Origin of the sequence: Brevundimonas vesicularis NBRC 12165, from assembly GCF_001592205.1 — a bacterium.
Classification (GTDB): Bacteria; Pseudomonadota; Alphaproteobacteria; order Caulobacterales; family Caulobacteraceae; genus Brevundimonas; species Brevundimonas vesicularis.
This window is the reverse complement of record NZ_BCWM01000009.1, coordinates 111,727-160,706: the sequence shown is the minus strand read 5'-3', so window position 1 is coordinate 160,706 and position 48,980 is coordinate 111,727. Positions and strand designations below refer to the sequence as shown.

60 protein-coding genes (1 of these 60 running past the window's edge) are annotated in these 48,980 nt (G+C 66.0%); 45 read left to right on the top strand and 15 right to left on the bottom strand.

Annotation, left to right across the window (positions count from 1 at the left end):
• Positions 1 to 175 precede the first annotated feature (175 nt).
• Complete coding sequence (locus BVE01S_RS09195; protein ID WP_066626708.1) at positions 176 to 1,771, top strand: carboxylesterase/lipase family protein; 1,596 nt, start codon at positions 176 to 178, stop codon at positions 1,769 to 1,771.
• On the opposite strand, the gene BVE01S_RS09190 is transcribed toward BVE01S_RS09195, so the two are convergent.
• Both BVE01S_RS09190 and BVE01S_RS17025 read right to left on the bottom strand, forming a co-directional pair.
• Positions 1,768 to 2,835 (bottom strand): L,D-transpeptidase family protein, encoded by a 1,068-nt coding sequence (locus BVE01S_RS09190; protein ID WP_066626707.1) that lies wholly within the window; start codon positions 2,833 to 2,835, stop codon positions 1,768 to 1,770. The genes BVE01S_RS09195 and BVE01S_RS09190 overlap by 4 nt on opposite strands.
• Positions 2,836 to 2,873: 38 nt before the next feature.
• On the bottom strand, positions 2,874 to 3,035 hold the full coding sequence (locus BVE01S_RS17025; protein WP_165117191.1) for a hypothetical protein: 162 nt from the start codon (positions 3,033 to 3,035) through the stop codon (positions 2,874 to 2,876).
• A gap of 149 nt (positions 3,036 to 3,184) precedes the next feature.
• Between BVE01S_RS17025 and BVE01S_RS09185 the strand changes: the two genes are divergently transcribed.
• The 3 genes from BVE01S_RS09185 (at position 3,185) to BVE01S_RS09175 (ending at position 6,256) form a co-directional block, all read left to right on the top strand.
• Positions 3,185 to 4,345 carry a GNAT family N-acetyltransferase gene (locus tag BVE01S_RS09185; RefSeq protein ID WP_066626706.1) on the top strand — a complete coding sequence of 387 codons (1,161 nt, stop codon included), beginning with the start codon at positions 3,185 to 3,187 and terminating at the stop codon, positions 4,343 to 4,345.
• A gap of 10 nt (positions 4,346 to 4,355) precedes the next feature.
• The gene (locus BVE01S_RS09180; protein WP_066626704.1) at positions 4,356 to 5,270 is read left to right on the top strand and encodes a transcriptional regulator; all 915 of its coding nucleotides are present in this window, start codon (positions 4,356 to 4,358) and stop codon (positions 5,268 to 5,270) included.
• A gap of 98 nt (positions 5,271 to 5,368) precedes the next feature.
• On the top strand, positions 5,369 to 6,256 hold the full coding sequence (locus BVE01S_RS09175; protein WP_066626702.1) for a GIN domain-containing protein: 888 nt from the start codon (positions 5,369 to 5,371) through the stop codon (positions 6,254 to 6,256).
• Positions 6,257 to 6,373: 117 nt separating this feature from the next.
• Here BVE01S_RS09175 and BVE01S_RS09170 read toward each other — a convergent pair whose 3' ends face one another.
• On the bottom strand, positions 6,374 to 7,126 hold the full coding sequence (locus BVE01S_RS09170; protein WP_066626699.1) for a porin: 753 nt from the start codon (positions 7,124 to 7,126) through the stop codon (positions 6,374 to 6,376).
• Positions 7,127 to 7,715: 589 nt separating this feature from the next.
• On the opposite strand from BVE01S_RS09170, the gene rpsJ reads away from it, so the two are divergent.
• The 30 genes from rpsJ (at position 7,716) to BVE01S_RS09020 (ending at position 24,390) form a co-directional block, all read left to right on the top strand.
• Positions 7,716 to 8,021, top strand: a complete 306-nt coding sequence (gene rpsJ / locus BVE01S_RS09165; protein ID WP_003164367.1) for a 30S ribosomal protein S10 — start codon at positions 7,716 to 7,718, stop codon at positions 8,019 to 8,021.
• A 21-nt stretch (positions 8,022 to 8,042) separates the two neighbouring features.
• Positions 8,043 to 8,792, top strand: a complete 750-nt coding sequence (gene rplC / locus BVE01S_RS09160) for a 50S ribosomal protein L3 (protein WP_066626693.1) — start codon at positions 8,043 to 8,045, stop codon at positions 8,790 to 8,792.
• Positions 8,792 to 9,430 carry a 50S ribosomal protein L4 gene (gene rplD / locus BVE01S_RS09155; protein WP_017506058.1) on the top strand — a complete coding sequence of 213 codons (639 nt, stop codon included), beginning with the start codon at positions 8,792 to 8,794 and terminating at the stop codon, positions 9,428 to 9,430. The genes rplC and rplD overlap by 1 nt, the downstream gene beginning before the upstream one ends.
• Positions 9,430 to 9,732 (top strand): 50S ribosomal protein L23, encoded by a 303-nt coding sequence (locus tag BVE01S_RS09150; RefSeq protein WP_008260292.1) that lies wholly within the window; start codon positions 9,430 to 9,432, stop codon positions 9,730 to 9,732. Before rplD ends, BVE01S_RS09150 begins: the two co-directional genes overlap by 1 nt.
• 4 nt (positions 9,733 to 9,736) lie before the next feature.
• Positions 9,737 to 10,573, top strand: a complete 837-nt coding sequence (gene rplB, locus BVE01S_RS09145; protein ID WP_055753391.1) for a 50S ribosomal protein L2 — start codon at positions 9,737 to 9,739, stop codon at positions 10,571 to 10,573.
• Between the two features lie 2 nt (positions 10,574 to 10,575).
• Positions 10,576 to 10,854: a 30S ribosomal protein S19 gene (rpsS, locus tag BVE01S_RS09140; protein ID WP_017506055.1), complete on the top strand. Its 279-nt coding sequence runs from the start codon at positions 10,576 to 10,578 to the stop codon at positions 10,852 to 10,854.
• A 3-nt stretch (positions 10,855 to 10,857) separates the two neighbouring features.
• Entirely contained in the window at positions 10,858 to 11,238 is a 381-nt protein-coding gene (gene rplV, locus BVE01S_RS09135) for a 50S ribosomal protein L22 (RefSeq protein ID WP_017506054.1), read from the top strand.
• Positions 11,238 to 11,993 carry a 30S ribosomal protein S3 gene (gene rpsC, locus BVE01S_RS09130; protein ID WP_017506053.1) on the top strand — a complete coding sequence of 252 codons (756 nt, stop codon included), beginning with the start codon at positions 11,238 to 11,240 and terminating at the stop codon, positions 11,991 to 11,993. Before rplV ends, rpsC begins: the two co-directional genes overlap by 1 nt.
• A gap of 3 nt (positions 11,994 to 11,996) precedes the next feature.
• Complete coding sequence (rplP, locus tag BVE01S_RS09125) at positions 11,997 to 12,437, top strand: 50S ribosomal protein L16 (protein ID WP_017506052.1); 441 nt, start codon at positions 11,997 to 11,999, stop codon at positions 12,435 to 12,437.
• On the top strand, positions 12,437 to 12,634 hold the full coding sequence (gene rpmC, locus BVE01S_RS09120) for a 50S ribosomal protein L29 (RefSeq protein ID WP_008263673.1): 198 nt from the start codon (positions 12,437 to 12,439) through the stop codon (positions 12,632 to 12,634). Before rplP ends, rpmC begins: the two co-directional genes overlap by 1 nt.
• A gap of 10 nt (positions 12,635 to 12,644) precedes the next feature.
• A complete protein-coding gene (rpsQ, locus tag BVE01S_RS09115; protein ID WP_017506051.1) occupies positions 12,645 to 12,887 on the top strand; it encodes a 30S ribosomal protein S17 in 243 nt (80 codons plus the stop codon).
• A gap of 18 nt (positions 12,888 to 12,905) precedes the next feature.
• A complete protein-coding gene (gene rplN / locus BVE01S_RS09110; RefSeq protein ID WP_003164378.1) occupies positions 12,906 to 13,274 on the top strand; it encodes a 50S ribosomal protein L14 in 369 nt (122 codons plus the stop codon).
• Position 13,275: 1 nt separating this feature from the next.
• Positions 13,276 to 13,584 carry a 50S ribosomal protein L24 gene (gene rplX, locus BVE01S_RS09105; RefSeq protein WP_008263379.1) on the top strand — a complete coding sequence of 103 codons (309 nt, stop codon included), beginning with the start codon at positions 13,276 to 13,278 and terminating at the stop codon, positions 13,582 to 13,584.
• Positions 13,584 to 14,144 (top strand): 50S ribosomal protein L5, encoded by a 561-nt coding sequence (gene rplE / locus BVE01S_RS09100; protein ID WP_017506049.1) that lies wholly within the window; start codon positions 13,584 to 13,586, stop codon positions 14,142 to 14,144. The genes rplX and rplE overlap by 1 nt, the downstream gene beginning before the upstream one ends.
• 19 nt (positions 14,145 to 14,163) lie before the next feature.
• Complete coding sequence (gene rpsN, locus BVE01S_RS09095) at positions 14,164 to 14,469, top strand: 30S ribosomal protein S14 (protein ID WP_055753393.1); 306 nt, start codon at positions 14,164 to 14,166, stop codon at positions 14,467 to 14,469.
• 15 nt (positions 14,470 to 14,484) lie between these two features.
• On the top strand, positions 14,485 to 14,883 hold the full coding sequence (rpsH, locus tag BVE01S_RS09090) for a 30S ribosomal protein S8 (RefSeq protein WP_008262310.1): 399 nt from the start codon (positions 14,485 to 14,487) through the stop codon (positions 14,881 to 14,883).
• A 1-nt stretch (position 14,884) separates the two neighbouring features.
• The gene (gene rplF, locus BVE01S_RS09085) at positions 14,885 to 15,418 is read left to right on the top strand and encodes a 50S ribosomal protein L6 (protein ID WP_055753394.1); all 534 of its coding nucleotides are present in this window, start codon (positions 14,885 to 14,887) and stop codon (positions 15,416 to 15,418) included.
• A gap of 3 nt (positions 15,419 to 15,421) precedes the next feature.
• A complete protein-coding gene (gene rplR / locus BVE01S_RS09080) occupies positions 15,422 to 15,778 on the top strand; it encodes a 50S ribosomal protein L18 (RefSeq protein WP_066626683.1) in 357 nt (118 codons plus the stop codon).
• A gap of 12 nt (positions 15,779 to 15,790) precedes the next feature.
• Positions 15,791 to 16,399: a 30S ribosomal protein S5 gene (gene rpsE, locus BVE01S_RS09075; RefSeq protein ID WP_055753395.1), complete on the top strand. Its 609-nt coding sequence runs from the start codon at positions 15,791 to 15,793 to the stop codon at positions 16,397 to 16,399.
• A 3-nt stretch (positions 16,400 to 16,402) separates the two neighbouring features.
• Positions 16,403 to 16,591 carry a 50S ribosomal protein L30 gene (rpmD, locus tag BVE01S_RS09070; protein WP_066626681.1) on the top strand — a complete coding sequence of 63 codons (189 nt, stop codon included), beginning with the start codon at positions 16,403 to 16,405 and terminating at the stop codon, positions 16,589 to 16,591.
• A gap of 142 nt (positions 16,592 to 16,733) precedes the next feature.
• Positions 16,734 to 17,327 (top strand): 50S ribosomal protein L15, encoded by a 594-nt coding sequence (rplO, locus tag BVE01S_RS09065; protein WP_055804617.1) that lies wholly within the window; start codon positions 16,734 to 16,736, stop codon positions 17,325 to 17,327.
• A gap of 128 nt (positions 17,328 to 17,455) precedes the next feature.
• Positions 17,456 to 18,835 carry a preprotein translocase subunit SecY gene (secY, locus tag BVE01S_RS09060; protein WP_017506043.1) on the top strand — a complete coding sequence of 460 codons (1,380 nt, stop codon included), beginning with the start codon at positions 17,456 to 17,458 and terminating at the stop codon, positions 18,833 to 18,835.
• A gap of 37 nt (positions 18,836 to 18,872) precedes the next feature.
• The gene (locus tag BVE01S_RS09055) at positions 18,873 to 19,433 is read left to right on the top strand and encodes an adenylate kinase (RefSeq protein ID WP_055804620.1); all 561 of its coding nucleotides are present in this window, start codon (positions 18,873 to 18,875) and stop codon (positions 19,431 to 19,433) included.
• 27 nt (positions 19,434 to 19,460) lie between these two features.
• Entirely contained in the window at positions 19,461 to 20,192 is a 732-nt protein-coding gene (locus BVE01S_RS09050; protein WP_066626679.1) for an energy transducer TonB, read from the top strand.
• Positions 20,193 to 20,330: 138 nt separating this feature from the next.
• Complete coding sequence (rpsM, locus tag BVE01S_RS09045) at positions 20,331 to 20,699, top strand: 30S ribosomal protein S13 (RefSeq protein ID WP_026108555.1); 369 nt, start codon at positions 20,331 to 20,333, stop codon at positions 20,697 to 20,699.
• Positions 20,700 to 20,708: 9 nt separating this feature from the next.
• Entirely contained in the window at positions 20,709 to 21,098 is a 390-nt protein-coding gene (rpsK, locus tag BVE01S_RS09040) for a 30S ribosomal protein S11 (RefSeq protein ID WP_013268944.1), read from the top strand.
• A gap of 93 nt (positions 21,099 to 21,191) precedes the next feature.
• Positions 21,192 to 22,211, top strand: a complete 1,020-nt coding sequence (locus BVE01S_RS09035; RefSeq protein ID WP_066626677.1) for a DNA-directed RNA polymerase subunit alpha — start codon at positions 21,192 to 21,194, stop codon at positions 22,209 to 22,211.
• A 104-nt stretch (positions 22,212 to 22,315) separates the two neighbouring features.
• The gene (rplQ, locus tag BVE01S_RS09030; RefSeq protein WP_055804627.1) at positions 22,316 to 22,735 is read left to right on the top strand and encodes a 50S ribosomal protein L17; all 420 of its coding nucleotides are present in this window, start codon (positions 22,316 to 22,318) and stop codon (positions 22,733 to 22,735) included.
• A gap of 89 nt (positions 22,736 to 22,824) precedes the next feature.
• Positions 22,825 to 23,283, top strand: coding sequence for a GNAT family N-acetyltransferase (locus tag BVE01S_RS09025; protein ID WP_066626675.1), 459 nt, complete (start codon positions 22,825 to 22,827; stop codon positions 23,281 to 23,283).
• A 189-nt stretch (positions 23,284 to 23,472) separates the two neighbouring features.
• Positions 23,473 to 24,390 carry a LysR substrate-binding domain-containing protein gene (locus BVE01S_RS09020; RefSeq protein ID WP_066626673.1) on the top strand — a complete coding sequence of 306 codons (918 nt, stop codon included), beginning with the start codon at positions 23,473 to 23,475 and terminating at the stop codon, positions 24,388 to 24,390.
• Here the strand turns inward: BVE01S_RS09020 and BVE01S_RS09015 are convergent.
• Together BVE01S_RS09015 and BVE01S_RS09010 are read right to left on the bottom strand one after the other, a co-directional pair.
• Positions 24,362 to 25,219, bottom strand: coding sequence for an ABC transporter permease subunit (locus BVE01S_RS09015; protein WP_066626671.1), 858 nt, complete (start codon positions 25,217 to 25,219; stop codon positions 24,362 to 24,364). The two genes, BVE01S_RS09020 and BVE01S_RS09015, sit on opposite strands and share 29 nt — an antisense overlap.
• A complete protein-coding gene (locus BVE01S_RS09010; protein ID WP_066626669.1) occupies positions 25,209 to 26,120 on the bottom strand; it encodes an ABC transporter ATP-binding protein in 912 nt (303 codons plus the stop codon). The genes BVE01S_RS09015 and BVE01S_RS09010 overlap by 11 nt, the downstream gene beginning before the upstream one ends.
• 99 nt (positions 26,121 to 26,219) lie before the next feature.
• Here BVE01S_RS09010 and BVE01S_RS09005 point away from each other — a divergent pair, with 99 nt between their 5' ends.
• Together BVE01S_RS09005 and BVE01S_RS09000 are read left to right on the top strand one after the other, a co-directional pair.
• Positions 26,220 to 27,464 (top strand): alkaline phosphatase family protein, encoded by a 1,245-nt coding sequence (locus BVE01S_RS09005; protein ID WP_066626668.1) that lies wholly within the window; start codon positions 26,220 to 26,222, stop codon positions 27,462 to 27,464.
• A gap of 62 nt (positions 27,465 to 27,526) precedes the next feature.
• On the top strand, positions 27,527 to 29,248 hold the full coding sequence (locus tag BVE01S_RS09000) for a hypothetical protein (RefSeq protein ID WP_066626667.1): 1,722 nt from the start codon (positions 27,527 to 27,529) through the stop codon (positions 29,246 to 29,248).
• Between the two features lie 19 nt (positions 29,249 to 29,267).
• Here the strand turns inward: BVE01S_RS09000 and BVE01S_RS08995 are convergent, their stop codons facing one another.
• From BVE01S_RS08995 to BVE01S_RS08985, 3 genes are read right to left on the bottom strand one after another with little or no spacing between them, the layout of a single operon-like run.
• On the bottom strand, positions 29,268 to 30,047 hold the full coding sequence (locus BVE01S_RS08995; protein ID WP_052689612.1) for a DsbA family protein: 780 nt from the start codon (positions 30,045 to 30,047) through the stop codon (positions 29,268 to 29,270).
• Positions 30,048 to 30,072: 25 nt separating this feature from the next.
• A complete protein-coding gene (locus BVE01S_RS08990; protein WP_039247642.1) occupies positions 30,073 to 31,473 on the bottom strand; it encodes a M48 family metalloprotease in 1,401 nt (466 codons plus the stop codon).
• 59 nt (positions 31,474 to 31,532) lie between these two features.
• Positions 31,533 to 34,247, bottom strand: coding sequence for an Rne/Rng family ribonuclease (locus BVE01S_RS08985; protein WP_066626666.1), 2,715 nt, complete (start codon positions 34,245 to 34,247; stop codon positions 31,533 to 31,535).
• A 508-nt stretch (positions 34,248 to 34,755) separates the two neighbouring features.
• Between BVE01S_RS08985 and BVE01S_RS08980 the strand changes: the two genes are divergently transcribed.
• Positions 34,756 to 35,931 carry an N-acetylmuramoyl-L-alanine amidase family protein gene (locus tag BVE01S_RS08980; RefSeq protein WP_205678504.1) on the top strand — a complete coding sequence of 392 codons (1,176 nt, stop codon included), beginning with the start codon at positions 34,756 to 34,758 and terminating at the stop codon, positions 35,929 to 35,931.
• A 39-nt stretch (positions 35,932 to 35,970) separates the two neighbouring features.
• On the top strand, positions 35,971 to 36,648 hold the full coding sequence (locus tag BVE01S_RS08975) for an SDR family oxidoreductase (RefSeq protein ID WP_066626664.1): 678 nt from the start codon (positions 35,971 to 35,973) through the stop codon (positions 36,646 to 36,648).
• Positions 36,649 to 36,652: 4 nt separating this feature from the next.
• Here BVE01S_RS08975 and BVE01S_RS08970 read toward each other — a convergent pair whose 3' ends face one another.
• Complete coding sequence (locus BVE01S_RS08970; RefSeq protein WP_017506027.1) at positions 36,653 to 37,321, bottom strand: J domain-containing protein; 669 nt, start codon at positions 37,319 to 37,321, stop codon at positions 36,653 to 36,655.
• 45 nt (positions 37,322 to 37,366) lie between these two features.
• Here BVE01S_RS08970 and BVE01S_RS08965 point away from each other — a divergent pair, with 45 nt between their 5' ends.
• The 7 genes from BVE01S_RS08965 (at position 37,367) to BVE01S_RS08935 (ending at position 45,950) form a co-directional block, all read left to right on the top strand.
• Positions 37,367 to 37,663 carry a BolA family protein gene (locus BVE01S_RS08965; RefSeq protein ID WP_055804669.1) on the top strand — a complete coding sequence of 99 codons (297 nt, stop codon included), beginning with the start codon at positions 37,367 to 37,369 and terminating at the stop codon, positions 37,661 to 37,663.
• A gap of 80 nt (positions 37,664 to 37,743) precedes the next feature.
• Complete coding sequence (locus BVE01S_RS08960; protein WP_066626662.1) at positions 37,744 to 39,561, top strand: response regulator; 1,818 nt, start codon at positions 37,744 to 37,746, stop codon at positions 39,559 to 39,561.
• A 124-nt stretch (positions 39,562 to 39,685) separates the two neighbouring features.
• On the top strand, positions 39,686 to 40,180 hold the full coding sequence (locus BVE01S_RS08955) for an RcnB family protein (RefSeq protein WP_066626738.1): 495 nt from the start codon (positions 39,686 to 39,688) through the stop codon (positions 40,178 to 40,180).
• 98 nt (positions 40,181 to 40,278) lie between these two features.
• Complete coding sequence (locus BVE01S_RS08950) at positions 40,279 to 41,967, top strand: cisplatin damage response ATP-dependent DNA ligase (RefSeq protein WP_066626660.1); 1,689 nt, start codon at positions 40,279 to 40,281, stop codon at positions 41,965 to 41,967.
• 52 nt (positions 41,968 to 42,019) lie between these two features.
• Positions 42,020 to 42,973 carry a mechanosensitive ion channel family protein gene (locus BVE01S_RS08945; protein ID WP_066626658.1) on the top strand — a complete coding sequence of 318 codons (954 nt, stop codon included), beginning with the start codon at positions 42,020 to 42,022 and terminating at the stop codon, positions 42,971 to 42,973.
• Positions 42,973 to 43,989 carry a threonine aldolase family protein gene (locus BVE01S_RS08940; RefSeq protein ID WP_066626650.1) on the top strand — a complete coding sequence of 339 codons (1,017 nt, stop codon included), beginning with the start codon at positions 42,973 to 42,975 and terminating at the stop codon, positions 43,987 to 43,989. The genes BVE01S_RS08945 and BVE01S_RS08940 overlap by 1 nt, the downstream gene beginning before the upstream one ends.
• A 110-nt stretch (positions 43,990 to 44,099) precedes the next feature.
• A complete protein-coding gene (locus BVE01S_RS08935; protein WP_066626642.1) occupies positions 44,100 to 45,950 on the top strand; it encodes an ABCB family ABC transporter ATP-binding protein/permease in 1,851 nt (616 codons plus the stop codon).
• On the opposite strand, the gene BVE01S_RS08930 is transcribed toward BVE01S_RS08935, so the two are convergent.
• The 6 genes from BVE01S_RS08930 to BVE01S_RS08905 form a co-directional block, all read right to left on the bottom strand.
• Positions 45,935 to 46,414, bottom strand: a complete 480-nt coding sequence (locus BVE01S_RS08930) for a chemotaxis protein CheE (RefSeq protein WP_066626640.1) — start codon at positions 46,412 to 46,414, stop codon at positions 45,935 to 45,937. The genes BVE01S_RS08935 and BVE01S_RS08930 overlap by 16 nt on opposite strands.
• Positions 46,411 to 46,962, bottom strand: coding sequence for a response regulator (locus tag BVE01S_RS08925; protein WP_039247653.1), 552 nt, complete (start codon positions 46,960 to 46,962; stop codon positions 46,411 to 46,413). The genes BVE01S_RS08930 and BVE01S_RS08925 overlap by 4 nt, the downstream gene beginning before the upstream one ends.
• A gap of 135 nt (positions 46,963 to 47,097) precedes the next feature.
• A complete protein-coding gene (locus tag BVE01S_RS08920; RefSeq protein ID WP_066626734.1) occupies positions 47,098 to 48,045 on the bottom strand; it encodes an acetyl-CoA carboxylase carboxyltransferase subunit alpha in 948 nt (315 codons plus the stop codon).
• An 89-nt stretch (positions 48,046 to 48,134) separates the two neighbouring features.
• Complete coding sequence (locus tag BVE01S_RS08915) at positions 48,135 to 48,329, bottom strand: type II toxin-antitoxin system HicA family toxin (protein ID WP_066551252.1); 195 nt, start codon at positions 48,327 to 48,329, stop codon at positions 48,135 to 48,137.
• 82 nt (positions 48,330 to 48,411) lie between these two features.
• A complete protein-coding gene (locus BVE01S_RS08910) occupies positions 48,412 to 48,636 on the bottom strand; it encodes a DUF1902 domain-containing protein (RefSeq protein WP_066551253.1) in 225 nt (74 codons plus the stop codon).
• Positions 48,637 to 48,653: 17 nt separating this feature from the next.
• Positions 48,654 to 48,980, bottom strand: the end of a protein-coding gene (locus BVE01S_RS08905) for a site-specific tyrosine recombinase XerD (RefSeq protein WP_066626638.1). Its footprint extends 594 nt past the window's final position; only the last 327 of its 921 coding nucleotides appear in the window; the start codon falls outside the window, past its right edge — the gene reads right to left on this strand; it ends in the stop codon at positions 48,654 to 48,656.

Sequence of the window (48,980 nt, the reverse complement as noted above, 5' to 3'; positions counted from 1 at the left end):
CCGGCCTCAAGTCGCGCGCCTCCGCGAGGCGCGCATAGGCCGAAAGACAGAGTAGCGTAACAGAACGGCCCCCGGAGCAATCCGGGGGCCGTTTTGCTGTGGGGGAACTCTAGGCGCCCGCAACGGGCCTGCCGTTCGGGCGTTAGGATCGTCTGCCCAAAAGCCAAGGTTCACGATGCGTCTGATCTCGTTGCTTGCGTGCCTTGTCGCCCTGTCGGCCTGCGCCACCCATCCCGGCAAGGTCGATCAGGTCCGGTTCGCCAAGGACGCCGAGCCGATCTTGGCCAGGACCGAAGCCGGGATGGCGCGCGGGGTCGAGGGGGCGGGGACGCGAGCGTTCCTCGGCGTGCCGTTCGCGGCGCCGCCGGTCGGCGATCTGCGTTGGCGCGCGCCGCAGCCGGTTGAGGCCTGGCAGGGCGTTCGGGATGCGACGCGGATCGGTGCGGACTGCACCCAGGCGATCGGGCGACGCTCGATCCTGGGCGGCGGCGGCGGGATCGTCGTCGGGTCCGAGGACTGTCTGTATCTGAACATCTATGCGCCGGGCGGAGAGGCGGCCGAGGCGCGGCCGGTGATGGTCTATATCCCGGGCGGCGCCTTCACCGTGGGGGCGGGCGCCAACTACGATCCCTCGAAACTGGCGCGCGAGCAGGGTCGGGTGGTCGTGACGATGAATTATCGGCTCGGCGCGCTGGGCTGGCTGGCGCATCCGGGGTTTCAGGCGACTGGCGAAGGCTTCGGCGGCAACTTCGGCCTAATGGATCAGCAGGCGGCGCTGAAGTGGGTGCATCGGAACATTGCGGCCTTTGGCGGCGACCCGGGCGACGTCACCCTGTTCGCCGAGAGCGCGGGGGCGTGGACGGCCTGTTATCTGATGGCGTCGCCGCAATCGGAAGGGCTGTATCAGCGGGTCATCATGCAGAGCGGCGGATGTCTTGAGCCGTCGTCCCTGGTCAGGGCGCAGGACGCGGCCCAGTCGGGGCCGATGTTCGCCGAAAGGCTTGGCTGCACCGGCGAGGATCAGATCGCGTGTCTGAAGGCGCTTCCGGCCTGGCGGCTGTCGCGGGCGGCATCATTGAGGGCGGGCATCAACGGGCCGGGATCATGGGGCCCGGTGCACACGGACGCCACTGTGCCGGAAAACCCGGCGGTCGCGATCCGCGAGGGGCGGTTCACGCGCGTGCCCGTCCTGGTCGGGACGAACCTCGATGAGGGGCGGCTGTTCGCCAACGAGGTGCAGGACATGGATCGCTATCAGAAGGAGACGATCTGGATGTACGGCGACCAGGGCGAGCGGGTGCTGGCGCGCTATCCTGTGGGGAAGGACGGGCCCGCCTATGCCATCGCCACCAACTTCACGGACCAGAGGTTCGCCTGTCCGTCACAGGCCTTGCGACGACTGCTGGCCCAGCATGTGCCGGTGTGGGGCTATGAGGTCGCCGATCGCGAGGCGCCGTTCGTCTTGCCCGACTGGATTGTCGGTCTGGACCTGGGCGCCTATCACGCCAGCGAACTGGCCTATGTGTTCGGCACGCGCTGGGTGTTTGCTGATCCCAAGCGGTTCACGCCTGAGCAGAAGGCGTTGTCTGAGCGGATGCAAAAGCTGTGGGCGACGTTCGGGCGTTCGGCCTTCGCCGCCGAATGGCCCCGCGTCGAGGGTGCGGGGCCGGTGCGGGTGTTCAAGCCGGAGGGCGATGTGATGGACGACGGCTTCTTCGAACGCCACCACTGCGACTTCTGGGACGGTACGCCGTTCGGCGCCGTTCACTAGATAAAGCGGACGGTGACGCCCGGCTTGACCTTGTCGGCCAGCATCCAGGCGTCCCAGTTGGTCAGGCGCACACAGCCGTGCGAGGCCGTCTTTCCGACCAGATGCGGGTCCGGCGTGCCGTGGATGCCGTAGCTGGGCTTGTTCAGGTCGATCCAGACGACGCCCACCGGATTGTTCGGACCGGGTTTGACGACGACCTTCTTCTTGCCGTCGCCATAGCTGAGTTTCGACGGGTCGTAGGTGTAGTCCGGGTTTCGCGCAACGCCGTTGACCTTGACCGTGCCGGTCGGGGTCGGGTTGTCGCCGCTGCCGATGGTGGCCGGGAAGTAGGCGATAAGCTTGCCGTCAGCGTCGAACGCCTTGACCGAGCCTTCGCTCTTGTCGACGTCGATGTGGTCCACGTCGGCGGGCAGGGGCGCGGTGTTGACGGCGGGGACAAGCAGACCCTGGCCCACGCGATTGAAATCGGCGCCGGGGTTCATGGCGCGCAGCAAGGCTTCGGTAACGTGGAAGCGCTCGGCCAAGGCCTCGACGATATTGGCGTAGCCCATGTGGGGCACCTGACCCTGAGCCTCCAACTCCGTGGGAACGACGCCGAGGTAGGGTCCGGCGATGTCCTGCTGGGTGATGGTGTAGGCGGTGGTCACCGCGCCCGGTCCGGCGGCGGCGCGCAGTCTTCCCATCACGTCGGCGTTCAACTCGCCGTTCACCGTCATGCCGTTCGCTTCCTGAAACGCCGAGATGGCCTGGCGCATGTTCGACCCCGCCAGGCCGTCGATCGCGCCGGGCGAGAAGCGGGCGCGTTCCAGAAGAACCTGGGCGCGGATCAGGGCGGGTTGCGGCTGCTGCTGGGATGCATTCGGGGTGGAGGGCTGGCCCTCTTGCGCGGCCGGCGGCGGCGCATAGGCGGTGTTTTCGATGGCGTCACGTGAAAGCGGGCCGGTTTGGCCCACTTGCGCGGTCTCGGCCGTCTGAGCCGCTGGGGCGGCTGTGTTTTCCTCCTTCGGCGAACAGGCGCCCAAAGACAGAACAGCGAGTGCGGCGAGGTAGGCGGGACGGTTCATAAGAGACTTTCGAGACGGTAAGTGCGGGCGGTCGGTGTTCAGTTGGGTTCGCCGGTCGCGGGGTCGGTTTCGGTTTCGCCGGAGTTCGACGAGTCCTTCGAACCCTTAGGCTCGGTCGCGGGGCGCGGCGGCTGGCCGTCAGCGTCCGGCCGCAGGTTTTCGTTCTCGACGGCTTTGCTGTCAGGGCGTTGATCGGTCATGGTCTTCTCCTTGGGTCACTCAAACGCGCCAAGGCGACCGCGGCTCCTTCAACGTGCATTCACCATGACGGTGAACCCTGATGAAACGCGCATGGGGCAGGGTGCAGTCTGGAATGGACCTTGCTGCGCAGGGCCCTAAGAGGATGCGTATGGCCGGAATGCTGCAGGTCGAGATCATGGACGCGGTGGCGATGGACGCCGCCGCCGTCGCCCTGTGGCGTGCGTGGACGGCTGGCAATCCTGATCTGGCCAGCCCGTATTTCCGCTGGGATTATGCCGAGATCGCCTCGCGGGTCTGCCCCGGTGCGGCGATCGCCGTGTTCCGGCGAGATGACGAGATCGTCGGCTTCTTCCCGCATCAGCGACGCGGCGGAGCGGTGCAGCCACTGGGCGCGCCCATGAACGACTATCACGGCGTCATCGCCGCGGCGGGCGAGACGATCACGCTGGAAGAGGTGGCGCGGCTGTTGAAAGCCAAGCGGCTGAACGTGCCTGGGTGGATCGGCGCGGGCGAAACAGGCCAGGCGCGCGAGACGGTGCAGGTGGCCATGCCCGAGGCGGGCTATGACGACTGGTACGCCGAGCGGCGCAAGACCTTCGGCAAATACTTCAAGGACAAGGAGCGGGCGCGCCGGAGCCTGGAAGCCGAACTGGGGCCGATCCGGGTGGAGCGGGGTCTCAGAGATCCTGCACTGCTGGATCATCTGATCGCGCTGAAGGCGGCGCAGTATCGGCGCTCGGGCCTGCATGACATCTTCGCCTGCGGCTGGACGCGGGATCTGCTGCACGCGCTGATGAGCGAAGCGCGAGAAGGCTTCGGCGCCTCGATGGCGGCCATGCATGCAGGCGACAAGCTGGTGGCGATCGAGTTCTCGCTGCACGCCGGGCGGCATTACCATTTCTGGTTCCCAGCCTATGAACCGACGCTGGCGCGGTGTTCGCCAGGCATCCTGCTGAGCATGGACACAATGCGGCTGGCGGCGGCCGAGGGCTTCCGGGTGTTCGACTTCGGCTTCGAGGGCGAGACCTACAAGAAGTATTTCGTCAACGCCCGCCAGACGGTGCGCGAAGCCGTGGTGATGCAGCCGGGCGTGACCCAGGCGCTGGGCGACATCACGGTCGCGGCGCTGAACAGGGCGGGCGGACGCGGCGAGGCGGTGCGGGCGTCCCTGCGTCGGCGCTGGGCCACGATCGAAGCCTGCGAGGCGACGCCCGTCGGGCGGCTGAGGGGCGCGGCGGTCGCCGCACGGTCGGCTGTCCAGAAGGCAGCCGCCAAGAAGAAGACGCCGGCGCGCGTCGCCCACGTTTGAGGATATCGGCATGACCCAACGCCGCACACGCTATCCGGGCCCGATCGCCGAGGCCAAGACCCACGCCCACACCCTGATCGAGCAAGGATTCGCCGAAGATGCGGCGCTGGCCGCCGTGCTGGATCGTTATCCGGCCGAACTGTTCGACATCAACCTGTATGACTACGACGACGAGGGGCAGGTGTCCTTGCGCACCGGCGCGCGCGGGCGGCTGTCGGGCGAGGAACTGCTGGAGGCGATCAAACAGGGTCGGCTGTGGGTCAATCTGCGCGGGGTCGAGACCGGCTGGCCCGAGCTGTGGGCGGCGGCGATGAAGGATTTCGCCGCGATCCAGGCGACCTATCCGGGGATGCGGGCGGTGCGGAACGCGGGGCAACTGATCCTATCGTCGCCCAAGGCGCGCGTGCCTTATCATTTTGACGCGGCGGGCGTGGTGCTGTTCCACCTGCGTGGGCGCAAGCGGTTGTTCGTCTATCCCGGCGACGAGGGGCATCTGCCCGAGCGAAACATGGAACAGGTGGTCGCGCGCCAGACGACCGAGGAACTGCCTTATACACTGGCGTTCGAACAGGACGCGCAGGTCATGGATCTGGAGCCGGGCCGCGCCCTGACCTGGCCGCTCTATGCGCCTCACCGCGTGGAAAATCTGGACCGCTTCTGCGTCAGCCTGTCGATGGATTTCCAGACCTGGCCGTCGCGGTTCCGCAACGGCGCGCTGTTCACCAATGCGGTGATCCGCAGCCGGGGCGGGCGGCCGCGCTTCACCGACGGCATGACCACGCCGGAGCTGGCGGCGCGCTGGGCCGCGTCGCTGGCGCTGAAGAAGGCGGGCGCGATGAAAAGCAAGATCGCCAACTTCGAGCGCGACTTCGAGCCGGAGATCGGCGCGGCTGACGGCGCGGGCGCGCTGAACGCGACGTCATAAGCTCGGGGCGTTAATTCGAGTTCATGACCTCGAGTTAAAATGACTTGGTCGCGGGCGGCGCGCACCTTCTCCTCACATTCGGGAAGGGAACACCGCTCATGAAAACCGCACTGATCGCCGCCGCCGCCGTCGCCACCCTGACCGGGTTTGTCGCGGCGCCCGCTTCGGCCGCCGAGGTCGAGATACGCAACGCCGTCGCCCGTGTGGTGGTCATCGTCGAGGATCGTCAGGATATCGGGGTCGAGGTCACGCAAGGCCAGACGCGCTTGCCAGCCATTCAGGTTCGCCGCGACGGCAATGACGTCAAGATCGACGGCGGCCTGCGGCGTAACGGCATGTGGGGCGGCAACAGCGCCATTCGCGGCTGCAACTCCGGTCGCAGCGATTCGGGCCAGCCGGGGCAGGGCGCGACCGTCGAGGTACGCGACCTGGGCCGCATTCGCCTGGAAGACGCGCCTTTGATCGTCGTGCGCACGCCGCGCGCGGTGGATGTCAGCGCCAGCGGCGCGGTCTTCGGCTCAATCGGACGCGGCGCGCGATCGGTCGAGTTGGACAATGGCGGCTGCGGCAACTGGAACGTGGCCAATGTGGATGGCGATGTGGAACTGGGCCTTGGCGGATCAGGCGCGATCCGCGCGGGCACGTCTCGATCGCTGAACGCCAGCGTCGGCGGGTCTGGCTCCATCTCGGCCGGAGCAACCGGAGCCCTGAAGGCGGCCGTCGGTGGATCGGGCAATGTCGAGGTGGCCAGCGCCGGCGGACGCAGTGAACTGTCCATCGGCGGCTCGGGCGGTGTGAACGTGCGGCAGGGCCGAATGGACAAGCTGTCGGTCGCCATCGGCGGCTCGGGCGATGTTCGCTACGGCGGCGCAACGCGCGACCTTGACGTGGCGATCGCCGGATCGGGCAGCGTCCGAGTCGCCTCAGCCACGGGATCGGTTTCTCGCTCCGTCGTCGGATCGGGAACCCTGCAGATCGGGCAGTAAGACCCGAGCGACGAGAAGGCCCCCGGTCGTGGAACCCCGGGGGTCTTTTCCGGCCAAACAAAAAGCCCCGGCGGATCGCTCCGCCGGGGCTCTTCGCATGGCTCAGGTCCGAGACGCTTAGAAGACGTTCAGGACGCTGGAGATGGCCGAGACGCCCAGGTTGGCGCCGGCGCGGTCACGCGCTTGCAGACCGCCGCCGAACGAATAGCGCAGGCCGACCGACCAGGTGTCGACGTCCAGCGAATCGATGTCGGCGCGGGTGTAAGCGGCGCCCAGCGAGAACGGGGTGTTCTCGAACTCGTATTCGGCGCCCACGCCGTAGGTCCAGGCGTCGGTGTCGCCGCCCGAGAAGTCGACGTTGTTGTACGCGACGCCGGCGTTCAGGCGCAGGTTCGGCATGACGTAGAAGGCGGCGTCGGCGCCGACGGTCCAGATGTCGGCGTCCACGTTGTCAGCGGTCGTGTAGGCGACTTGGCCGGTCAGGGTGGCGTTCGACAGATACTTCTGGGCTTCAGCGCCGACGGTCCAGATCGGCTCGTTGCCGCTGCCGATGCCGTTGGCGGCGACAAAGGCGCCGGCGCGAACGTCGGAGGACCACATCTTGGTCAGGTGAGCGGCGGCGGCGCCGGTGACGTCTTCTTCGCCAAAGGCCTTGGTGTAGTCGATGGCGCCGTTCAGCGTCACGGTCCAGTCCTGGGCCGGCAGGGCGACCGAGCCGTCAACGGTCCAGACGTCGGCGTCGAAGTCGTCGCCGGCGACTTCGATCGACGGGTTGGAATAGGTCACGCCGACCGAACCGATGGCGTCTTGGGCGAAGGCCGGGGCGGCGAACAGGGCGGCGGCGGCCGTGGCGAGGAGGATCGTCTTCATTTTTCTTTTGTCCTTAGCAGTCTGCCCCCGGATGGGGGTCCGGGGAGGGGCGCTGCTATCAGCCCAAGACGAAGCGGAGCAATAAACCGACGTTCGATTGGCTTGGGATGGCAAGGTTGTTGCGCAACAGCCACGCGTTGCGGCCAGAATGTGTCACGACTTGGCGATCTGTGGGGCAAGTCGTTAATCGCGCACAGCAGTCGCACTCCTGCACTATAAAGGGGCGTCAAACGCCGACGACGTCGCCGCCAAACGCCTTGTTGCGACGTGCAACGCCCTTGGCGAAGACCGCGTCGAAATCCTGTGCCAGCCCGGGTTTGCGCGCTTGACGAAATCAGAATCGATAGGCATAAGCCACCACTCTTGTTGGACCGGCTGTGCAGTTCGCTGCAAACGCGGTTCGCAAGAACGACCTAAGTCACTGTTCTTTGCAGCTTCTTGGGATATCAACGGCCTTCGCGGGCAACTGCGTGGGCCGATCGTTTTTGCGGATTTGCGTTCCCTGAGGGCTTTTTGCCCGAAGGCCTTCGGTCTTTGAAATGGTTCACAGGGACGCGGTCCTCCGACCGCATTGGAAGTAAGCACCGATATGGATCAAAGCATCCGCATCAGGCTCAAGGCCTTTGATCACCGCGTCCTCGATTTTTCGACGCGCGAGATCGTTAATACCGCCAAGCGCACCGGCGCGACCGTTCGCGGTCCGATTCCGCTGCCGACCCTGATCGAGAAGTTCACCGTGAACCGCTCTCCGCACGTCGATAAGAAGTCGCGTGAGCAGTTTGAAATCCGCACGCACAAACGCGTGCTCGACATCGTCGACCCCACCCCGCAGACCGTGGACGCGCTCATGAAGCTCGACCTGTCCGCCGGCGTGGACGTCGAGATCAAGATTTAAAGTAGAAAGAGGCGGGATCCGATGCGCACGGGCGTGATCGCCAAGAAGCTGGGCATGACCCGCGTGTTCGCCGATGACGGCGCGCACGTACCGGTCACTGTGCTGCAGCTCGACGGCTGCCAAGTCGTCGGCCAACGTACCCAGGAGCGTGACGGCTACGTCGCTCTCCAGCTGGGCGCTGGCACGAAGAAGGCTAAGAACACCAACAAGGCTCAACGCGAGACCTTCGCCAAGGCGGAAGTCGAACCGAAAGCCTATGTGACCGAGTTCCGCGTCGATGCGGACGGTCTGCTGGAAGTGGGCGCCGAACTGTCGGCCGAACACTTCCTGGTGGGCCAGAAGGTCGACATCCAGGGCGAGACCATCGGTAAGGGTTTCGCCGGCGCCATGAAGCGCTGGAACTTCGGCGGCCTTCGCGCCACCCACGGCGTTTCGGTCTCGCACCGTTCGCACGGTTCGACGGGTAACCGTCAGGACCCGGGTCGCACGTTCCCCGGCAAGAAGATGGCCGGCCACTACGGCACCGAGACCGTCACCACCCAGAACCTGACCGTCGTCCGCGTGGACGCCGAGCGTGGCCTGATCCTGATCAAGGGCGCTGTCCCCGGTCACGACGGCAGCTACGTCAAGGTTCGCGACGCCATCAAGAAGGCTCGCCCGGCCGACGCTCCGTTCCCCGGCGCGCTGAAGTCGAGCAAGTCTGCTGCTCAACCCGCCTCGACCCCGGCTGAAGAAGCCCCCGTCGAAGCGACCGAAGGCGGTGAAGCGTAATGAAACTCTCTGTCATCCAACTCGACGGCAAGGCTGCTGGCGACGTGGAACTGTCGGACGCCGTCTTCGGCATCTCCGACATCCGCGGCGACATCCTGGCCCGCACCGTCAACTGGCAACTGGCCAAGCGCCGCGCCGGTACGCACAAGGTTCAGACCCGCAACGAGAACTCTCGTACGGGTAAGAAGATGTACAAGCAAAAGGGCACCGGCGGCGCTCGTCACGGTTCGCGCCGTGCACCGCAGTTCGTCGGCGGTTCGCGCGCCTTCGGCCCGATCGTTCGCGATCACGGCTTCTCGCTGCCTAAGAAGATCCGCGCCCTGGCTCTGCGTCACGCCCTGTCCTCCAAGGCCAAGTCGGGCGACCTGATCGTGGTCGACACCGTCTCGGTGAAGGAAGCCAAGACCGCTTCGCTGCGTGAAACGCTCGGCAAGCTGGGCTGGACCAAGGCTCTGATCATCGCGGGTCCCGAAGTCGATACGAACTTCGGCCTGGCCGCACGCAACATCCCGCACATCGACGTGCTGCCGAACGCCGGCCTGAACGTCTATGACATCCTGCGGGCTGACAAGCTGGTGCTGACGAAGGCCGCCATCGAGGCCATCGAAGCCCGCTTCAGCGATAAGGAAGCCGCGTAATGGCCGCTCAACCTACCGCCAAGCACTACGACACCATCCTGGCCCCGGTGATCACCGAAAAGGCCACGATCCTGTCCGAGCAGAACAAGGTCGTCTTCCGCGTCGCCGACACGGCGACCAAGGACGAGATCGCCGCTGCGGTCGAAAGCCTGTTCAAAGTCAACGTCCTGAAGGTCAACACCCTGGTTCAAAAGGGCAAGACCAAGCGCTTCCGGGGTATCCTGGGTCGCCGGGTCGACATCAAAAAAGCGATCGTGACGCTGGCTGACGGCCAGTCGATCGACGTCACCACGGGGCTCTGATCAGATGGCCTTGAAACATTACAATCCGACCTCGCCGGGCCGTCGCGCCCTCGTGCTGGTTGACCGTTCGGAACTCCACAAGGGCCGTCCGGAAAAGTCGCTGACCGAAGGCCTGACCAAGTCGGGCGGACGCGGGCAGGGCGGTCGCATCGCGGTCCGCTTCCGTGGCGGCGGCGCCAAGACCCTGTATCGCAAGATCGACTTCAAGCGTCGCAAGTGGGACATGGTCGGCACGGTCGAGCGTCTGGAATACGATCCGAACCGCACGGCCTTCATCGCGCTCGTGACCTACGAGGACGGTGAAAAGACCTACATCATCGCGCCGCAACGCCTTAAGGCGGGCGACACGATCGTGGCGGGCGAAAAGACCGACGTAAAGCCGGGCAACGCCATGCCGCTCCGTTCGATGCCGGTGGGTACGATCATCCACAACATCGAAATGAAGCCGGGCAAGGGCGCCCAGCTGGCCCGTTCGGCCGGCGCCTACGCCCAGCTGGTCGGTCGCGATCAGGGCTACGCCCAGATCCGTCTCGGCTCGGGCGAACTGCGCATGGTCTTGGACGGCTGCATCGCCACGGTGGGCGCGGTTTCGAACCCCGACCACATGAACCAGAACCTGGGCAAGGCCGGTCGTAAGCGTCACATGGGCTGGCGTCCGCACGTTCGCGGCGTCGCCATGAACCCGATCGACCACCCGCATGGTGGTGGTGAAGGCCGGACCTCTGGTGGTCGTACCCCCGTCACGCCGTGGGGTAAGGACACCAAGGGCACTCGTACCCGCAAGAACAAGGCTACGGACAAGTACATCATCCGTACCCGCCACGTTAAGAAGGCTCGCTAAGAATGGCCCGCTCCTCCTGGAAAGGCCCGTTTGTCGACGGGTATCTGCTCAAGAAGGCCGACGCCGTTCAATCGTCGGGCCGCAAGGACGTGATCAAGACCTGGTCGCGCCGCTCCACCATCCTGCCGCAGTTCGTCGGTCTGACGTTCGGCGTCCATAACGGTCAGAAGCACGTGCCCGTGTCGGTCTCGGAAGAGATGGTCGGCATGAAGCTCGGCGAGTTCGCCCCGACCCGGAACTTCCCGGGTCACGCGGCGGACAAGAAGGCCAAAAGGAAGTAACCGATGGCCCAGACAAAAAACGAGCGTCGGGTCGCCCCGACCGAGGCCCGCGCCAAGCTGGTCAACGTGCGTATCAGCCCGCAAAAGCTGAACCTGGTCGCCGCTTCGATCCGCGGCATGCCGGTCCAGAAGGCGCTGAACGAGCTGGAATTCAGCCGTAAGCGCATCGCTGGCGACGTCCGCAAGGTCCTGTATTCGGCAATCTCGAACGCCGAGAACAACCACAACCTCGACATCGACAATCTGGTCGTCGCCGAGGCCTTCGTGGGCAAGAACCTGGTGATGAAGCGTTTCGCGAGCCGTGCTCGCGGTCGTTCGTCGCGCATCCTGAAACCGTTCAGCGAGATCACCATCGTGGTCCGTGAAGCCGGCGAGGCCGCCTGATGGGACAGAAAATCAATCCGGTCGGTCTGCGCCTCGGCGTGAACCGCACGTGGGACAGCCGCTGGTTCGCCGCCGGCGCCGACTATTCCCGCCTGCTGCACCAGGACCTGAAGCTGCGCGAGTGGCTGCGGGAACGCCTGGCCGCCGCCGGCGTGTCGCGCATCATCATCGAGCGCCCGCACAAGAAGTGCCGCATCACCATCTACGCCGCCCGTCCGGGCGTCGTGATCGGCAAGAAGGGCGCTGACATCGAGAAGCTCCGCAAGGACATCTCGGCGCGCACCGAGGGTGAAGTTCACCTGAACATCATCGAAGTCCGCAAGCCGGAAACCGATGCACAGCTGATCGCCGAGAACATCGCGCAGCAGCTGGAGCGCCGCGTGGCCTTCCGTCGCGCCATGAAGCGTTCGATGCAGTCGGCCATGCGTCTGGGCGCCAAGGGCATTCGTATGAATGTCTCGGGTCGTCTGGGCGGCGCGGAAATCGCACGTATGGAATGGTACCGCGAAGGTCGCGTGCCGCTTCACACGCTGCGCGCCGACATCGACTATGGTTTCTACGAAGCCAAGACGACCTACGGCATCATCGGCGTGAAGGTCTGGGTCTTTAAGGGTGAAGTGCTGGAGCACGATCCCATGGCGCAGGACAAGCGTTGGGCCCAGGAAGCTTCGGGTCCGTCCTCGAACGAAGGCCGCGAACGCGGCGGCCCCCGTGGCGACCGCGGTCCGCGTCGCGACCGGGGACGTGAGAACTAAGTCATGTTGCAACCGAAGAAGACCAAATACCGCAAGGCCTTCAAGGGCCGGATCCATGGCTCGGCCAAGGGCGGTTTCTCGCTGAACTTCGGGTCGTATGGCCTGAAGACGCTGGAGCCGGAACGCATCACCGCGCGTCAGATCGAAGCGGCTCGCCGCGCGATCACTCGCCAGATGAAGCGTCAGGGCCGCGTCTGGATCCGCGTCTTCCCCGACCTGCCCGTCACGGGCAAGCCGGCCGAAGTCCGGATGGGTAAGGGCAAGGGCGCCGTGGACCACTGGGCCGCGCGCTGCCACCCCGGCCGTATCCTGTTTGAAATCGACGGCGTGCCGGACGATGTCGCCCGCGAAGCACTCCGTCTCGGCGCCGCCAAGCTGCCGGTCCGCACCAAGGTCGTGACCCGTATCGACGCCGGCGTCGCGCATGTGGAGGCTGCCGCCTAATGACCAAGATCGCCGATCTGCGGTCGCAAACGACCGACCAACTGTCCGACGAGCTGCTGAAGCTCAAGAAGGAACAGTTCAACCTGCGCTTCCAGGCGGCCACCGGCCAAATGGAAAAGACTCACCGCGTTGGTGAAGTCCGCAAAGACATCGCTCGCATCTCGACGCTTCTGCGCGAGAAGCGTGCGGCCTCGTAAGGAAACGAATATGCCCAAGCGAATTCTTGAAGGCGTGGTCGTGTCCGACAAGGGCGAGAAGACTGTCGTTGTGAAGGTGGAGCGCACCCTGCTTCATCCGCTTCTGAAGAAGACCGTCCGGTCGTCCAAGAAGTACCACGCGCACGACGAAGCCAACGCGCTCAAGGTCGGCGACATCGCTCGCATCGTCGAGTGCGCCCCCAAGTCCAAACTGAAGCGCTGGGAAGTCCTTTCCAACGCCTCCGCCTCGTAATCAGAAGGATCTGATCTTATGATCCAGATGCAAACTAACCTGGAAGTGGCCGATAATTCGGGCGCCCGCCGGGTCATGTGCATCAAGGTGTTGGGCGGCTCCAAGCGCCGCTACGCCTCGATCGGCGACACAATCGTCGCCTCCGTGAAGGAAGCCATCCCGCGCGGCCGTGTGAAGAAGGGCGACGTCGTTCGCGCCATCGTCGTGCGCACCGCTAAGGACATCCAACGCAAGGACGGCTCGGTCATCCGCTTTGACAAGTCGGCCGCCGTCATCGTCAACAAGCAGAACGAGCCAGTCGGCACGCGGATCTTCGGCCCGGTTCCTCGCGAACTGCGCGCCAAGAACCACATGAAGATCATCTCGCTGGCTCCGGAGGTCCTGTAACATGGCCGCCAAGATCAAGAAGGGCGACCGCGTCGTCGTCCTCACCGGCAAGGACAAGGGCCGCACGGGCAACGTGCTGAAGGTCCTGCCCACCGAAAACCGCGTCCTCGTCGAAGGCGTCAACATGGTTCAGCGCCACACGCGCCCGAGCCAGGCTGACCCGCAGGGCGGCATCAAGAACAAGGAAGCCTCGCTTCACCTGTCGAACGTCGCGATCGCCGACGCCAACGGCAAGGCGACCCGCGTCGGCTTCAAGATCGATGGGGACACGAAGGTCCGCATCGCCAAGACGACGGGAGACGTCATCTGATGGCTACCGAGAAGTACACCCCGCGCCTCAAGGACGAGTATCACGCTCGCATCCGCCAGGTGATGAAAGAAAAGTTCGGCTACACGAACGAAATGCAGGTGCCCAAGCTGGACAAGATCGTCCTGAACATGGGCATCGGCGAAGCCGTCGCAGACTCCAAGAAGGCGAACACCGCCCTCAAGGATCTGACCGCCATCGCCGGTCAAAAGGCCGTCGCCACCAAGGCCCGTAACTCCATCGCCGGCTTCAAGCTGCGCGAAGGCATGGTCATCGGCGGCAAGGTCACCCTGCGCGGCGACCAGATGTACGAGTTCCTGGACCGGTTCATCACGATCGCGCTGCCGCGCGTGAAGGATTTCCGTGGTCTGAAGGGCACGTCCTTCGATGGTCGCGGCAACTACGCCACGGGTCTGAAGGAGCACATCGTGTTCCCGGAGATCAACTACGACCAGATCGATCAGATGTGGGGCATGGACATTGTCGTCTGCACCACGGCCAAGACCGATGAGGAAGCCAAGGCTCTCCTCACCGAGTTCAAGTTCCCGTTCGTGAAGAACTGAGCGGGAAGGGAAGAGCACAATGGCTAAGAAAAGCGCCGTAAACCGCAATGAAGCCGTCAAGGCCCTGGTTGCGAAGTATGCCGCGAAGCGGGCCGCCCTCAAGGCGACCGCCAACGACGAAAACCTGCCGCTGGAGGAGCGCTTCGACGCGCGCCTGAAGCTGGCCGAACTGCCGCGCAACTCCGCGCCGAGCCGCATTCGCAACCGCTGCGAAGTGACGGGTCGTCCGCGGGCGTTCTACCGCAAGCTCAAGATGAGCCGGATTGCGCTGCGTGAACTGGGCAACCTGGGCCAGATTCCCGGCCTGACGAAGTCCAGCTGGTAAGGGGAGCGAACAGACATGATGATCAACGATCCCCTGAGCGACATGATCGCTCGCATCAAGAACGCGGCGACCCGCAAGCGTTCCAAGGTGCTGACCCCGGCTTCCCGTCTGCGCCAGCGCGTCCTCGACGTGCTGCAGGACGAAGGCTACATCCGCGGCTACAACCTGGTTCAGAACCCAGGTGAGTTTCCGCAGTTCGAGATCGAGCTGAAGTACTTCGACGGTCAGCCCGTTATCGCCGAGATCGCGCGCGTGTCCAAGCCGGGCCGCCGCGTCTATTCGGCGATCGGCGATCTGAAGCCCGTCAAGAACGGCCTCGGCATCTCGATCCTCTCGACTTCGAAGGGCGTCATGTCCGACGCTTCCGCCCGCGACGCTAACGTCGGCGGCGAAGTCCTCTGCAGGGTCTACTGATATGTCCCGTATTGGCAAGAAAACCATCGCCGTGCCGAAGGGCGTGACTGTCACGCTCGACGGCCAGAACGTCACCGTCAAGGGACCCAAGGGCGAGAGCGCCTGGACCGTCGCCGACGAGATCGAAGTCAAGCAGGAAGGCGACGAACTGTCGCTGACGCCGCGTTCGGACACGCCTCGCGCTCGCGCGATGTGGGGTCTGTCGCGCACCCTGGTCGACAACATGGTCGTCGGCGTCACCACGGGCTTTGAAAAGTCGCTGGAGCTGGTCGGCGTGGGTTACCGCGCCGCGATGAAGGGCGACGCCCTTTCGCTGCAACTCGGCTTCTCGCACGAAGTCGATATCGCTCCGCCGGCCGGCGTCAGCTTCGCTGTGCCGAAGCAGACCGAGATCAAGATCTCGGGCGCTGACAAGCAAGCCGTCGGTCAGATCGCCTCGGTCATCCGCAAGCTGCGTCCGCCGGAGCCCTACAAGGGCAAGGGCGTCCGTTATGCGGGCGAGAAGGTCCGTCGCAAGGAAGGCAAGAAGAAGTAAGTCATGGCTCTTTCTCTTCGACAACAAGCCAAGCGCCGCTCGGAGCGCACGCGTCGCCGCCTGAAGGCTGTCGCCAACGGTCGTCTGCGTCTGTCGGTCTACCGTTCGGACAAGAACATCTCGGCCCAGATCATCGACGACGCCCAGGGCGTGACCGTCGTGGCTGCCTCGTCGCTGGAAGGCGGCAAGGGCAGGCGCGGTTCGGACACGGCTGCGGCCGCCGCGATCGGCAAGCTGATCGCCGAACGCGCCATCGAGAAGGGCGTCAAGGACGTCGTCTTCGACCGTGGCGAGTACATCTATCATGGACGGGTGAAGGCGCTGGCGGAAGCCGCGCGTGAAGCCGGCCTGAACTTCTAAGGGACGCGACAGATGGCGCAACAACCCCAACGCGGCGGCGGCGGCAACGATCGCAACCGTCGTGACAACCGCAACGGTCCCGCTGCTGATGGTCCGGATTCCGACATCGTCGAGAAGCTGGTGCACATCAACCGCGTCGCCGCCACCGTCAAAGGCGGCCGTCGCTTCAGCTTCGCAGCCCTGATGGTCGTCGGCGACGGCAAGGGTCGCGTCGGCTTCGGTCACGGCAAGGCGCGCGAAGTGCCGGAAGCCATCCGCAAGGCGACCGAAGAAGCCAAGAAGACGATGATCCGCGTTCCGCTGCGCGAGAACCGCACTCTGCACCACGACGGCAACGGCCGTTGGGGCGCTGGCAAGATCATGATGCGCGCCGCCCCTCCCGGGACCGGCGTCATCGCGGGCGGTCCGATGCGCGCTGTGCTCGAAACCCTCGGCGTCCAGGACGTCGTGGGCAAGTCGACCGGTTCGTCGAACCCCTACAACATGATCCGCGCGACGTTCGAAGCGCTGAAGGTCCAGTCCTCGCCCCGTCAAGTCGCGTCCAAGCGCGGCAAGAAGGTCGCGGATCTGATGGGCCGCCGCAACGACGGCGCCTCGGCGCCCGAAGCCGTGGAGTCCTAAGTCATGGCTGAGAAGAAAACCGTCACCGTCAAGCAGACCGGCTCGCCGATCCGCCGCAAGAACGACCAGCGCGCCACCCTGGTGGGCCTGGGTCTGAACCGCCTGGGTCGTGAATCCACGCTGGAAGACACGCCTTCGGTTCGCGGGATGATCGCCAAGGTCGCCCACTTGACCGCGATCGTCGAGAAGTAAGCCGTTTCGCCCTCTCCCGAACCCGGGGGAGGGCGTTTCTGCACTTGCGAATACCCAGAGGGTCGCCTATCAGCGGCCCTTCATTTTTTCCAAGCCGAGTCCGGACGATGTCCGGGCGCTAGCACCCGAAAGGATCAGGCACATGAAACTGAACGAAATCCGCGACAACGAAGGCGCCCACAAGAAGCGCATGCGCGTCGGCCGTGGCCCCGGTTCGGGCAAGGGCAAGACCGCTGGCCGTGGCGTCAAGGGTCAGAAGTCGCGTTCGGGCGTCGCCATCGGCGGCTTCGAAGGCGGCCAAATGCCGCTGTACATGCGTATGCCGAAGCGCGGCTTCAACAACGCCAATGCTCTGAAGCTGGCTGAAGTGAACCTGTGGCGCCTGCAAGACGCCGTCGACGCCGGCAAGCTGGACGCCAAGTCCGAACTGAAGGGCGACGCCCTGGTCGCCGCCGGCGTGATCCGTCGCGTCAAGGACGGCGTGCGTCTGCTGGGCACCGGCGAGCTGAAGCAAGCGCTGAACCTAGTCGTCTGGTCGGCCACCGCCGGCGCCAAGAAGGCCATCGAGGCCGCTGGCGGCTCGGTCGTCGAGCAACGCATCGAAGCCGAAGCCAAGGCCGCCGCGCGCGTCGAGAAGCGCAACGCCGCCAAGGGCAAGGCTCCGGCTCCCAAGGCGCCGCGCGGCGACGAGAACAAGATCTCGGCCCGCACCAAGCGCACCGCCGCCAAAGCTTAAGTCACGCGTCGTCGCGGCGATTAGGTCGTGACCTGATTACATCTGCGACGACGAAAGAACGGAAGCGGCCCTCGCATGAGGGCCGCTTTCCGCCTATCTGACGACTCAATCAGTCGTGGGGACGCATAATGGCTTCGGCCGCAGAACAACTCGCCGCCAATATGAATATGGGCTCGTTCGCGAAAGCGACCGAACTGCATAAACGCCTGCTGTTCACGCTGGGCGCGCTTCTGGTCTATCGCATCGGCACCTATGTGCCGATCCCGGGCATCAACTCGCAGGCCTTCTTGCAGTTCTTCCAGAACCCGGACGGTCAGCGCGGCATCCTGGACATGTTCAACATGTTCTCGGGCGGCGCGGTCGAGCGTATGGCCATCTTCGCCCTGAACGTGATGCCCTACATCTCGGCCTCGATCATCGTGCAGCTGATGGGCACAGTGTATCCGCCCTGGGAGAAGCTGAAGAAGGAAGGCGGCGAAAGCGGCCGCAAGCAGCTGAACCAGTACACCCGTTATCTGACGGTGTTCCTGGCGCTGGCCCAGTCCTTCGGCATCGCGGCGGGCCTGAACAGCACGGCCGGCCTGGTCGACAACCCCGGCATCTTCTTCATCATCTCGACGGTCGTGACCCTGACCGGCGGCACCATGTTCCTGATGTGGCTGGGTGAGCAGGTGACGGCGCGCGGCGTCGGCAACGGCATCTCGCTGATCATCTTCGCCGGGATCGTGGCCGTTCTGCCGTCGACCATCGCCCGGCTGCTGGGCCTGGCCCAACAAGGTCAGATGTCGGCCTTCGCCCTGCTGTTCATCGCCATCCTGGCTGTGGCCACCGTGGTCTTCATCGTCTTCATGGAGCGCGCCCAGCGCCGTCTTCTGATCCAGTATCCGAAGCGCCAGGAAGGCAATCGCATGGCCGGCGGCGAACGTTCGTTCCTGCCGCTGAAGGTCAACACCGCCGGCGTGATCCCACCGATCTTCGCCTCATCGCTGCTGATGCTGCCGACGACGGTTGCGACCATGACGGCTAACGCCGACCTGCCCAGCTGGATGAGCTGGCTGCCGCTGGTGACGGCGCAGCTGACGCACGGCCAGCCGCTGTTTATGGCGCTGTATGCCGCCCTGATCGTCTTCTTCTGCTTCTTCTACACCTCGATCACCTTCAATCCCGAGGACACGGCCGAGAACCTGCGCAAATACGGCGGCTTCCTGCCGGGCATCCGTCCGGGCAAACGCACGGCGGAATATCTGGACTATGTCCTGACCCGCCTGACCGTGATCGGCGCCGCCTACATCACCGCAGTCTGCCTGCTGCCGGAGTTCATCGTCAGCCAGTTCGGCAACAGCCTGTACTTTGGCGGAACGTCTATCTTGATCGTCGTCTCGGTCACCATGGACACTGTGGCCCAGATTCAGTCCCAACTGCTGGCGCATCAGTACGAAGGCCTGATCAAGAAGGCCAAGCTGCGTGGTCGTGGCGGTCGCGGCGCTCCCACGCCCGTTCGCCGCTAAGTCTTAGGTTGTCAGACGCCCAGGGGAGGGCTGAAGCATGAACTTGATCCTGTTCGGACCGCCGGCGGCGGGCAAGGGCACCCAGGCCAAGCGGCTGGTGGAAGAGAAGGGCATGGTCCAGCTCTCCACCGGCGACATGTTGCGCGCGGCCATCGCCTCGGGCTCGGAGCTGGGGCTCAAGGTCAAGGATGTGCTGGCGCGCGGCGATCTGGTCACGGACGAGATCGTCATCGCCCTGATCGAGGATCGCCTGCCGGAGGCCGAGGCCGCCGGCGGCGCCATCTTTGACGGCTTCCCTCGCACCGTGGCCCAGGCTGAGGCGCTGGACGAGATGCTGGCCAAGCGCGGTGTTCAGATCGACGCCGTCGTGCGCCTGAAGGTTGACGACGCCGCCCTGACCGAACGGATCGCCAAGCGCTTCGCCGAACAGGGCCGGCCGGACGACAATCCGGAATCGTTCAAGGTCCGGCTCGAGGCCTACAACCGCAACACTGCGCCTCTGCTTCCCTACTATGAAGCCCAGGGCAAGCTGACCGAAGCCGACGGCATGGGCTCGATTGAGTCCGTCGCCAAGGCGATCGACGAGGCCCTGGCCTGATTTGCGTTTTCGGGCGTTGATCGCCTGATGACCGAGTTGGACGATCCCAAACCCGAAAAGACCCGCCTGCGTCGCTGGCGCATGGCGGGCATATTCGTCGGCGTCGCCGTCGCGGAAATCGGCTTGTTCCTGTGGCTGGGACAGGTGAGGGGGGCGGCGCCGACGCCCGTGGTCGAGCCGCAGCCGTTCGAGGTCGTGCTCTACGATCCGCCGCCGCCGATTTCCAACGAACCCCCGGCGCCCGAGACCGGCGGCGGCGCCCCCGCTGCGCCATCCGTCATTCACACGCCGCCGCCTCCGCCCAAGGAACGCCCCCGCGAAGTTCCCGCCCCGCCTGTCAAGGCGCCGGAGCCTGCGCCCGTCGTCGGGATCGCACCGTCGCCGTCGCCGCAACCCGGCTTCGGCCAGGGCGGGCAGGGGACAGGCAGCGGATCCGGCGTCGGCTCTGGATCCGGCCCCGGCAGCGGCTCGACCGGACCGCGTCTGGTCACAGGCCCCACCATCGGCCAGATTCGCGCCAACCACCCGCCGGGCGCCCGAAGCCGGTATGGCCGGGTCGAACTGTCCTGCGTCATTCGCCTGGACAGCCGGCTGGACGGTTGCCGCGTCGTTCAAGAGACGCCCCCCGGCCTGGGCTTCGGCGCGGCCGGCCTGCAAGTGTCGGGCTATTTCCGCTTTCAGCCCCCTACCGAAGACGGTCGCCCCGTCGAGGGCCAGCGGGTCACCGTCGGCGTCGATTTCGGCCGCCCACCACGCTGAAGCGGCTCCGCGCGGGAGCGGATGTTGACGCCCGGTGAATCATCTGTATAAGGGCGCCTTCCCGCGAAGGGCGCCACGCTCCTGGTTTGTTAACCGGAGCGTTTGTTGCGTCTGACTAACGCGTATCTGGAGAATTTCGTGGCCCGTATTGCTGGCGTCAACATCCCGACCAACAAGCGCGTAGAGATCGCGCTTCAGTATATCCATGGCATCGGCCCCGCCGCCGCCAAGGACATCACCGAGAAGGTGGGCATCGAGCCCGCTCGCCGGGTGAACCAGTTGACGGACGCCGAAGTCCTGTCGATCCGTGAAACGATCGACAAGGATCACACCGTCGAGGGCGACCTGCGCCGCGAGACGTCGATGAACATCAAGCGTCTGATGGATCTGGCCTGCTATCGCGGCCTGCGTCACCGTAAGGGGCTGCCGGTCCGCGGCCAGCGCACCCACACGAACGCCCGCACCCGCAAGGGTCCCGCCAAGCCGATCGCCGGCAAGAAGAAGTAAGACAGACACATGGCCAAGGAACCGGGTCGCGTAAAGAAGCGCGAGCGCAAGAACATCACCTCGGGCGTCGCCCACGTGAATGCTTCGTTCAACAACACCATGATCACGATCACCGATGCCCAGGGCAACGCGATCTCATGGTCTTCGGCGGGTCACATGGGCTTCAAGGGTTCGCGTAAATCGACCCCTTACGCCGCTCAGATGGCTGCGGAAGACGCAGGCAAGAAGGCCCAGGAACACGGCGTGAAGACGCTGGAAGTGAACGTTTCGGGTCCGGGCTCCGGCCGTGAATCGGCCCTGCGCGCGCTGCAGTCGGTCGGTCTGACGATCACGACGATCCGCGACGTCACGCCGATGCCGCACAATGGTTGCCGTCCGCCCAAGCGTCGTCGCGTCTAAGCGATAGCGTTCTAAGGCACCCCCAATCTCCGTCCGCTCCATCATGGCCTCGTCGACAAGGCCGGAGCAGGCGAAACCCGTTCGAGGGACAAAATGATCGAAAGAAACTGGCAAGAGCTGATCCGTCCCGAGAAGCCGCAGATCGAGATCGGTTCCGACGCCCAGCGCAAGGCGCGCCTGGTGGCCGAACCCCTCGAGCGTGGCTTCGGCGTGACGCTCGGCAACGCGCTCCGTCGCGTTCTGCTGTCCTCGCTGCAAGGCGCAGCCGTCACGGCCATCCAGATCGACGGCGTCGTTCATGAATTCTCGTCGCTGGAAGGCGTGCGCGAAGACGTGGTCGACATCGTCCTGAACATCAAGCAACTGGCGCTGCGTATGCATGCCGAAGGCCCCAAGCGCATGACCCTGCGCGCCACGGGCCCCGGTCCGGTGACGGCCGGCCAGATCGACGTGCCGGCGGACATCGAGGTTCTGAACTCCGACCACGTCATCTGCACGCTGGACGACGGTGCATCGGTGCGCATGGAACTGACCGTCCAGAACGGCAAGGGCTATGTCGCCGCCGAGTTGAACCGTCCGGAAGATGCGCCGATCGGCCTGATCGCCGTCGACGCCCTGTATTCGCCGGTCAAGAAGGTGGCTTACCGCGTCGAGCCGACCCGTCAGGGTCAGTCGCTGGACTACGACAAGCTGCTGCTGGAAGTCGAAACCAACGGTGCGGTCACGCCGGTTGACGCCGTGGCCTACGCCGCGCGCATCCTGCAGGATCAGCTCCAGATCTTCATCACCTTCGAAGAGCCCAAGAAGGCTGTCGAGCAGTCGGACGGCAAGCCGGACCTGCCCTTCAACCCGGCGCTGCTGAAGAAGGTGGACGAGCTGGAACTGTCGGTTCGTTCGGCCAACTGCTTGAAGAATGACAACATCGTCTACATCGGCGACCTGATCCAGAAGACCGAGGGCGAAATGCTTCGCACCCCGAACTTCGGCCGCAAGTCGTTGAACGAGATCAAGGAAGTTCTCACGACGATGGGCCTCAGCCTCGGCATGGACGTGCCGAACTGGCCGCCCGAAAACATCGAAGATCTGGCCAAGAAGTTCGACGACCAGATCTAAGTTCAACCCTCCGCCCGTCTCCTTCGGGAGAATGTCGGGGCGGTTAGAAGATTACGGTTCCAGGTCCGCTTGAGGATACCGGTTCCGGAGTAGGAGAGACCCAGATGCGCCACGGCGCCGCCCATCGTAAACTCGGTCGCACGAGCAGCCACCGCACCGCCATGTTCGCCAACATGGCCGCCTCGCTGATCAAGCACGAGCAGATCACCACGACCCTGCCCAAGGCGAAGGAACTGCGTCCCTTCGTCGAGAAGCTGGTCACCCTCGCCAAGAAGGGCGACCTGCACGCGCGTCGTCAGGCCATCAGCCAGGTTCGCGACGTGCCGCAAGTCGGCAAGTTGTTCGAGACGCTTGGCCCGCGCTACAGCGAGCGTAACGGCGGCTATATCCGCATCATGAAGGCCGGCTTCCGCCACGGCGACAACGCCCCGATGGCCGTCATCGAGTTCGTCGACCGCGACGTCGAAGCCAAGGGCAAGGACTCCGGTCCGGTTCTGGCCTTCGAAGGCAACGACGAAGACTAAGATTTGGTCGTTTGACCAAACGCCGGAAGGGCGGTCGGAGCGATCCGACCGCCCTTTTGCTTTGCGTGGAAACTGGACATGAGGGGTGAATGACCGTCGCCATCGTCGATTTCCGTCCCGATCACGCCTCCGCCTGGGCGCAATTGAACACCGCCTGGCTAGTCGAGGGCGAGTTCGCCATCGAGGCCAAGGATCGGCTGGCGATCGACGATCCGCAGGGCGTATTCCTAGACAAGGGCGGGCGCGTCTTCATCGTGGAGAGGGATGGGGAGGCCGTGGGCTGTTGCGCCATGGTCCCGTCCGACGACGCGGTGGAGGTCTGCAAGATGACCGTCACGCCTGCTGCGCGCGGCCTGGGGCTGGCGCGACGCCTGCTCGAGGCCTGCGAAGCGGCGGCGCGGGAAATGGGCACCGCCCGGCTCTATCTCGAAACCAATAGCGCCCTCAAGCCCGCGATCGCTCTGTATGAAAGCGCCGGCTTCCTGCATCTGCCGCCACGGCCCACGCCCTATGCGCGCGCGGACGTCTTCATGGAGAAACGCCTTTAGCCGTCCCAGAGCGCGGCGATCGCCATGCTCCATATGAGGAGAATGCACAGGCCGTAGGCGATCTGATCCTGAAGCGAGCGGCGGGGTGGTTTGGGCGGTGGGTTCGGAAGCGGCATCGTCAAGCTTGAAGCCGATAGGCGACGACGGCGAAATCGATTAAGCGGGTGACGGTCTGTGAGGAGAGGTCACATGTCAGGTCGCGCGCCGCCGCCGCTGAATGCGCTGCGAACCTTCGAGGTGTTCGCGCGGCACGGCAGCATGACCCGTGCAGCGACCGAATTGTGTGTCACCCACGGCGCGGTGAGCCGTCAGATCGCGGCCCTGCAGGCCTCACTGGGCGTGGCTCTGGTGACCGGGCCACGCCACGCGCTGACGCTGACCGAGACTGGCGCAAAGCTGGCCGAGGGCCTGACGCCAGCGTTTAGTGCGATCAAGGATGCGGTAGAGGCCGCGCGGCAGGGCGTGGCGCGGGAGATCGAGATTTCCTGTCTGGGCACCTTCGCCTTGAAATGGCTGATCCCGCGCTTGCCGTCCTTTCTGGAGGTGCATCCTGACGTGCGCGTTAGGGTTTCGGAATCCTATGCGCCTGTCGATTATCGGCGCGACCGCTTCGACGGCGCCATCCGCATCGTGGAGCCTGACCAGGTCCATGTGCGAACCGAAGCGACGCCCTTCTTGGCTCAACATCAGGGACCGGTCGGATCGCCATCCATGGTGGCTCAGCTGCCAACGATAGAAGCCTTAGCCAGCGCGCCGCGGCTGCATTCGGCGACCTTTCGGCGGGCGTGGTCGGTCTGGGCTGAACTGGCCGGCGTGACCCTGCCGCCTGCGACGATGGAGCGAGAATTCGCGCACAATCATTCGCTGGTGGAGGCGGCGATCGCTGGATTGGGCGTGGGGATTGCGCCCTGGGCCTTCGTGGCGCCAGACGTGATGGCCGGTCGGTTGGCCGCGCCGTTCGGCTTTGTCGAGCGGCCGTCCCGGTTCGTCTTTCTGCGGCCGGAAGGCCGCAAGGATGCGGCGGTGGACGCCTTCCGCGACTGGCTAGTTGCGGAAGGCGCGCGCAGTCCTTCGCCGCCTATTCCTTGGACAAATCCTGGCGGTTGAACCAGACGATGGAGGCGGCGAAGGGGACGCCAATCCAGAGGGCCAGGCTGAGAACGCCCTTGAGTCCGGCATGGTCTGGCAGTTGCGCCGCCGATGCGCCGCTCTCGATGGCGGCCTTCAGCAGGTCGGTGGCCATGCCGGGCGACAGCAGGGGCAGAAGCCAGCCGTCCGGCCTCACGCCCATCGGCAGCAGCAGTTGCGGCAGGAAGAACTGGGCCACGCCGATCACCAGCGGTGCGAACAGGGCCGCAAGCAATGAGCGGGTCACCACGGCGGCCAGAAGGCCGAGCATGGTGAACTGCAGGATGCGCGCCCAGGAGGTCAGGGTCAGCAGGCCGAAGTCCGTCGCGGCTGCGCCGGTCATCGAGAAGGTGAGGGGGCGGCCGAACACCGCCGCCTGGATCACACTGGCGATCACGTCGGAGATCAGGGCGGCAATGGTCGCCAGCACGATCACCAGACCCACCACCGCGACCTTGCCGGTCAGCAGGTTCGGCCGGGTGTTGCGCGCGCTGATCAGCCGCCAGGTTTCCCAGCGATAGTCGCCGGCGTAGATGGTCGCCGCACCGATCAGGACGAACATCAGGATCGCGGGATTGGCGAAGTCGCCCGCGCTCTTGACCAGGGCCATTCCCAGATCGAGCGGGCCGCCCTTCATCATGTCCGGCGGCAGCTTGCCCGCCAGCTTGGCCTCATTGGCCTTGGCTACGACGAAGCCCAGGGTGGCGAGGATTACGCCCATGATCGGGATGAACAGCACGCTCCAGAACAGGGCGGTGCGGTTCTTGGACAGGCGGTAGGTTTCGGAACGGATCGCGTCAGCCAGCACGGTTTTGCTCCTGCACGCCGGTCCAGCCGGTTTCGCTCATGAAGACGTCTTCCAGGTCCGCGCCGATCCAGCGGGCTTCTTCGATATCGATTCCGCCCTCGACCAGAGCCTTGATGGCGGCGGCGGCTTCGCTACGCGGCACGGCGGCCACAAGTGCATCGCCCTCCAGCGTCGCGCGCTCGCCCAGCACGGACATGGCCTTCGCCAACGGCGTAACCGACAGGCGCAGACGCTCGCCCGAGGCGGTCAGGTCGGAGACGCGGCCCTCGGTGATCACCTTGCCCTTGTTGAAGATGGCGACGCGGTCGCAGACGCGCTGGACCTCCTGCAGCTGGTGGCTGGCCAGGATGACGGTGACGCCGTCATGGTCGGCCAGGCTGCGGATCAGGGCGCGCATCTCCTGGATGCCGGGCGGATCCATGCCGCTTGTCGGTTCATCCAGAATGACCAGATCCGGCTTGGTCATCAGGGCGGCGGCGACGCCCAGGCGTTGCAGCATACCGACCGAAAAGCCCTTCACGCGCCGATTGGCGGCCTCGGTCAGTCCGACGCGTTGCAGCCAGTCAGCGATCTCGGCCGAGGACACGCCGCCATGGGCGCGGGCCAGCCATTCCAGCACCTGGCGGGCGGTCATGAACGGCGGAAAGCGCGGCGTCTCGATCATCGAGCCCATGCGCCGCATCGAGGCCGGATCGCCGATCCGACCGCCCATCACCGTGGCCACGCCCTCGGTCGGACGAATCAGACCCAACAGGGTGCGAAACAGCGTCGATTTGCCCGCACCATTGGGACCCAGAATGCCGTAGACCCCGCCGCGCGGGATCGACAAGGTCAGGCCGTCCAAGGCCTTTACCGTCCCGTAGGTCTTGGTCAGGCCGCGAATGTCGATGACGGTTTCCATACGCCAAGCTTGGCGAGTGAACGCCGGTCGCACAAGCCGTCGCGTGGCTGTCGTCCATTAAGTTTAGGCAATGGTTCAGTGTCGCCTTGGAGTAAGTTCATGTCTCGTTTCGTCGCCGCCAGCCTGGCCGTGGCCGCCGCCTTCGCCGTCGCGTCCTGCGCCGGGGCCCCGCAGTCCGCCCTTACATCTCCGATTGTCGAGCAGGCCGCGCAGACGACCCGTCCCGATCTGGTCATCCTGGTGTCGATCGACGGCTTCTCGCCGGACTATCTGGGCAAGGGGCAGACGCCGGTGCTGGATGGACTGGTCGCCGGCGGCGCGTTCGGGTCGATGCGGCCGTCGTTCCCCAGCATGACCTTCCCCAACCACTATACGCTGGTGACGGGACTGCACCCGGACCATCACGGGGTGGTCGGCAACCGGTTCACCGACGCGCAATTGGGCGCCTTCACCATGGCCAGCAAGGAAAGCGGCTTCTGGGATCAGGGCGAGCCTATCTGGGTCACGGCCGAAAAGGCCGGCGTGCGCACCGGCACCATGTTCTGGCCGGGATCGGAGGTCGAAATCCACGGCGTAAGGCCCAGCCAGTGGGCGCCGTTCGACCAGGGAATGCCGGGCGATGCGCGCGTGGATCGTCTGCTGTCGTGGCTGGACCTGCCGTTGGATCAGCGACCGAAGCTGGAGACGCTCTATTTCGACATCGTCGACACCGCCGGTCATCGCAACGGCCCCGATTCAGCCGAGACGCGCGCCGCCGCCGCATCGGTGGACGCCTCGATGGCACGGTTGATCGAGGGGCTGAAGGCGAGGGGGCTTTATGATCGCACGATGCTGGTCGTGGTGTCGGATCACGGCATGGCCGCGACCTCGCCGGATCGGGTCGTGTGGATCGACGACATCATCGATCCGGCTGCGCTGAAGATCGGCTATGGCGGAGCGGTCCTGACCGCCGATCCGGCGCCGGGCCGCGAGGCCGAGGTGCAGCAGAAGCTGGTCGGACGCCATCCGCATATGGAATGCTGGAACAAGGCCGATGTGCCGGCGCGGCTGGTCTATGGATCCAACCCACGCGTGGCGCAGATCGTCTGTCTGGTCGAGACTGGCTGGTTGACGGCGACGCGGGATCGGCCCGTGACACGGGTGGGCGGCGCCCACGGTTATGACAATCAGGCGCCGGAGATGGCGGCGATCTTCATCGCCCACGGGCCGGGTGTGGTCGCCGGGCGTCGGCTGACCGATCTGGACAGCGTCGATGTGCAGCCCTTCCTGGCGCGAATGCTCGGGATCGCGACGCCGGCCGGCGACGGGCGGGCGCAAGACACCTTGCCCGTCACCATGCCCTGATGGGGTGATTGGCGAGCCGACGATTTGAGCGCACACTGGTCGCCAGAGGAAGAGGGGCGAAGATGCGCAAGAGTCTGTGGGTCGCGACGGTTTCGGTCGCCTGTCTGATTGCGCCCGTGGCGGTCGCCGACGCCACGGCGACGGCGGCGACCCTGGCCCTGATCACCAATCCGCAGGTCTGCGGCCGGGTCGGCGCCGTCGGCGATGTCCAGCCGACACGCGACATGGTCATGGCCCCGGGCTTCGGCGACGAGGGCTTCGCGGTTGATACGCAGAACCCCGAGGCCCAGGCCTGGTTCGACCATGGCGTGCGGCTGCGCTGGGCGTTCGAGCATTCGGAATCGGTGCGGGCGTTCAGGAAGGCGAGGCAGTTGGACCCGTCGTGCGGCATGTGCGCCTGGGGCGAGGCTTGGGCGATCGGGCCGAACCTGAATGGCGGCGGCGGCGATCCCGAATCGATCGCCACAGGCCTGCGCGTCGCCCGTGACGCGCGGCGTCTGGCCCGAGACGCTACGCCGATGCAGCGCCAGATGATCGACGCCCTGATCCAGCGCTATTCCGGCAAGGAGAAGACCCGCGCCCTGCGTTACGCCCGCGCCATGGACCGGATCGCAAAGCGTCATGCCGACGACGTATCGGTCGCCTCGATCACCGCCGACGCCTGGATGCTCCAGCCCGAGGGCGAATGGTGGGACAAGGACGGCAAGGCGACCGATCCGGCCGTCACCCGCGCCATGGCGATCCTGGAGCACGCCCTGACGGTCAAGGCGAACGATCCGGGCGCCATTCACCTGTACATCCACCTGACCGAATGGTCGGACGATCCGCACAGGGCGCTGGCCTATGGCGAGCGGCTGGCCCTGCTGGCGCCGGGGGCCAGCCATCTGGTGCATATGCCGTCGCACACCTTCTATCGGGTCGGGCGCTACAAGGACGCGATGATGTCCAACGTCAACGCCGTGGCGCTGGACAAGAGCTACGACCAACTGGTCGGCCCGCCCGGGGGGATACGCGGCATGCGGCTGCATGCCCACAACATCCATTTCGGCATGGGCGGCGCCCTGATGGCGGGCGGAGCCGAGCGGGGGCTGGAGCTGGCCGACTGGTATATGGCGACCTATCCGCAGCTGGCGGGACCGCCCGAGGCGGGCGAGGACGGCTATATCGTCTATCGTCAGGTGATGGCGGCGGACGCCTATGCGCTTTACGGCCGGTTCGGATCGGACGCCCAGGTCGCGGCGCTGGCCGAGCCGGACGTGGGCCGTCCGCTGATGCGGGTAGGCTGGCGCTATGCGCGGGGTGAGGCGGCGGCGCGGCGCGGCGATGCGGCGGCGGTTCGGATCGAGGCCCAAGCCATCGCCGCCCTGCTGGCGGACAAGGCGTTCAAGGGCCCGATGGCGGATCGTCAGACCGGTTTCGCCGAACTGTTCCAGAAGGTGCTGAAAGGCCGCGCGGCCATGATCGATCAGGACTATCCCGCCGCCATCGCCGCCTATGGGCGGGCGGCGGCGATCCAGGCCATGGCGCCCGAGGGCGGCGATCCGCCGATGATCTGGTACCCGACGCGCCGAAGCCTGGCCGCCGCCATGCTGGCGTCCGGCGATGCGGCCGGGGCCAAGGCCAAGATCGGCGAGCTGCTGAAGGATTGGCCGAACGACCCGTACAGCTACTACGTCCTCTACCGCGCCGAACAGGCGCTGGGCGACGAGACCGCGGCCAATGACGCCCTGCGCCACGCCGGCGTCGAATGGATCGGCGGACAGATGAGTTTGGCCGAGGCATAGCGCCTCGGCCGCAGATTGATCAGCGCTTCGCTGCTTCGATCAGTTTGCCGATCTCGGCCGGGTCGATGCCGGGGCTGGCCTTGCCGTTGACGAAGAAGGTCGGCGTGCCGCGCAGACGCAGGGCGGCGGCGGTGGTGTGGATGTCGGCGATGTGGCGGGTGGTGTCAGGCGCGGCGATCGCGGCCTTGGCGCGGGCCATGTCCACGCCATGCGCGGCCAGGATGGCGTCGATCGCTTCGATCGACAGCGCCCGCTCGGTCATCAGGGCGTCATAGACCTCCAGATACTTGCCCTGCTGGTGCGCGGCCAGGGCGGCGCGGGCGGCGTATTGCGAGGTGATGTCGTCGCCGCGGTCCAGGATGGGCCAGTCCTTGAAGACGAAGCGGACTTCCGGATGGGCGGCCATCAGGGCGCGATAGTCGTGGGCCACGGCCTTGCAGCCGGGGCAGCGGAAGTCAAAGAATTCGATCACCGTGACCTTGGCGTTCGCCGGACCGAAGGCCGGATCGCGGGCGTCGGGCGCCAGGAGGCCGGCGTTGGCGGCGGCGGCCTGGTTCGTCTCTTCGACGGCGGCCTCGGCGTCCTTGGTCTGGAGCGCCATCTGCGCCTCCTGCAAGACCTCAGGATGCTCCAGCAGATAGGCGCGGACGTTCGATCCGCCGGTCAGATAGGGCGCCGCCGAAAAGCCCAGCGCGATGACCGACAGGCCCAGGGCCAGATAGCCGGCGCGGCCGCCGCTGAGCCATCCTGGCTTGGCGGTCTTGGGTTCGGGCGCAGGCGTGGGGGCGTCGTCGGTCATTCAGGCTCGCAGTCGGCGGTAAGGGTCAGTTGAGGGTGGCGGGCCGGCGCGCGGCGTCGCGGCGGTCCAGGTCGTTGAGATCGTCGGGCGTGGCGCCCGAGGCCAGGACGATATCGACGGCGCGGCGCCATTCTATCGAACCGGGATCCAGCATGGAGCGGGCGCGCAGGGCGAATTGGGTGGCCTGTTTCTCGTCTCCGCCGGCGAAATAGTATTCGGCCGAGGCCAGGCGCGCTTCGCCCTCCTTGCCCTGAGAGGCGTAGGCCTGGGCCAACAGTCGCCAAGCCATGGTGTTGTCCTTCTCGGCGACGACGGCGTGTTTCAGCTGGTCGATGGCCTCGTCCAGATTGGCCTTGTCGTTGGTCTCGATCAGGGCGTGGGCCAGGTTGACGCGTAGCAGGGGGGCGTCGGGCTTCAGGCGGACCGCCTCGCGGTGGGCGGCGACGGCCTCGGCCGGGCGACCTTCCTCGAACAGGATCTGGCCCTTCAGTTCCTGGAAATAGGGGTTGTTCACGTCGCCGGCGATCAGCGCGTCCACCGCCGTCAGCGCCTTGTCCGTCTGGCCGTCGCGATACCAGGCGATGGCCCGCGCATAGCGGCCGGGCAGGGAGGTGTCGGTCGATGGATAGTCGCGCAGGGTGGCGTTCGGCGCATCCATGAAGGCGTGGATCTTGGCCAGGATCAGCGCGTGCTGCGCCATACGTTCGGGACTGTCGCGATGGTCGTAGTGCGGCTGTTCCTGCACATAGCGACGCAGGCTCTCGATGCGGTTCGACGACAGGGGGTGGCTGCGGAAATAGGGATAGCGGCGGGCGTCGGAGAAGACCTCCTGCGAGCGGAAGTTCTCGAAGAAGGACACCAGTCCGGCGCCGGATTCACCGGCCGCCTCCAGCGCCCGCGCGCCCGAGATGTCGGCCTCGCCTTCCTGGCTCTGCATGTAATGCAGCGCGCCAAGAGCGCCGAAATACTGGCTGGAGCCGAGCAGGGCCACGCCTGCGTCCGGCGCGCCGGCGGCGATCGCCAGGGCGCCGAGCGCCATGGTCATGAACATCGGCTGTTTGCCGGCGTTCTCGGCCCCGTCTCGCAGGGTGTGGCGGTTTTTGATGTGGCCCGCCTCGTGCGCCATCACCCCCAGCAGTTCGCCGGGCGTCTTGGTGCGCAGGATCAGGCCGGTGTTGACGCCCATGATCCGCCCGCGTGTCGCAAAGGCGTTCAGGTCGTTGTCGTTGACCAGCAGGACTTCGATGTCGTTCGGGTTCAGCCCCATGGCCACGAAGACCGGGTCGGCCCATTCGCGCACGATGCCCTCGACCTCGGTGTCGCGGATCAGGCTTTGCGCGGAGGCCTGGCCGGCGACGGAAACAGCCATCAAGGCCGTCGCCGCCGCCGCCAGGACGCGGGATGCAGATCGAGGAAGCCATCTCATGGCTCTACTCCAACAACGACCGGCCCCCGCCTGTATCCAGACAGTCTAATCGTGACCGATCAGCGGCGCCACCACCCGCGCTTGGGCTTTTCGGGCGGTGCGACGATCTGGTTCGGGTCTTCGGCGATGATGGCCTGAACGTCGATCTCCGGCGTGGGGGCGACGAAGGGCTCGGCCAGGACGGCCTCGGTCACTGGAACCGCCGTCGGCGCGGCGACCGGGGCGACCTCGGCCGGTTCGGCGGCCAGCGCCTCATGCGGGGTCACGTCCAGCTCCACCGGCGCGCCTTGGACCGTGGCCTCGTTCGGCTCGATGGCGGTGTCGGGATGCGGTTCGGTCGCGATCTCGACGTTGGCGCTGGCCGACTTGCGGCGCACGCGGCGACGCTGAGGCTCGGGCGCGATGGCCGGGGCAGACGTTTCGACGGCCTCGGTCGGCTCGACCATGACGGCCATCGGGGTCTCGGGCGAGCCGTCGGGCGGCATGCCTTCGTTAGTGGCGCGGTTTTCGACCTTGATCTCGTGGCTGACGGGACCGTCGCCACGACCGCGACCGCGACGGCGACGACGGCGCGAACGGCCGCCTTCGTCGCCGGAGCCTTCGCCAGCCCCGTTATTGGCGACGACATCCAGGCCTTCGATCTCGGACTGAGCGACAGCGGGACGTTCAGCCCGCTCCGGGCGCTCGCCGCGTTCCGGACGACCTTCCGAACGGCCGGGGTTCAGCGGGTCGAACCAGACATAGGGGTCGTCCAGCGACGGCGTGCGGCCGCGGACCCAGGTGTAGACGTCGCGCTCGCCATCCTCGCGGACGCGGCGACCGCCACGGCGGCCACGGCGACGGCGGCGGCCGTTTTCGTCTTCCTCATCGTCCGAGGCGTCGTCGGCGCTGACCGTATCGACGGCCTCGACGTCGGAGGTTTCCTCGTCGCGACGACCGCCGCGACGGCGACGGTTGCGCCCACGACCGCGATCGCGACCGCCTTCATGACGTTCCGAACGTTCGCGCGGTTCGTCGTCGTCGCTGTCTTCGCGGTCCAGGGATTCGACGGTGTCGTCATCGTCGTCGGCGATGATCTCCTCGTCGTCCTCCTCATCCTCGTCTTCGTACAGCGAGGCGTCGAAGTCGTCGTCGAGATTGGGCATCTCGATCTCGGGCGCGACGAAGTCCTCATTGGTCTCGGTGCGCTCGATATTGTGTTCGCCCTGACCCAGGCTGTCGTCGATCTGGACGATGACGTTCAGGCCGCGACGTTCAAGCAGCGACTGCAGATAGGCGCGCTTGTGGTTCAGGATGTACAGGCCGACGGCGGTGCAGACCTTCAGCACCACGACGCCCGCGCCGTTCTTGCCGGCCTCGATGTCGACCGCGCGCAGGGTCATCAGGGCGGCGGATTCGGCCGAGCGGATGCGGCCCGTGCCCTGGCAGTGCGGGCAGGCTTCGGTCGCACCCTCGATCACGCCCAGGCGGCGACGCTGCCGGCTGATTTCCATCAGGCCGAAGGGCGAGATGCGGCCCATCTGGATGCGGGCGCGGTCGGAGGACAGGGCCTCCTTCAGCACGCGCTCGACGGCGCGGTTGTTCTTGCCCTCATCCATGTCGATGAAGTCGATGACGACCAGGCCGGCGAGGTCGCGCAGGCGCAGTTGGCGGGCGGCTTCCTCGGCCGCTTCCATATTGGTCTTGAACGCCGTCTGTTCGACGTTGCGTTCCTTGGTGGCGCGGCCCGAGTTGACGTCAATGGCCACCAGGGCCTCGGTCTGGTTGATCACCAGATAGCCGCCGGACTTCAGCGGCACGACCGGCTGATGGATCTGCGTCAGCAGTTCCTCGATGCCGTTGGCCGCGAACAGGGGCCGCGAGCCGCGATACAGGTGAACCTTCTTGGCCTGCGCCGGCATCAGCACGCGCATGAAGTCGCGCGCTTCCTTGAAGCCCTCGACGCCCTCGACCTGGATGCCGTCGAAATCCTTGTCGAACATGTCGCGCACGGCGCGGCGGACCAGGTTCTCTTCCTCGTAGATCACCGAGGGGGCGTGAGAGGCGAGGGTGGTCTCGCGGATCGTTTCCCACAGGCGCAGCAGATATTGATAGTCGCGCTTGATCTCGGCCTTGGTGCGCTTGGCGCCCGCCGTGCGGATGATCAGGCCCATGCCCTTGGGCACTTCCAGGGCCGAGACGGCGCTCTTCAGGCGACGACGGTCAGAGGTGTTCGTGATCTTGCGCGAAATGCCGCCGCCCTTGCCGGTGTTGGGCATCAGCACGCAGTAGCGGCCGGCCAGCGACAGCCAGGTGGTCAGGGCTGCGCCCTTGGCGCCGCGCTCGTCCTTGACGACCTGGACCAGCAGGATCTGGCGGCGCTTGATGACGTCCTGAATCTTGTAGCGACGCATAAGGCGGCGCTTCAGCCGCTCTTCGTCGGCCAGCGCCGATTCGGGATCGATGTCGTCGCCGGTCGATTCGCGGTCGAGATCGTCCTCGTCCTCATCATCGTGCGCCTCGGCCATGATGGCTTCGCGGTCGGCGACGGGGATCTGGTAGTAGTCGGGGTGGATTTCGTTGAAGGCGAGGAAGCCGTGGCGATTGCCGCCGTATTCAATGAAGGCGGCCTGCAGGCTGGGCTCTACGCGGGTGACCTTGGCGAGGTAGATGTTGCCGCGAAGCTGGCGCTTCGCACGGGATTCGAAATCGAATTCCTCAATCTTGCGCCCGTCCACGATGGCGACCCGGGTCTCCTCGGGATGCGCCGCATCGATCAGCATTGTCTTTGACATGGAAAGTCTCTCTCTGGCGCGCGCAGGCCGACCGTCCCGGATCTCCGGACAGGGTCATGGCGGCTCGCCGAATGAAGGTGAGGGCCGGCGCGCGCGACATCCCCTCGCCGAGAACGGCGAAGAAGGCTTGATCAAGCCGTTGGGGAACGCAGGCGGAAAGGCCCATTAAGTCGTCGGTCCTGAACCGGGCGCGCCAATCCCTTGGGAAGGCCGCGTCCCTGGTCCGCTCTTCGAACCATCGGCCAGGCCGGGGCGGTTCTAGGATTGGTGAAAGTCAACGCCGCGAGGAGGGCGCGCCAAGATTCGCAGAGGCGAAATCGGCGCGATCGGTTCGCGAGCGGTCACAGCATAGTCATGCAACGGGAGAATTAAAAGGCGCTCGCCTTAACCCCCTGAATACGAGCCTCTGTCATGATGGGGTTCAAGTAGGCTTAAACCGGGTTCGCCGACGCAGATGAGCGGTCGCGTTTTGACAGGTCTGATGCGCTGGGGCGCGAAGGAGTGGGCGATGACCGCCCTGGCCTTCGTGGTCATCTGCATGGGCGGTCTGTCCGCAACGCGCGGTTTCGCCTGGGGCGCGCAGGGCGATGTGTTGGCGGTGCGCTTCGGCGCCGATGGCGATCGGACACGCGTCGTCATCGATCTGGACAAGACGGCGCAAGGACGCGTCATCGACGCGGGCGGCGAAGGCCGGGTGGTGCTGGCCCTCAGCGGTGTTGCGCCAGGGCGTGGTCTAAACGGTGGCGGTTCGGGCCTAGTGCGCTCTTATGAAGTTACGTCGTCCGGCGGTTCCTCGCGAGTTCAGCTAGAACTGGCGCGCGGCAGCGAGATCGAACGGCGCTTCCTGCTGCCGCCCGGCGACGGGGTCAGCCATTATCGTTATGTCGTGGACCTGAAGGCGACGGGAGCCGCCGCGCGCGCCTCGACCACGCCGGCGCCGCGCGCCAGCGCGCCGCCGCGCCGCGCTGAACGCCCCCTGATTGTCATCGACGCCGGCCATGGCGGCAATGATCCGGGCGCCAGCGGCGCAAGCGCCCAGGAAAAGCAGGTTACGTTGGCCGCCGCCCTGGCTTTGAAGGCCGAGCTTGAGAAGAACGGCCGCTATCGCGTGCGCCTGACGCGGACCGACGACCGCTATGTCGACCTTTATCGCCGTGTCTCCATCGCGCGTCAGGCCGACGCCGATCTGTTCATTTCCTTGCATGCCGACGCCGGCGCCGATCCGGCGCTGCGCGGGGCCAGCGTCTATACCTTGTCGGAGCAGGGCGCCGGCCGCGCCGTGCGCGAGTTCACACGCGGCGACAACTGGCATCGCGAGCTGCATCTGCCGGGCCGTGATCCGTCGGTGGATCGCATCCTGCTCGACATGACCCAGCGCGCGACCCAGAACCGCTCGGCCCAGTTCGCGCGCGTCTTGCTGACCCATCTGGAGGGCTCGGACCATCCTCTCTTGCGCCGCAGCCATCGCGATGCGGGTCTGGCTGTCCTCCTGGCGCCCGACGTGCCGGCCGTGCTGCTGGAAATGGGCTTCATCACCAATCCCGAGGACGAGCGGCTTTTGACCGACGAGCGCGCGCGCCGTCGCCTGATGAAGTCGGTGGCGGACGGGATCGATCGCTATTTCCGCGAGCCGTCGAGCCCGATGATGGCTGCCGCGAACAGCCAGGCGGCCGGTCAGCCCTGATCCGGCGCAACCAAGCCGGCTGTCGCCGGTTTCCCGACCATGAAAAAAGCGATTGTCACGGGCGGATCAGGCCTGATCGGAACGGGCGTCTGTAGGGCCTTGCTGGCCAACGGATGGGAAGTCGCCTCCTTCGACCTGAAGCCGGGAGAGGGCGAAGCGCGTCACATCGACTGCGATTTGGGTGATGAGGACTCGGTCAATCAGGCGTTCGAGACGTTGGGCTGGTCGTCGCTGGACCTGCTGGTCAACAACGGCGGCATCGCCGATCCGGTGAACGGCCCGCTGGCTGAGCTGTCGCTGGCGGACTGGCGCAACACCATCGACAGCCATCTGACCGGCGCTTTTCTGATGAGCCGCGGGGCCATTCCGCTGCTGAACGAGGGCGGCGCCATCGTGAACATGATCTCGACGCGCGCCTTCATGTCCGAGCCGCACACCGAGGCCTATGCGGCGTCCAAGGGCGCGCTGTTCGCCCTGACCCACGCCCTGGCGATCAGCGAAGGGCCTCGGATTCGCGTGAACGCCATTGCGCCCGGCTGGATTTCGGATGGCGAGGATCTGCGTTCTGTCGACCACGAACAGCACCCGGTCGGCCGCGTCGGCCGCGCCGAGGATATCGCCGGTGCTGTGCTCTATCTCGCCGAAGCGAGTTTCGTGACGGGCCAGGTGCTGACCGTGGACGGCGGCATGACACGCAACATGATCTACGCCGACTAGGCCGTCAGGCCAGACCGGCCTTTTTCAGCGTCTTCCACGCCTTGATCACGCGTTGCAGCTTGGCCTCGGCGCTGCGGTCGCCGCTGTTGGTGTCGGGGTGAAACCGCTTCAGCAGCTCGTGATACTGAGCCTTGATCTTCGCCTTGTCGGCGCCCGGATCCAGATCGAGGTCGGCCAAGGCGGCGCGTTCCAGCTTGCCGATGCGGCGGTCCTCGGTCGCGGACTGCGGCGCCTGATCGCCCTTGCGACCGAAAAGGCCGAAGCTGTCGCGCCATGAGCCGGCGCCAGTGGTGTTCGAGGTGCCCATCTTGGCGGCGAAGGCGGCGGCCTCGCGTGTGAACTTGCCGGCCTGCATCTCCCAGGTCGGGCGCCCGCCGGTCATGGCCTCGTTTTCCTGGGCGGCGCGGATCTGGCCTTCGCTCATGCCGGCGTAGAAGTTCCAGCCCTTGTTGTACTCGCCGGCGTGCGGCTGGCAGAACTCGTAGAAGTCGTTCAGCCGTTCGCGCGACTTGGGCGCCTTGGCCGCAGCAGCCCGGCGACAGTCGGGCCACTGGCAAGGCTTTTCGCCCGGCTTCAGGTGAAGCACGTCGGCTTTCGCCGCCTCTTCCTCTGGCTTGGGCGGCTTCACCCGAATGTCGGTGAAGCGCGGCTTATATTGAAAGGAGGCGGACATCAGCCGAAGTGTAAGCGCGATTGGGACAGCATCAAGGAATCGATCATGTCTGAAGGCCCGGTGGCGACGATTATTCGTGCAAAACTGACGGCAGGGCTGTCGCCCTTGCGCCTGGAGGTCGAAGACGACAGCTGGCGCCACGCCGGACATCATCATGAAGGCGGAATGGACGCCAAGCCTGGCGGAGAAAGCCACTTCAATCTGGTGATCGTGTCCGCTGCTTTCCAGGGGCAATCGCGGCTGGCGCGACAGCGCGCGGTCAACGCCCTGCTGAAGGACGAGATGGCCGGACCGGTCCACGCTCTTTCGATCAAGGCGCTGACCCCGGAGGAGGCGAGTTGAGCGAGAGAACTGCGTTCACATCGTCTTAGAACCTTCGTCTTAGCGTCATTCGACCAAACAGAACGTGGGGATCTGGGCTTATGGTGGAATCCGATGGCGTCGCGAGGGCGCTCGAAGGCGATCAACGCGCCGGCGACGCAGCCCAGGCCCTGACGGCCATTCTGCAGACCCAGTATCTTCGCTACATGATCATCACGTCCTGGGCCGTGGGACTGCTGGGCACGGTGGGCCTATGGCCGGCGCTCCTTTGGTTCGGCGGCACCCTGGCGGCTGGGTCGCTGCGGGGACTGGTCGAACATCGTCTGAGCCATCGCGTCGGCACCAACTGGGGCGTGATCTTTCCGATCGTGGCTACGGTGACGACCGGCGCCTGGGCCATTGCGCCTCTGATGGCGTGGTTCTCGCCCGCCGAATTCGGACGGCCCCTGGCGATCGCCCTGCTAATTTCCGGCTATGTGCTGGTCTTCGCTCAGCTTCGCAGCTCGCCGCGTCAGGCCCTGATCATCTCCTCGCCCTATGGCGCAGCCGCCACCATCATTCTGTTCAGTCTGTGGGGCACAACCGAGTTTTGGTCGATGCTGGCGGTCCTGCCGTTCACAGCAGCGGGTCTGTTCGTGCTGGTGACCATGACCCTGCTGCGCGAAGACCGCATCCGGGCCTTCCAGTCGCACCAGGCGCATCTGATCGAGGAGCTGGAAGCGGCCCGCGACAAGGCCAACGCCGCCAATGACGCCAAGTCGAACTTCCTGGGCGTGATCTCGCACGAACTGCGCACTCCCATGAACGGCGTGCTGGGCGCGGCCCAACTGCTCAGCGCGACACGACTGGAGACGACGCAGCGCGAATATCTGTCGATCATCCGCAACTCCGGCGACAATCTGTTGTCGCTGCTGAACGACATCCTCGACATGACCAAGATCGAGGCCGGCAAGATGAACTTCGAGGTCGTCGATGTCGCCGTCGACGGTCTGAACAAGCGCATCACCGGCCCCTTCGAGGCCCAGGCCGAAGCCAAGGGCTTGACGTTCGTCACGACCGTGGAAGGCGACATCCCGACGGTGGTGCGCGGCGATCCGCTGCGCGTCTGCCAGGTGGTGCAGAACCTGTTGTCCAATGCGGTCAAGTTCACCGAAGCCGGCGAGATCCACTATCTCGTGCGCGGACACCGCGTGTCGGATCAGCGCGTGCGGTTTGAATTCGTGGTCCAGGACAGCGGCGCAGGGATTGCGGCGGCCGATCTGGAGCGGCTGTTCATGCCCTTCACCCAGGTCGACACCTCGTCGACGCGGCGCTTTGGCGGGACGGGTCTGGGCCTGACCATTGCGCGACGCATGGCCAACATCATGGGCGGCGACATCACCGTGACGTCCAAGCTCGCCGAGGGCTCGTGCTTCACCTTGGAAATCGAGGCCGAGGTCGTGGAATGGGCCAAGCCCGTCGCGGCGGCCGAGGTTCATGCCGAGATCGAGGGCGGCGAATCGCTGCGCGTCCTGGTGGTCGAGGATCACCCGGTGAACCGCATGATCCTGGAGGCCTGGATGAGCTCGGCCAGCCACGTCACTTCGACGGCCGAGAACGGCCAGGTCGCGGTCGATATCGCCAAGGACCAGCCGTTCGACCTGATCATCATGGATGTGAACATGCCGGTGATGGACGGACTGACCGCGACACGCATGATCCGCGAAGGCGGCCAGAACGCCGGCACCCCCATTGTGGTCCTGTCCGCCTCGGCGCGTCATGAGGATCATGAGGCCGGGCTTCAGGCCGGCGCCGACGCCTATTTGAACAAGCCGATCGATTTCGGCGCCCTGGCCGCCCTGATGGGTCGCGTCAGCGGCGGTCGCGACGCGGTCGCGCAGATGGCGCTTCCGTCGTCAGAGGCCTCCGTCGCCGCCTGATTGCGGCGATCCTGTGTTCCCGACATGAACCTCGGCCGATGACGCCGGTTCAGGTGCGCCTCAGTCGCCGTGCTCCATAACTGCATCCAAGCCGATGGTCTTCGGCGCAGATGGAGACACGATCATGAAAAAGATCCTGACCACCGCAATCGCTTCGGTCATGGCCGCCGGCGCGCTGGGCGCTGCTGGCGCAGCGTCGGCCCAGCCCATGCCGCCCCACGGTCTGCATGGTCCTGCCGCACGCCACGGTCCGGGTCCTGACCACTACGATCGTCGGGACTATCGCCAGGATCGCCGCGACTACCGCCGCGAGCTTCGTGAGGATCGTCGCGACTATCGCGAGCAGCGACGCGCCTATGAGCGCTGGCAGCGTGCGGAACGTCGTTACAACGCCCCGCGCTATGTCCCGCCGCGCGGCTATGCGGTTCGGACCTGGAGCTATGGTCAGCGGATGCCGTCCTACTACCGGACCAACGCCTATGTGGTGAACGACTACAACCGCTATGGTCTGCGTGCGCCGCCCCGTGGCTACCAATACGTCCGCAGCGGTAATGACGTGGTGCTCGCCGCCGTCGCGGGCGGCCTGATCACCGCCGTGATCGCCGGACTGTTCAACTGATCTGCTGAGGATGTGAGATGCGCTCCGGAGGGAAACCTCCGGGGCGTTTTTCGTTCTGAAGAGGACGGCGACGCTTCCGGCGCCCAAGATGGATGACGATGCGCGCCTTCGCCGAGCTACTGGACCGCCTGTCCCTGACGGCTTCGCGCAATGCGAAGCTGGTGCTGGTGCGCGACTATCTGAGAGCGACGCCCGATCCGGACCGGGGATGGGCGCTGGCGGCCCTGACCGGGGACCTGACGTTCGACGCGGCCAAGCCGGCCATGATCCGAAAGGCGGTCGAGGGGCGGGTCGACAGCGTGCTGTTCGGCTGGTCCTACGACTATGTGGGGGATCTGGCGGAGACGGTGGCCCTGATCTGGCCCGTGACCCCGGACCATCGGCCAAACCGCGAGCCCGAATTGGCCGAGGTCGTCGAGGCGCTGAGGACCGCGACGCGGACGGAGGTGCGCGGTCTTCTGGAAGGCTGGCTCGATGCGCTGGAGCCGAAAGGGCGCTGGGCGCTGCTGAAGCTGATGACCGGGGCCTTGCGCGTGGGGCTGTCGGCGCGGCTGGCCAAGACGGCGGCGGCCATGATGCGCCCGGACGCGGTGATGGCGCCGCCTTCGCCGGAGGGCGACGAGGCGCAGATGACGCTGGAGGCGTTGGACGCCTCGGCCATCGAGGAGGTCTGGCACGCGGTCGAGCCGCCCTACGCAGACCTGTTCGCCTGGCTGGAGGGCAGGGCGGAGCGGCCCAGCCCGGCCGCGCCCGGCCGGTTCCGGCCCGTCATGCTGGCGGTCGCCATCGATGAAGCGGTCGATCTGCCCAAATTGTCGCCGGTTGACTATGCGGCCGAATGGAAGTGGGACGGCATTCGGGTTCAGGCGGTGCTGGAGGGCGAGGTCCGCAAGCTCTATTCGCGCACCGGCGACGAGATTTCGGCCGCCTTTCCCGACGTGATGGAGGCACTGGCGTTCGAAGGCGCGATCGATGGCGAGCTGATCGTCTGGCGCGACGGGGCGGTCGCGCCGTTCGGGGACCTTCAGCAGCGGCTGAATCGCAAGTCGGTGGACGCCAAGGCGATGCAGGCCTTTCCGGCTGCGGTCGTCGCCTATGACCTGCTGGCCCAGGACGGCGAGGATCTGCGCAGCCTGCCGCTGCGCGAGCGTCGGGCGCGCCTGGAGGCCCTGGTCAATGGTCATACCGGCGAGCGACTGCATCTGTCGCCAGTGGTCGATTATGCCGATTGGGATCAGTTGGCGCGGTTGCGAGCCGATCCGCCGGTTGGGGCGGCGGCCGAGGGGCTGATGCTGAAACGCTGGGACAGCCCCTATCTGGCGGGGCGACCCAAGGGACCGTGGTTCAAGTGGAAGCGCGACCCGCACGTCATCGACGCCGTCCTGATGTACGCCCAGCGCGGGCACGGCAAGCGCTCCAGCTTCTATTCCGACTACACCTTCGGCGTCTGGACGCCGGAAGGCGCGCTGACGCCGGTGGGCAAGGCCTATTTCGGCTTCACCGACGAGGAGTTGAAACAGCTCGACAAGTTCGTGCGCGATCACACCATCGACCGGTTCGGGCCGGTGCGGTCGGTGCGGGCCGAGCGGGACTTCGGCCTGGTGCTGGAGATCGCCTTCGAGGGACTGAATCGCTCGACCCGGCACAAGTCGGGCGTGGCCATGCGCTTCCCGCGCGTCAGCCGCATTCGCTGGGACAAGCCGGCGCGAGAGGCCAACACCATCGACGACGTAATGGACCTGCTGGACGCGATCGAAAGCGGCGGCGGGCGGATCGCAAAGGCCTGAAATCGGGCTTTCGGGGGTTCCAATCGTCGCGTCAGGCGTTAGACCCGACCTCATGTCTCTGCCTATTTCCAACGAAGTCGCCGACGCGGTGGCCGCGGGCCGTAAGGCCGTTTCGATCGATGCCGCCGTGATCGCCAAGCTGACCGACATGGCAGGTGATTTCGCGATCAACCTGACGATCGCCATCCTGATCTTCGTCCTCACCGTCTTTGCGGCGAAATGGGCGGCGCGCGGGGCGCGCAATACGCTGTCGAGGGTCAAGGGATTCCGCCACGATCCGACGGTCCTGAGCTTCGCGGTCCAGGTCGTGCGGGTGGTGGTCTTCATCATCGGCATGATCGCCGTGCTCCAGCGCCTGGGCGTTCAGACGACCTCGATCATCGCCGTGCTGGGCGCGGCGTCCTTGGCAGTAGGTCTGGCGTTGCAGGGCACGTTGTCGAACGTGGCGTCGGGAATCATGCTGCTGGTGCTGCGGCCCTACCGCGTCGGCGACGTCGTCGATGTCGGTGGGATGAGCGGCACGGTGCAGCGACTGGACCTGTTCACGACCCAACTTTCCAACGCCAATAACCACAAGATCGTCATTCCGAACTCCAAGGTCCTGAGCGACCCGCTGACCAATCTGACCGGCCAGCAGACGCGCCGGATCGAGATCAACTTCACGGTCGGCTACGGCGACGATCTGAACCAGGCGCGTTGCGTGCTGGCGGATATGGCCGCCGCACACGACAAGGTGCTGCACGATCCCCATCCCTGGACCGGCGTGACGGGCCTACTGGACAGCTCGGTGCAGGTGACTCTGCACGCCTGGGTCAAGGTCGGCGACTGGTGGCAGACCCAGGCCGATCTGATGCAGGGCGGCAAGGAGGCGCTGGACGCCGCCGGGATCGAGATTCCGTTCCCGCATCAGGTCGCCGTGCCCTATGGCGATGAGGATGTGGTCCCGGTCGTGCGCGTCCGCACGGTCGATGACGATACTGCCGATTTAAAGGCGACGAACCGTTGATGCGTTACGATTTCGGCTCCGACAACACCGCCGGCATGGCGCTGAGCGCCATCGAAGGCCTAGTGCGCGCCAACAAGGGGTTCGCCCGCGCCTATGGCGCAGACGAGGTCACCGCCCGCGCCGCCGACCAGATTCGCCAGCGTCTGGATGCGGACGCCGAGGTGCGTTTTGTATTCAGTGGGACGGCGGCCAACGCCATCGCCCTGTCGATGCTGGCCCAACCCTATGAGGCGGTGCTGGCGCACCATGCGGCGCACATCTGCACCGACGAGACGGGGGCGCCGGGCTTCTTCGGTCACGGCGTCGGCCTGATCGGGCTGCCGGGATTCTCGGGCAAGATCGATCCATTGGCCCTGCAGGCGCAACTGGGCGAACCCGAAGTCGGGCATCGTCAGCCGCCCGCCGCCCTGTCGCTGACCCAGGCCACGGAATATGGCTCGGTTTATACTGAGGAAGAACTGCGCCACCTGATCGAACCGGCCAAGGCGCTCGGCTATGGCGTTCACATGGACGGAGCGCGCCTGACCAATGCGGTCGCCGCCGGTTTCGATTTGAAGGACATTCCGCGCCTGGGCGTGGACGTGCTGGTGTTCGGCGGGGCCAAGGCTGGCGCCAACTGCGCCGAGGCGATCGTGCTGTTCGACAAGAACCTGGCGCGGCGACTGGACAATCGGCTCAAGCAGGCGGGCCAGACGTCATCCAAGACCCGGCTGCTGTCGGGTCCGATGCTGGGCTTGCTGGAAAGCGGCGATTGGGAATCGGGCGGCGCCCACGCCAATCTCATGGCGCAGCGCCTGGCGGCGGGAATTGCGGGCCGGTCGCCCTTCGTCCTGGCCCATCCGGTGGAGGCGAACGCCGTCTTCGTGCGGATGCCGCCAGAGGCGCATGCCCGCCTGAACGAAATGGGCTGGGCCTGCTACGCCTTCGATGACGGCTCGGTGCGCTTCGTCTGTTCGTGGGCGACGCAGGAAGCGGCTGTGGACGAGTTGATCGAGGCGGTCGCCGGTCTGGGCTGAGCGACTAATCCCCGTTCGCGCGCCAGCGTGGCCTTTCCCCGGTCGCATTGGCTTTCCATATGCGGATCATGGCGATACGAGGCGAACGCTCCGGCGGCAGGCGTGACCCGATGGTCAAGGCGCAGCAAGCGGGGAGCCCACAGGACAAGACGGACGGACCCCCGACGCTGACGGCGTTGGCGGACCTTGCGCGGCTGGTGGCCCGATCGGGCGCGCCGCACCTGAAACTGCGGCTGATCTCGGCCATCCTTCTGACGCTGGCGGGCAAGGGGCTGGGCGTCATGGCGCCGCTGGTGCTGGGCGCGGCGGTCAACCGTCTGGCGGCGGGGCAGGGTGCGGCGACCGCCGTCGGCCTGGGCTTTGCGGCCTTCGCCATCGGCTGGACCGTCGTGCGGTTCCTTTCGGCGGCCTCGCCCCTGATCTCCGACGTGGTGTTCGCGCCGGTGCGCGCCGCCGCCCAGCGCGCGACGGCGGCCGAGGCGTTCGCTCATGCGCTGAGCCTGTCGCTGGACTTCCACCAGACCAAACGCTCGGGCGCCCTGTCGCGGACCATGGACCGGGGATCGCGCGCGGTCGACTTTCTGCTGCGCATCCTGGCCTTCAATCTGGTTCCGACCGGGGTGGAGCTGGTGCTGGCGGCCGGGGTGCTGGGCGCCAAATACGACTGGCGCTTCGCCGCCGTCGCGGTGCTCGTGGTCGTCATCTACACCGCCGCCACCTTCGCCATGTCCAACTGGCGGCTGGAGCATCGCCGGATCATGAATGCGGCCGATTCCGAGGCCGCTGGCGTCTCGGTTGACGCCCTGCTGAACTATGAGACGGTCAAGTCGTTCGGCGCCGAGACGCGCGCGGCTCAGACCTATGACCGGGCGCTGGGCGACTATGCCGAGGCGTCGCTGAAGGCCAACAGTTCGCTGAACATGCTGAACGGGATGCAGGCCCTGGTGATGAACCTGGGGCTGGGCGTCATGGCGGTGATGGCCGGGTTCGAGGCGGCGGCCGGGCGGATGGGACCGGGCGACGTGACGGCGGCGGTGCTGATCATGATCTCGCTGTATGCGCCGCTGAACATCCTAGGCTTCGCCTATCGGGAAATCCGTCAGTCCTTCATCGACATGGAGGAGATGCTGAAGGTGACGCGACAGACGCCGCAGGTCGCCGATGCGCCGAACGCCGTCGCCCTGCCGCGGCCGGTCGATGCGCGCGGCGCGTCGGTCGCGTTCGAGGCCGTCGGCTTCCGCCACGACGCGCGGGCCAATGGGCTGGAGGAAGTCAGCTTCTACGCTGCGCCTGGCACCACGACGGCGCTGGTCGGGCCCTCGGGCGCGGGCAAGTCCACCATTGTCAAACTGGCGCTGCGTCTGCTCGATCCGCAGGAAGGGCGCGTGCTGATCGACGGCCATGACGCGCGTGAGGTGACCCAGGCCTCGCTGCGATCAGCGGTGGCGCTGGTGCCTCAGGATGTGGCGCTGTTCAACGACACCCTGGCCGCCAACATCGCCTTCGCCCGGCCCGAGGCGGATGAGGCGCAGGTGTGGGCGGCTGCGGAGGCGGCGGAACTGGCCGACTTCATTTGCGGCTTGCCGGACGGGATGCAGACCAAGGTCGGCGAACGGGGTCTGAAGCTGTCGGGCGGCGAACGCCAGCGGGTGGGCATCGCCCGAGCCCTGTTGGCCGACCCGTGCATCCTGATCCTGGACGAGGCCACCAGCGCCCTGGACAGCCGGACCGAGGCGGCGATCCAGAAGACCCTGCGCAAGGCCAGGAACGGCCGCACGACCCTGGTTGTCGCACACCGGCTGTCGACCGTGGCGGACGCGGACCAGATTCTGGTGCTGAAGGCCGGGCGGATCGTCGAACGCGGCGGGCACCACGAACTGGTGGCTCGACAAGGCGGGGAATATGCGGCGCTGTGGCGCAAACAGACGCGCGGCGGCAAGACGCCTCAGATGGCTGACTGATCGGCGGCCGGCAGCTTCTTTCGTAGAACCTCATGCAGGTTCGTCAGGATGGCGGTCCTCGCGGCCTGCTCTTGCGGCGGCAGCGCCAGCAACAGCTTCATCGCCTGGGCATGGACCGTGGCGATGCGCCAGTCGAAACCGCCCTGACGCGGCGCGGCGTCCAGCAGGTCGCATAGGCCCTTGGCCGCCGTGCACAGGTCGTCCATCTCGAACGGGCTGGCCGCATCGATGATCTGGCTTGAGGCGGAATAGGCCAGATCCAGCCGCATGGGCTCGATCAGGTTCGGATCGGGCTTGGCCAGCAGGGCCGCGATATTGTCGCCGATGATGGCGCGGGCCTGATCCTGAAGTCCGTCCAGATTGGCGCGGGCCTGGGCCAGGGCGACCCCGACGCTGACACCGCCGGGGCGATCCAGCATCTCTGCCAGGCGAGACTTGCGCTGAGTGTGGGTGATGACGGTCATAGGGCCAGACTCTCCATCCCCTTCGCCTTGCGAATCATGTCGGCGCGGCGTTCCACGCCTTCATAGCCGGTGTGTCGGAACCGGCGATCCGGGCCCAGATAGTCGCCGACCTCCAGGAAGGGCCGGCTGTCGCGCGCCACCCACAGGATGCGCTCCAGCAGAAGCGCCGGGCTGAAGGGCTTGGTGACGACGAAGTTGGCGCCGCAGTCCCGCGCCTCGGCGACGCGCCCGCGACGAATGTGGCTGGCGGTCATGATGACGGGGGTGAAGGCGTTGGGATTGGGGCCGGAGCGGCGCAGCCAGCGCACCAGTTCGAACCCGTCGATGTCGGGCATGTCGGTGTCGACGACCAGCAGATCGACGGGTTTGTCGGTCAGCAGCTTCTTGGCTTCCATGCCCGTGCCGCACGCATAGGTCGGGCGGATGCCGAAACCGGTCAGGGCGTTGGACGTCAGGGTCAGCGAAAACGGCGAATCGTCGACGATCATCGTGATCGCGCCGGCCAGGTTGAAGACGGCGCTTTCACGCAGGGACTCGCCGCCGCTCATGGCGCAAAGGCCCCAGTCTGTCGCGCCGCTGAACTCATGGCCGGTCGCAAACCCCGATGCCCCTGAACGAAGCGCCGAGCTTGGCAGACGAGGGTGGATGCTGCGTTAACGCTGGTCGGCTAAAGCGGCCAGGCGTCAGAGGGCGCCGATGGCGTAAAAGCGATCCGCGCGGCGCTTCTTGATCTGCTGGGGCGTCAGGCCGTCGAAGCCCTTCAGCTCTTCGGCCAGCACGTCGCCTACATTGGCCATGGCCGCGTCGCGATCGGTATGGGCGCCGCCGACAGGCTCTTCGATCAGGCGATCAACGATCTTCAGCTGCATCAGGTCCGGGCCGGTGATCTTCATCGCCATGGCCGCATCCTTGGCCCGCGCGCCGTCGCGCCACAGGATGCCGGCGGCGCCCTCGGGCGAGATGACCGAATAGATCGAGTGTTCCAGCATCAGCACGCGGCTGGCCGCCGCGATGGCGATGGCGCCGCCCGAGCCGCCTTCGCCAGTGATGGTGGCGATGGAGGGCACGCGCAGGGTCAGGCAACGCTCGGTCGAGCGGGCGATGGCCTCGGCCTGGCCGCGCTCCTCGGCGCCCAGGCCCGGATAGGCGCCGGCGGTGTCGATGAAGCTGAGGACCGGCAGGCCGAACTGTTCGGCCATGTCCATCAGGCGCACCGCCTTGCGATAGCCCTCGGGCCGGGCCATGCCGAAGTTGTGGGTGATGCGGGTCGCGGTGTCGTGGCCCTTTTCGTGGCCCATGATGACGACGGGTCGGCCGCGGAACCGGGCCAGACCGCCCAGGATGGCTTGGTCGTCGCCGAACTGACGGTCGCCGTGCATTTCGTTCCAGTCGGTGAACAGGCTCTGGACGTAATCGATGAAGTGCGGGCGCTGCGGATGGCGCGCGACCTGGGTCTTCATCCAGGGGTCGAGGCCGGCGTAAGTCTTCTTGCGCAGCTGCTCGGCCTTTTTGCGCAGGCCCTCGATCTCATGGTCGATGTCGCCCGAGGTGTCGGCCAGCAGCGACAGCTCGTCGATCTTGGCTTCCAGATCGGCGATCGGCTTTTCGAAGTCGAGATAGTGCGTGGCCATCAAGGCGTCCGGGAACTGCAAACGGGCAAAGCGCCCTTGGGGAAGGCGCGCGAACCTAGAGAGGTCAACGCCGCCGGGCAAGCGGGGGTTCAGAACGCTTTGGGCAAACCGGCCTGTTTGAGGACGGTGTTGGCGGTGTGGCGGCTCTTCGAGCGCGGCACGATGACGGCGTGCGGCTGGTTCGGGTGTCGCCATTTTTCGTGACTGCCCTTGGCGTTGACGACACGACGCCAGCCGGCGGCGGAGAGGAGGGCGGTCAGTTCGGGGTAGAAGTCCTTGGGCATTTTGTGTCTGCGACCTCAGTGGCTAGGTCTTATCAGACCACCATTTGGCCTACAGCGCGGGGCGGTTCGAATAGCCAAGTATCTATGCCGCGATGACGTCAAACCCGCCCACTGCTTCAAAGCGAACGGGAACTTCGCCGTGGATTCCGAGATTTTCCGCCAGAAGCTCAGGCGCGAAATGGCGCGCGAGGTTCTCGAACTCTCCGAGCGTCGCCGTTTCCAGCACCAACCCAACAATGTTCGACTCGCTGCACCAGACCCCTGCCTCGGGATCCCAGATCGCCTTGACGTAGAACTCTTCAGCCATGGCCGGAATATGCGCTGTCAGTCGTCGCGCGCCAAGGGGTGGTTTTGTTGGACGACCTGGGCCAGGCGATCGGTGGCGACGTGGGTGTAGATCTGGGTCGTGGCGATATCGACGTGGCCTAGCAGGGTCTGGACGACGCGCAGGTCGGCGCCGCCTTCCAGCAGATGGGTGGCGAAGGCGTGGCGCAGGACGTGGGGGCTGACGCGGGCCGTGTCGATGCCGGCCGTGATCGCGGCCTCGTCCAGCAGTTGGGCGAAACGGCGCGGGGTCAGGTGGCCGGTGCGGCCGGAAGAGGGGAACAGCCAGGGACTTTCGAGCGCCTCAGGCTTTCGCCCATCTTTGCC

What these genes read in the sequence shown, in the direction of transcription:
- BVE01S_RS08910 (WP_066551253.1), bottom strand. Translation starts at nt 48,636, where the DNA reads ATGGCTGAAGAGTTCTACGTCAAGGCGATCTGGGATCCCGAGGCAGGG.
- BVE01S_RS09050 (WP_066626679.1), top strand. Translation starts at nt 19,461, where the DNA reads ATGACCGAGTTGGACGATCCCAAACCCGAAAAGACCCGCCTGCGTCGC.
- rplD (WP_017506058.1), top strand. Translation starts at nt 8,792, where the DNA reads ATGAAACTCTCTGTCATCCAACTCGACGGCAAGGCTGCTGGCGACGTG.
- rpsK (WP_013268944.1), top strand. Translation starts at nt 20,709, where the DNA reads ATGGCCAAGGAACCGGGTCGCGTAAAGAAGCGCGAGCGCAAGAACATC.
- rplR (WP_066626683.1), top strand. Translation starts at nt 15,422, where the DNA reads ATGGCTCTTTCTCTTCGACAACAAGCCAAGCGCCGCTCGGAGCGCACG.
- BVE01S_RS08955 (WP_066626738.1), top strand. Translation starts at nt 39,686, where the DNA reads ATGAAAAAGATCCTGACCACCGCAATCGCTTCGGTCATGGCCGCCGGC.
- rplV (WP_017506054.1), top strand. Translation starts at nt 10,858, where the DNA reads ATGGCCCAGACAAAAAACGAGCGTCGGGTCGCCCCGACCGAGGCCCGC.
- BVE01S_RS08930 (WP_066626640.1), bottom strand. Translation starts at nt 46,414, where the DNA reads ATGACCGTCATCACCCACACTCAGCGCAAGTCTCGCCTGGCAGAGATG.
- rpsQ (WP_017506051.1), top strand. Translation starts at nt 12,645, where the DNA reads ATGCCCAAGCGAATTCTTGAAGGCGTGGTCGTGTCCGACAAGGGCGAG.
- BVE01S_RS08980 (WP_205678504.1), top strand. Translation starts at nt 34,756, where the DNA reads ATGACCGCCCTGGCCTTCGTGGTCATCTGCATGGGCGGTCTGTCCGCA.
- rpsH (WP_008262310.1), top strand. Translation starts at nt 14,485, where the DNA reads ATGATGATCAACGATCCCCTGAGCGACATGATCGCTCGCATCAAGAAC.
- BVE01S_RS08960 (WP_066626662.1), top strand. Translation starts at nt 37,744, where the DNA reads ATGGTGGAATCCGATGGCGTCGCGAGGGCGCTCGAAGGCGATCAACGC.
- rpsJ (WP_003164367.1), top strand. Translation starts at nt 7,716, where the DNA reads ATGGATCAAAGCATCCGCATCAGGCTCAAGGCCTTTGATCACCGCGTC.
- BVE01S_RS08965 (WP_055804669.1), top strand. Translation starts at nt 37,367, where the DNA reads ATGTCTGAAGGCCCGGTGGCGACGATTATTCGTGCAAAACTGACGGCA.
- rpsS (WP_017506055.1), top strand. Translation starts at nt 10,576, where the DNA reads ATGGCCCGCTCCTCCTGGAAAGGCCCGTTTGTCGACGGGTATCTGCTC.
- BVE01S_RS09195 (WP_066626708.1), top strand. Translation starts at nt 176, where the DNA reads ATGCGTCTGATCTCGTTGCTTGCGTGCCTTGTCGCCCTGTCGGCCTGC.
- rplF (WP_055753394.1), top strand. Translation starts at nt 14,885, where the DNA reads ATGTCCCGTATTGGCAAGAAAACCATCGCCGTGCCGAAGGGCGTGACT.
- BVE01S_RS09000 (WP_066626667.1), top strand. Translation starts at nt 27,527, where the DNA reads ATGCGCAAGAGTCTGTGGGTCGCGACGGTTTCGGTCGCCTGTCTGATT.
- BVE01S_RS08940 (WP_066626650.1), top strand. Translation starts at nt 42,973, where the DNA reads ATGCGTTACGATTTCGGCTCCGACAACACCGCCGGCATGGCGCTGAGC.
- rpmC (WP_008263673.1), top strand. Translation starts at nt 12,437, where the DNA reads ATGACCAAGATCGCCGATCTGCGGTCGCAAACGACCGACCAACTGTCC.
- BVE01S_RS08985 (WP_066626666.1), bottom strand. Translation starts at nt 34,247, where the DNA reads ATGTCAAAGACAATGCTGATCGATGCGGCGCATCCCGAGGAGACCCGG.
- rplE (WP_017506049.1), top strand. Translation starts at nt 13,584, where the DNA reads ATGGCTACCGAGAAGTACACCCCGCGCCTCAAGGACGAGTATCACGCT.
- BVE01S_RS17025 (WP_165117191.1), bottom strand. Translation starts at nt 3,035, where the DNA reads ATGACCGATCAACGCCCTGACAGCAAAGCCGTCGAGAACGAAAACCTG.
- BVE01S_RS09005 (WP_066626668.1), top strand. Translation starts at nt 26,220, where the DNA reads ATGTCTCGTTTCGTCGCCGCCAGCCTGGCCGTGGCCGCCGCCTTCGCC.
- BVE01S_RS09185 (WP_066626706.1), top strand. Translation starts at nt 3,185, where the DNA reads ATGGCCGGAATGCTGCAGGTCGAGATCATGGACGCGGTGGCGATGGAC.
- BVE01S_RS08920 (WP_066626734.1), bottom strand. Translation starts at nt 48,045, where the DNA reads ATGGCCACGCACTATCTCGACTTCGAAAAGCCGATCGCCGATCTGGAA.
- rpsC (WP_017506053.1), top strand. Translation starts at nt 11,238, where the DNA reads ATGGGACAGAAAATCAATCCGGTCGGTCTGCGCCTCGGCGTGAACCGC.
- rpsN (WP_055753393.1), top strand. Translation starts at nt 14,164, where the DNA reads ATGGCTAAGAAAAGCGCCGTAAACCGCAATGAAGCCGTCAAGGCCCTG.
- rpsE (WP_055753395.1), top strand. Translation starts at nt 15,791, where the DNA reads ATGGCGCAACAACCCCAACGCGGCGGCGGCGGCAACGATCGCAACCGT.
- BVE01S_RS09170 (WP_066626699.1), bottom strand. Translation starts at nt 7,126, where the DNA reads ATGAAGACGATCCTCCTCGCCACGGCCGCCGCCGCCCTGTTCGCCGCC.
- BVE01S_RS08925 (WP_039247653.1), bottom strand. Translation starts at nt 46,962, where the DNA reads ATGAGCGGCGGCGAGTCCCTGCGTGAAAGCGCCGTCTTCAACCTGGCC.
- BVE01S_RS08995 (WP_052689612.1), bottom strand. Translation starts at nt 30,047, where the DNA reads ATGACCGACGACGCCCCCACGCCTGCGCCCGAACCCAAGACCGCCAAG.
- rplX (WP_008263379.1), top strand. Translation starts at nt 13,276, where the DNA reads ATGGCCGCCAAGATCAAGAAGGGCGACCGCGTCGTCGTCCTCACCGGC.
- rplB (WP_055753391.1), top strand. Translation starts at nt 9,737, where the DNA reads ATGGCCTTGAAACATTACAATCCGACCTCGCCGGGCCGTCGCGCCCTC.
- BVE01S_RS09055 (WP_055804620.1), top strand. Translation starts at nt 18,873, where the DNA reads ATGAACTTGATCCTGTTCGGACCGCCGGCGGCGGGCAAGGGCACCCAG.
- BVE01S_RS08935 (WP_066626642.1), top strand. Translation starts at nt 44,100, where the DNA reads ATGGTCAAGGCGCAGCAAGCGGGGAGCCCACAGGACAAGACGGACGGA.
- rplO (WP_055804617.1), top strand. Translation starts at nt 16,734, where the DNA reads ATGAAACTGAACGAAATCCGCGACAACGAAGGCGCCCACAAGAAGCGC.
- rplQ (WP_055804627.1), top strand. Translation starts at nt 22,316, where the DNA reads ATGCGCCACGGCGCCGCCCATCGTAAACTCGGTCGCACGAGCAGCCAC.
- BVE01S_RS09180 (WP_066626704.1), top strand. Translation starts at nt 4,356, where the DNA reads ATGACCCAACGCCGCACACGCTATCCGGGCCCGATCGCCGAGGCCAAG.
- BVE01S_RS09010 (WP_066626669.1), bottom strand. Translation starts at nt 26,120, where the DNA reads ATGGAAACCGTCATCGACATTCGCGGCCTGACCAAGACCTACGGGACG.
- BVE01S_RS08915 (WP_066551252.1), bottom strand. Translation starts at nt 48,329, where the DNA reads ATGCCCAAGGACTTCTACCCCGAACTGACCGCCCTCCTCTCCGCCGCC.
- BVE01S_RS09175 (WP_066626702.1), top strand. Translation starts at nt 5,369, where the DNA reads ATGAAAACCGCACTGATCGCCGCCGCCGCCGTCGCCACCCTGACCGGG.
- BVE01S_RS09020 (WP_066626673.1), top strand. Translation starts at nt 23,473, where the DNA reads ATGTCAGGTCGCGCGCCGCCGCCGCTGAATGCGCTGCGAACCTTCGAG.
- rplP (WP_017506052.1), top strand. Translation starts at nt 11,997, where the DNA reads ATGTTGCAACCGAAGAAGACCAAATACCGCAAGGCCTTCAAGGGCCGG.
- BVE01S_RS09025 (WP_066626675.1), top strand. Translation starts at nt 22,825, where the DNA reads ATGACCGTCGCCATCGTCGATTTCCGTCCCGATCACGCCTCCGCCTGG.
- rpmD (WP_066626681.1), top strand. Translation starts at nt 16,403, where the DNA reads ATGGCTGAGAAGAAAACCGTCACCGTCAAGCAGACCGGCTCGCCGATC.
- BVE01S_RS08950 (WP_066626660.1), top strand. Translation starts at nt 40,279, where the DNA reads ATGCGCGCCTTCGCCGAGCTACTGGACCGCCTGTCCCTGACGGCTTCG.
- BVE01S_RS09150 (WP_008260292.1), top strand. Translation starts at nt 9,430, where the DNA reads ATGGCCGCTCAACCTACCGCCAAGCACTACGACACCATCCTGGCCCCG.
- rplN (WP_003164378.1), top strand. Translation starts at nt 12,906, where the DNA reads ATGATCCAGATGCAAACTAACCTGGAAGTGGCCGATAATTCGGGCGCC.
- BVE01S_RS08975 (WP_066626664.1), top strand. Translation starts at nt 35,971, where the DNA reads ATGAAAAAAGCGATTGTCACGGGCGGATCAGGCCTGATCGGAACGGGC.
- BVE01S_RS08990 (WP_039247642.1), bottom strand. Translation starts at nt 31,473, where the DNA reads ATGAGATGGCTTCCTCGATCTGCATCCCGCGTCCTGGCGGCGGCGGCG.
- rplC (WP_066626693.1), top strand. Translation starts at nt 8,043, where the DNA reads ATGCGCACGGGCGTGATCGCCAAGAAGCTGGGCATGACCCGCGTGTTC.
- BVE01S_RS08945 (WP_066626658.1), top strand. Translation starts at nt 42,020, where the DNA reads ATGTCTCTGCCTATTTCCAACGAAGTCGCCGACGCGGTGGCCGCGGGC.
- BVE01S_RS09035 (WP_066626677.1), top strand. Translation starts at nt 21,192, where the DNA reads ATGATCGAAAGAAACTGGCAAGAGCTGATCCGTCCCGAGAAGCCGCAG.
- BVE01S_RS08970 (WP_017506027.1), bottom strand. Translation starts at nt 37,321, where the DNA reads ATGTCCGCCTCCTTTCAATATAAGCCGCGCTTCACCGACATTCGGGTG.
- BVE01S_RS09190 (WP_066626707.1), bottom strand. Translation starts at nt 2,835, where the DNA reads ATGAACCGTCCCGCCTACCTCGCCGCACTCGCTGTTCTGTCTTTGGGC.
- secY (WP_017506043.1), top strand. Translation starts at nt 17,456, where the DNA reads ATGGCTTCGGCCGCAGAACAACTCGCCGCCAATATGAATATGGGCTCG.